This is a genomic window from Streptomyces sp. enrichment culture, assembly GCF_964272895.1.
In the GTDB taxonomy this organism is placed as follows: Bacteria; Actinomycetota; Actinomycetes; order Streptomycetales; family Streptomycetaceae; genus Streptomyces.
The window spans coordinates 5,113,076-5,169,682 of record NZ_OZ186832.1; the positions used below are offsets into that span (position 1 = coordinate 5,113,076).

Below are 56,607 nucleotides of genomic sequence, written 5' to 3' on the forward strand. Positions count from 1 at the left end.
GTGCCGGCTCCCGGCGGCGCCGCGGTACCGGCCTTGAGGGCATGGTGCTGGCCGAGCTGCAGCAGGTCGCCTCCGGCCTCGGTATCAGGGGCACCGCGCGGATGCGCAAGAGCCAGCTGATCGAGGTCATCAAGGAGGCGCAGGCCGCCGCCGGAGGCTCCGCCCCGGCCGCGAAGGCCGACGCCGCCGAGACCAAGCCCAAGCGCCGCGCCACCTCCAAGGCCCGCACGGGCGAGGACACCGCCGGGAAGAAGACCGACGCCAAGGCCGAGGCTCCCGCCGAGAAGGCCGTGGCCCAGCAGCAGATCGAGATCCCCGGTCAGCCGGTCGCCGGCGACGAGGCCCCGGCCGAGCGCCGCCGCCGCCGGGTGACCGCCGAGGCCGGCAGCCCGGAGACGGTCACCGCCGAGGCCAAGAGCGAGCCCAAGGCCGAGACCCCGGTCCAGGCCCAGCAGGGCGGCGAGGCCAAGGGCGAGGCCGGCGAGGGCGGCGAGGGCCGCCGCCGCGACCGCCGTGAGCGCGGCCGTGACCGCGACCGCGACCGTGACCGCGGTGACCGCCGCAAGGGCGACGACCAGCAGGGCCAGCGCGGTCAGCAGCAGGGCCAGCAGCAGGGCGGCCGTCAGGACCGCCAGCAGGACGACGACGACTTCGAGGGCGGCCGCCGTGGCCGTCGCGGCCGCTACCGCGACCGCCGTGGCCGTCGTGGCCGCGACGACATCGCCACCGAGCCGCAGATCGCCGAGGACGACGTCCTGATCCCCGTCGCGGGCATCCTGGACATCCTCGACAACTACGCCTTCATCCGTACCTCGGGCTACCTTCCGGGCCCGAACGACGTGTACGTCTCCCTCGCCCAGGTCCGCAAGAACGGCCTGCGCAAGGGCGACCACATCACCGGTGCGGTCCGGCAGCCCAAGGAGGGCGAGCGCCGCGAAAAGTTCAACGCGCTGGTCCGCCTCGACTCCGTCAACGGCATGGCGCCCGAACACGGCCGCGGCCGCCCGGAGTTCAACAAGCTGACGCCGCTGTACCCGCAGGACCGCCTCCGCCTGGAGACGGACCCGGGCGTGCTGACCACCCGGATCATCGACCTCGTGTCGCCGATCGGTAAGGGCCAGCGCGGTCTGATCGTGGCCCCGCCGAAGACCGGCAAGACCATGATCATGCAGGCGATCGCCAACGCGATCACGCACAACAACCCCGAGTGCCACCTGATGGTCGTCCTCGTCGACGAGCGTCCGGAAGAGGTCACCGACATGCAGCGGTCGGTGAAGGGCGAGGTCATCTCCTCGACCTTCGACCGCCCGGCCGAGGACCACACCACGGTCGCCGAGCTGGCCATCGAGCGCGCCAAGCGTCTCGTCGAGCTGGGTCACGACGTGGTCGTGCTGCTGGACTCGATCACCCGTCTGGGCCGTGCCTACAACCTGGCCGCCCCGGCCTCGGGCCGCATCCTGTCCGGTGGTGTCGACTCGACCGCCCTGTACCCGCCGAAGCGCTTCTTCGGTGCGGCCCGCAACATCGAGGACGGCGGCTCGCTGACCATCCTCGCCACCGCCCTGGTGGACACCGGGTCCCGCATGGACGAGGTGATCTTCGAGGAGTTCAAGGGCACCGGCAACATGGAGCTCAAGCTCGACCGGAAGCTCGCCGACAAGCGCATCTTCCCGGCGGTGGACGTGGACGCGTCCGGCACCCGCAAGGAGGAGATCCTGCTCGGCAACGAGGAGCTCGCCGTCGTCTGGAAGCTGCGCCGGGTGCTGCACGCGCTCGACCAGCAGCAGGCGATCGAGCTGTTGCTCGACAAGATGAAGCAGACCAAGTCGAACGTCGAGTTCCTGATGCAGATCCAGAAGACCACGCCGACGCCGGGCAACGGCGACTGACGGTTGTTCTTCTGAAAGGGCCGCCCCCTTTCGCCGGGGGCGGCCCTCTTTGTACAGCTTTCACCCCTAAGGGGACCTGAGTGGAGACGTCCACACCCGAGGGATCCCGGCGTACGCGCCGGATGCGGATCGCCCTGTCCGTGGCCGCGGCCGGTGTCGCCACCGCCGTGGTCGCCGTGGTGCTGCCCCAGGTGGCGGGCGCCGCGCCGGCCGTGCCCGAGCCGGCGCTGACGCCTCCGGGCTACACCACTCTGGCGGCGGGCGAGCTGGAGCGACGCGTGGCGGGCGCGCTCGCCGGGGACGACACCCCCGGCGAACCGGTCACCACCGGCCGCGACGAGGGCACCGCCGCCCCCGGTGAACCGGCCACCACCGGCCGCGACGAGGGCTCCACCGCCCCCTCGGACGCCCCGGCATCCGGCGGCACCGCCCCCTCCTCGGGCGGTCCCGCCCCCCGCACCACCGCCCCCGCCGCCTCGGTGCCCTGGATGGCCCAGCTCTGGTACCACGACGACCGGGGCACCCCCACCAAGGCCGACGACCTGGGCTTCTTCTGCGCCGGCGCCCTGGTCTCCCCGACGAAGGTCCTCACCGCCGCGCACTGCGTGAAGGGCTACAACTGGTACGCCTTCGGCAGCGTCGTCACCGGCGCCACCGAGCGCGCGACCACCACCGCCGCCGGCCGCGCCGACCTGCACGGCGGTGCCGCCTCGCTGCCGCTGCGCCAGTACTACGACCCGGCGTACAACGCGGACACCTCCGAGAACGACCTCGCGGTGCTCACCCTGGACCGGCCGTCGAAGGCCGAGCCGATCCGGCTGATGCCGTCCACCGACACCGCCACCCCCGGCACCGAGGCCCAGGTCTACGGCTGGGGCCGCACCGCCGGGGAGCCCGCGCCCGGCCTGCGCGCGACCACCCTGACCATCGGGCCGGACGCCGACTGCGGCGCCGCTCTGGTGCCCGGCCGCATGCTGTGCACCGACGCCGCCGGCCGCAGCACCGCCGCCGACTCCGGCTCCCCGCTCGTCGTCGACGGACGCGTCGCGGGCGTCGTCTCGCAGGGCGGCCTGATCACCCGGCTGCGGCCCCACCTCGGCACCGTCTCCGCGCGGGTCGACGACGCCAACTTCACGCGGGACCACCGCGCCGACGTCTTCTCGCGTCGCGCCGATGACCGGATGGGCTTCTTCAAGGCGGCCCAGGGCAGCGACTTCGACCCCCGCGAGGAGGCGGGCAACTGGGGAGCGGTGAACCTCGTCGTGCAGTCGGACCTGAACCGGGACGGCTTCCAGGACCTGGTCTGGCGCCGGGACAGCGACGGCGACGTCTACTGGACGCACTACCTGCCGGACCGCCGGGCCTGGGAGGCCACGAAGATCGCCGACGACTGGGCGGACCGCACTGCCGTCGTCACCCCCGGCGACGTCACCGACGACGACCTGCCCGACCTGCTCTCCGTCGACGCCTCGGGCGTGCTGTGGATCTACCCCGGCAAGGGCGACGGCACCTTCGCCCCCCGTGTGCGGGTCGGCCCCGGCTGGGACCGCTACACGGACGTCCTGGGCCACGGCGACTTCACCGACGACGGCAAGGCCGACCTGATCACCCGCGACGAGGACGACCACCTCTACCTCCACCAGGGCACCGGCCGGGCGGGCCCGGAGGCGTTCGCCGCCCGCGTCAAGGTGCGCACCTGGGGGGACTACGACCTCCTCGACGCCATCGGCGACGTCAACGGGGACAGCAGGGCCGACCTCCTCGCCCGCGGCTCCGACGGGATGCTCTACCTCTACAAGGGCACCGGCAAGGCGTCGCCGGAGATCTTCGCCACACGCGTCCCCTCCGCCCCGGATTTCGACGAGTACGACCTCATCGGCTGAAGCCGCTGGTCACAGCCGACTCCACGGCGCGGGCGACGACGCTCCGTGTCCGTCCGGTCGCCAGGGTGGGCACAGAACGCCGTGCAACCCTGTCCCGGGTTCACCCGTCTGACCAGATGGCGTGACGATGGTGCATACAGGTCCTTTCGACCAGGCCTGTCCGCCGACCCAGGGGGTAACCGACCGGACGAGAGCCGAGGAGCACATGTCTGCCGACAGCACGCCGGGACCCGGCATACCGGGCACACCCGCCTCCAGCGGTCCGCGCCGCCGGGCCAGGGGCCGCCGCCGCAAGCCCCGCGCCACGCACCGCAAGGCCCTGACGGTCGCCGTGTGGACGGCCGCGGGCATCGTCGCCGTGGGCGGAACCGGACTCGGCTACGTGTACTTCAAGCTCAACGGCAACCTCAGCACCGTCGACATCAACCAGGCGCTGGGCACCGACCGCCCCGCCAAGGCCGACAACGGCTCCCAGAACATCCTGGTCCTCGGCTCCGACACCCGCGCCGGCGGCAACCGCAAGCTCGGCGGCGGCGAGGACGACGGCAGCGCCCGCTCGGACACGGCGATGATCGTCCACATCTACGAGGGCCACAAGAAGGCCAGCGTCGTCTCCATCCCGCGCGACACCCTCGTCGACCGCCCCGAGTGCACCGACACCGACGGCGACACCCATGACGCCGCCGACGGCGTGATGTTCAACTCGGCGTACTCCACCGGCGGCGCCGCGTGCGCGGTCAAGACCGTCGAGTCGATCACCGACCTGCGCATGGACCACTACCTGGAGGTCGACTTCCGCGGCTTCCAGAAGCTCATCGACGAACTCGGCGGCGTCGAGGTCACCACCCGCCAGGACATCAAGGACCCCGACAGCCACCTCGACCTCAAGGCCGGCACCCACCAGCTCACCGGCGAACAGGCCCTCGGTCTCGTCCGCACCCGCCACGGCGTCGGAGACGGCTCCGACCTCGGCCGCATCCAGCTCCAGCAGGCATTCGTCAAGGCCCTCGTCGCCCAGGTCAGGGACGTAGGCGTCTTCACCAATCCCAAGAAGCTCTACGACCTCGCCGACACCGCGACCAAGACGGTCACCACCGACTCCGACCTCGGCTCGGTCAACGCCCTGCTGTCCTGGGCCAACGGCCTCAAGGGCATCAGCCCCGCCGACATGACCATGATCACCATGCCGGTCCAGTACGACCCGGCGGACCTGAACCGGGTCCTGCTGGACGAGAACAAGGCCCAGCTGGTGTGGACGGCCCTGAAGAACGACCGGCCGATCCCCAGGGCGGCGACGACGGGAACGGCCACGGGCCAGGCCAAGGGCGTGGTGAACGCCGCCTAGGGGCACCCGCCCCCGGCCCGAGGGGAATACCACACGCCAACCCCCGGTTTGGGGAGATGGCCCCAGTCCTGGCAGACTGGTACGTCGGCTCCGGTTCACGCCCCCGCACCCCGCGGCAGGCGACCCGGCGCCCTCCCGAAACCTAGGAGACACCTTGAAGCGCGACATCCACCCCGAGTACGTCGAGACGCAGGTCAGCTGCACCTGCGGCGCGTCGTTCACCACGCGTAGCACCATCGCGTCCGGCACCATCCGGGCCGAGGTCTGCTCCGAGTGCCACCCGTTCTACACGGGCAAGCAGAAGATCCTCGACACCGGTGGCCGTGTGGCCCGCTTCGAGGCCCGCTTCGGCAAGGCTGCCGCCGGCTCCAAGAAGTAGCGAGCCCCAGATCGCCGGTCCACGGCCACGCCCTCACGGGTGTGCCCGGGACCGGCGTTTTTGGTCGCCCGCCCTTCACCCCCGTACACCCACAGGAGCCCAAGATGTTCGAGGCCGTCGAGGAACTGGTCACCGAGCACGCCGACCTGGAGAAGAAGCTCGCGGACCCCTCGGTCCACGCCGACCAGGCCAACGCGCGCAAGCTGAACAAGCGCTACGCCGAGCTCACCCCGATCGTCTCGACGTACCGCTCCTGGAAGCAGCTCGGTGACGACATCGACACCGCGCGCGAGCTGGCCGCCGACGACCCCGACTTCGCCGCCGAGGTCAAGGACCTCACCGAGCAGCGCGAAGAGGTCACCGAGAAACTGCGCCTCCTGCTGGTCCCGCGCGACCCCAGCGACGACAAGGACGTCATCCTCGAGATCAAGGCGGGCGCCGGCGGCGACGAGTCCGCGCTGTTCGCGGGCGACCTGCTGCGCATGTACCTGCGCTACGCCGAGCGCGTCGGCTGGAAGACCGAGATCATCGACGCCACCGAGTCCGAGCTGGGCGGCTACAAGGACGTCCAGGTCGCGGTGAAGACCAAGGGCCAGACCGAGCCCGGTCAGGGCGTGTGGGCGCGGCTGAAGTACGAGGGCGGTGTGCACCGCGTGCAGCGCGTGCCGGCCACCGAGTCGCAGGGCCGTATCCACACCTCCGCGGCCGGTGTGCTCGTCACGCCCGAGGCCGAGGAGGTCGACGTCGAGATCAACCCGAACGACCTGCGCATCGACGTCTACCGCTCCTCCGGTCCCGGCGGGCAGTCCGTCAACACCACCGACTCCGCCGTGCGCATCACGCACATCCCGACCGGAGTCGTCGCCTCCTGCCAGAACGAGAAGAGCCAGCTGCAGAACAAGGAGCAGGCCCTGCGTATCCTGCGCTCCAGGCTGCTCGCCGCGGCGCAGGAGGAGGCGGAGCGCAACGCCGCCGACGCCCGCCGCAGCCAGGTCCGTACCGTCGACCGCTCCGAGAAGATCCGTACGTACAACTTCCCGGAGAACCGCATCTCGGACCACCGCGTCGGCTTCAAGGCGTACAACCTCGACCAGGTCCTGGACGGCGACCTCGACGCGGTGATCCAGGCATGCGTCGACGCGGACTCGGCCGCCAAGCTCGCAGCCGCGTAAAGCGCGGGACGTACGAGTACCACTGACGGAGGACGAGCGTGAACCTGCTGCTCGCGGAGGTGGCCCAGGCCACCCAGCGGCTGGCCGACGCCGGCGTGCCCTCGCCGCGCACCGACGCGGAGGAGCTGGCCGCGTTCGTGCACGGCGTGAAGCGCAGCCAGCTCCACTCCGTGAAGGACTCCGACTTCGACGCACGCTACTGGGAGGTCGTCGCCCGCCGTGAGGCGCGCGAGCCGCTCCAGCACATCACCGGGCGCGCCTTCTTCCGCTACCTGGAGCTCCAGGTCGGACCGGGCGTGTTCGTGCCGCGGCCGGAGACGGAGTCCGTGGTCGGCTGGGCCATAGACGCCGTGCGCGCCATGGACGTCGTCGAGCCGTGCATCGTCGACCTGTGCACCGGCTCCGGCGCCATCGCGCTCGCGCTCGCCCAGGAGGTGCCCCGCTCGCGCGTGCACGCCGTGGAGCTGTCGGAGGACGCCCTGGTGTGGACCCGCAAGAACATGGAGGGCTCCCGCGTCGACCTGCGCCAGGGCAACGCCCTCGACGCCTTCCCCGACCTCGACGGCCAGGTCGACCTGGTCATCTCCAACCCGCCGTACATCCCGCTCACCGAGTGGGAGTACGTCGCCCCCGAGGCCCGCGACTACGACCCGCAGATGGCGCTGTTCTCCGGCGAGGACGGACTGGACCTGATCCGCGGCATCGAGCGCACCGCGCACCGGCTGCTGCGCCCGGGCGGCGTCGTCGTGGTCGAGCACGCCGACACCCAGGGCGGGCAGGTGCCCTGGATCTTCGCCGAGGAGCTGGGCTGGGCGGACGCCGCCGACCACCCGGACCTCAACAACCGCCCGCGGTTCGCCACGGCCCGCAAGGCGATGCCGTGAGCACCCGTCCCCGAGGCGCTGCCGTGAGCACCCGTCCCCGAGGCGATGCCATGAGCACCCGTGCGCCGCGCGACGCCGTGCGCACCCGTCCGCCGGGCGGCGCCGTGCGCACCCACCAGACTTCCGCCCAGAGTTACGTGCCCGAGGAGGACCGCTAGACATGGCCCGGCGATACGACACCAACGACGCGACCGACCGCGTGACCGGTCTGCGTGAGGCCGCGTCCGCCGTCCGCCGGGGCGAGCTGGTGGTCCTGCCCACGGACACCGTCTACGGCATCGGCGCCGACGCCTTCTCCTCGGAGGCCGTCGCCGACCTGCTCGCCGCCAAGGGCCGGGGCCGCACCATGCCCACGCCCGTCCTCATCGGCTCCCCGAACACCCTGCACGGCCTGGTCACCGACTTCTCCGAGCTGGCCTGGGAACTGGTCGACGCGTTCTGGCCGGGCGCCCTGACGCTGGTCGCCAAGCACCAGCCGTCCCTGCAGTGGGACCTCGGTGACACCCGCGGCACGGTCGCGGTGCGCATGCCGCTGCACCCGGTCGCCATCGAACTGCTCACCGAGTTCGGCCCCATGGCCGTCTCCTCCGCCAACCTCACCGGCCACCCTGCGCCGGAGAACTGCGACGCCGCCCAGGAGATGCTCGGCGACTCCGTCTCCGTCTACCTCGACGGCGGCCCCACCCCCGGCATCGTGCCGTCCTCCATCGTCGACGTCACCGGCCGCGTGCCGGTCCTGCTGCGCGAGGGGGCCATCTCCCCGGACGAACTGCGCAAGGTGGTACCCGACCTCGAGGTGGCCAATTGACACCCCCAGACGCGGGGCGTGGCATAGGCGGCATCGGGGAGGAGACGACCACCTTCGGCTTCCCCCGGGACACGTTCCGCATCCTCCACGTCAGCACCGGGAACGTCTGCCGCTCGCCCATCACCGAGCGGCTGACCCGGCATTTCGTCAGCCAGCGGCTCGGCGTCCTCGGCGGCCCCCTGATAGTCGAGAGCGCGGGCACCTGGGGCCACGAGGGCGCGCCCATGGAGGCCAACGCCGAGACCGTGCTGGCCGAGTTCGGCGCCGACACCTCCGGCTTCACCGGCCGTGAACTGCTCGACGAGCACGTCATCATGGCCGACCTCGTCCTCACGGCCACCCGCGACCACCGCGCCCAGGTCATCTCCATGGGCCACTCGGCGGGCCTGCGCACCTTCACCCTCAAGGAGTTCACCCGCCTGGTGAACGCCATAGACCCGGCCACCCTCCCCCCGCTGGAGGACGGCCTGGTCAACCGCGCCCGCGCCCTGGTCCGCGCCGCCGCCGCGCTCCGCGGGTGGCTGCTCGCCCCCACGGCCGAGGCGGACGAGGTCCACGACCCCTACGGCGCCCCCCTGACGTTCTTCCGCTCGGTGGGCGACGAGATACACGAGGCGCTGGACCCGGTGGTCACAGCTCTGACCGGGGTCCCCGCGAGAACGTAGGTGCGGGCACGCCGGTGGCGGGGGCGCGGGGCCGTACCGATGTGCGGCTGCCGCCGCGGGGGCGCGACCACCCCCGCCCGGCCCGCACCCGCGCACTCGGAGCACACCCCGAGCTCTCAGGCGAGCGCACCGCACCCCCCGGTCCTACATTGGACGCATGACGGTCACGCCCGCCCAAGAGACCGACGCCCTGCGCCACCAGGACCCCGAGCTCGCCGACGTCCTGCACGGCGAGCTGGAACGGCAGTCGACCACCCTCCAGCTGATCGCCGCCGAGAACTTCACGTCCCCCGCGGTCCTGGCAGCCCTGGGCTCCCCCCTCGCCAACAAGTACGCGGAGGGCTATCCGGGCAACCGCTACCACGGCGGCTGCGAGCTCGTGGACGTGGCCGAACGCCTCGCGATGGACCGCGCCAAGGACCTCTTCGGCGCCGGCCACGCCAACGTCCAGTCCCACTCCGGTTCCTCCGCGGTCCTCGCCGCCTACGCGGCCCTGCTGCGCCCCGGCGACACCGTCCTCGCCCTCGGCCTCCCGCACGGCGGCCACCTCACCCACGGCTCGCCCGCCAACTTCTCCGGCCGCTGGTTCGACTTCGTCGGCTACGGCGTCGACGCGGAGACCGGTCTGATCGACTACGAGCAGGTCCGCACCCTGGCCCGCACCCACCGCCCGAAGGCGATCGTGTGCGGCTCGATCGCCTACCCCCGCCACCCCGACTACGCCCTGTTCCGCGCGATCGCCGACGAGGCCGGCGCCTACCTCATCGCCGACGCCGCCCACCCCATCGGCCTGGTGGCCGGCGGCGCCGCGCCGAGCCCCGTGCCGTACGCCGACATCGTGTGCGCGACCACGCACAAGGTGCTGCGCGGACCGCGCGGCGGCATGCTGCTGTGCGGCGAGGAGCTGGCCGAGCGGGTGGACCGGGCGGTGTTCCCGTTCACCCAGGGCGGTGCCCAGATGCACACCATCGCCGCGAAGGCGGTCGCGTTCGGCGAGGCGGCGACCCCGGCGTTCGCCGCGTACGCCCATCAGGTGGTCGCCAACGCCAAGGCGCTGGCCGCCGCGCTGGCCGCGGAGGGGATGGTCGTCACCACCGGCGGCACCGACACCCACCTGATCACCGCCGATCCGGCGCCGCTGGGCGTGGACGGCCGCACCGCGCGCGGCCGGCTCGCCGCGGCCGGGGTGGTCCTGGACTGCTGCGCCCTCCCGCACGGCGACGCCCGCGGGCTGCGGCTGGGCACGGCCGCGGTGACCACCCAGGGCATGGGGGAGGGGGAGATGGCCCGTATCGCCGCGCTGCTGGCGGGTGTCGTACGGGAGGACCGCGACAGCCGGACCGCGCGCGAGGAGGTGCGGGAGCTGACGGCCGGATTCCCGCCCTATCCGCGCTGAAGGCGGGTAGGCGCTCCAGCGTGCCGACGGGGTGTGACGAAACGGGACACAGCCACACGTGCAACCATCGTCGCTACCCGGAAGTCCCCACACATATGCGTCGCGTAGGCGAGCGTCGCTAGGGTGTGGGGCTGTGATGGCCAGCGAGACCTGTGGGGAAGCCCGTGCGTGAATACCTGCTGACGCTCTGCATCACGGCCGCGGTGACGTATCTGCTGACAGGGCCGGTACGGAAGTTCGCGATCGTGGCCGGGGCGATGCCGGAGATCCGGGCCCGGGACGTGCACCGGGAACCGACTCCGCGGCTCGGCGGTATCGCCATGTTCTTCGGCCTGTGCGCGGGCCTGCTGGTCGCGGGCCATCTGGCGAACCTCAGCGAGGTCTTCGAGCGCTCCAACGAGCCCCGGGCGCTGCTGTCGGGCGCGGCGCTGATCTGGCTGATCGGTGTGCTGGACGACAAGTTCGAGATCGACGCGCTGATCAAGCTGGGCGGCCAGATGATCGCCGCGGGCGTGATGGTCATGCAGGGTCTGACGATCCTGTGGCTGCCGATCCCGGGTGTGGGCAATGTCGCGCTGACCCAGTGGCAGGGCACCCTGCTGACGGTCGCCCTGGTGGTCATCACCATCAACGCGGTGAACTTCGTCGACGGCCTGGACGGCCTGGCGGCGGGCATGGTGTGCATCGCGTCGGCGGCGTTCTTCCTCTACGCCTACCGCGTCTGGGTGTCGTACGGCATCGAGGCGGCCGCTCCGGCCACGCTGTTCGCGGCGATCCTGATGGGCATGTGCCTGGGCTTCCTGCCGCACAACATGCACCCTGCGCGGATCTTCATGGGCGACTCGGGCTCGATGCTGATCGGCCTGGTGCTGGCGGCGGGCGCGATCTCCATCACGGGGCAGGTCGACCCGGACGCGCTGAAGCTGTTCGCGGGCTCGGAGAAGGCGGCGGTGCACCAGACGGTGCCGGTGTACATCCCGCTGCTGCTGCCGCTGACGATCATCGCGATCCCGGCGGCGGACCTGATCCTGGCGATCGTCCGCCGGACCTGGCGCGGCCAGTCGCCGTTCGCCGCGGACCGCGGCCACCTGCACCACCGGCTGCTGGAGATCGGGCACTCGCACAGCCGGGCGGTGCTGATCATGTACTTCTGGTCCGCGCTGATCGCCTTCGGCGCGCTGGCCTACTCGGTCAACTCGGCGTCGATGTGGATCGTCCTGGGCGTGGTGGTGCTCAGCGCCATCGGCCTGGTGCTGCTTCTGCTGCCGCGCTTCAGGCCGCGGGTGCCGCTGTGGGCCCAGCACTTCGTGCCGCCCCGCTACCGCCGCCGTCGCCAGGAACCGGAATCCCTGACGGCCACCGTGCGGGCCGAGCCGGGGCCGGTCCCGGCCGAGCCGCGCACGCCCGTCGCCGCCGGTATGCACTCGGTCAACGGAGCGACCGCGCTGAGCGCCCGTCCGCACCTCCCGGAACGGGGCAAAGCGGAGACCTCGCGCTGACGCGAAGGTAAGAATCTGACTAGAGCATTGCCAAGTCATGGGGGAGCGAACCGGGCCAATACCAGACAAGTCGGCCCGGTTTCTGCACAGACGCGCACGATCACTCTCATGTGTGACAGCCAGCACACCCGCCAGGTAAAGACCTCATCAAATAGTTTGTGATACGGTTCACGAGAACCCGGGATAGAGCCGAAGGACCTCACTGCGAGGGTCCGGTCGGACGTGAGGTTCCCTCTCGCCCCGGGACTACGCTCGTCCATGACGACACCCTGCCCCCTTTGAAAGCGGAGTTGCCGCCATGCCGTCCAATGACGTCCGGAACCTTCTGCAGTGCGCTGTGCCCACAGCCGCTGCCGGTGTGGTCGCCGTGGGCGTCAGTGGCATCGTCGCGGGTGGTCAGGGTGCTCTCGGCGCCGGCATCGGTACGGTGCTGGCCATCGCGTTCATGGGGATCGGCCTCTACGTTCTCCAGTGGACGGCAAAAACGCTCCCGCAGTTGTTCCAGGCCATGGGGCTGATGCTCTATGTGGCCCAGCTCCTGCTCCTGATGATCTTCGTCGCCGTCTTCAAGGACACCTCGCTCTTCAACCCGAAGGCGTTCGCGGTCTCGCTCGTCGTCTCGACCGTCGTGTGGATGGCCGCCCAGGCCCGTGCGCACATGAAGGCCAAGATCTTCTACGTCGACCCGGACTCCTCGAAGAGCGACAGGCCCGAGAAGACGGGGCCGTCGTCGTGAGGGGTAGGGGCGGGATAAAGAGCCAGGAGAACTCCTGCTATCGTCCGGTGCCAACTGCGGCATCGTGGGCGCGGGCATCCGAGCTGACGCCTGCTGTATCGCGAGGCTCGAAGCCCCCCAGCCGCCCTCACATCCGTAACACCAGTCCGGTGCCGACTCGCGGCTGCGCGCCGCGCCGACACAACGAGGTTGCCGAACCCATGCGTCACGCCGAAGGAGCCAGCGGTGAGTGCTGACATGACCCAGCTCGCCTTTGAGTGGGATTGCCGCATCCTGTCCGACAACGGCTGTGGCTTCCCGGCTCCGGGCCTGCACTCGTTCCTCTTCAAGCCGATCTTCGAGGTCGGCGGGTTCGAGTTCAACAAGGTGATGCTGCTCTCGCTCATCACCACGGTGCTCGTCGTCGGCTTCTTCTGGGTCGCCTTCGGCAAGGCCAAGGTCGTCCCCGGCAAGCTGCAGATGATCGGCGAGGCCGGCTACGACTTCGTCCGCCGCGGCATCGTCTACGAGACCCTCGGCAAGCGCGAGGGCGACAAGTACGTCCCGCTCATGGTCTCGCTGTTCTTCTTCGTGTGGATCATGAACGTCTGGTCCGTGATCCCGCTGGCCCAGTTCCCGGTGTCGTCGATCATCGCCTACCCGATCGTGCTGGCGGCCATCGTCTACATCACGTGGGTCAGCCTGACGTTCAAGCGCCACGGCTTCGTCGGCTTCTTCAAGAACGTCACCGGCTACGACAAGTCGCTCGGCGCCGTGCTGCCGCTCGTCATGGTCATCGAGTTCTTCTCGAACCTGCTGGTGCGCCCGTTCACGCACGCGGTCCGGCTCTTCGCCAACATGTTCGCCGGTCACCTGATGCTGGTGATGTTCACCGTCGCCTCCTGGTACCTGCTGAACGGCGCGATGATCCCGGCGGCCGGCGTCTCCTTCGTCATGACCATCGTCATGATCCTCTTCGAGCTCTTCGTGCAGGCCGTCCAGGCGTACGTGTTCGTGCTCCTCGCCTGCTCCTACATTCAGGGCGCTCTCGCCGAGCACCACTGAGTCCCGCCCCACCCACCCCCTGGTCGTCCGGTGGCCAACCCCACCGGTCCGTAAAGAGAAGGAAGAATCAGCATGGCTGCCACTGAGACCCTCGCCGCCGTCTCCGGTTCGCTCGGCTCCATCGGCTACGGTCTGGCCGCGATCGGCCCCGGCGTCGGCGTCGGCATCATCTTCGGTAACGGCACCCAGGCCCTGGCCCGTCAGCCCGAGGCTGCCGGTCTGATCCGCGCCAACCAGATCCTGGGCTTCGCCTTCTGTGAGGCGCTCGCCCTCATCGGCATCGTTATGCCGTTCGTGTTCGGTAAGTAAGACCCCTTACCCGACACGTTTCGACGAAAGGCACTGATGTGATCGCCAACCTGGTTCAGCTGGCGGCCGAGGAGGAGCAGAACCCGCTCGTTCCTCCGGGCCCCGAGCTGCTCGTCGGCACCATCGCCTTCGCCATCGTGTTCTTCTTCTTCTGGAAGAAGCTGCTTCCGAACATCAACAAGGTTCTGGAAGAGCGCCGCGAGGCGATCGAAGGCGGTATCGAGAAGGCCGAGGCCGCGCAGACCGAGGCCGCGAGCGTCCTCGAGCAGTACAAGGCCCAGCTCGCCGAGGCCCGGCACGAGGCCGCGCGTCTGCGCCAGGAGGCGCAGGAGCAGGGTGCCGCGCTCATCGCCGAGATGCGCGCCGAGGGCCAGCGGCAGCGTGAGGAAATCATCGCCGCCGGCCACGCGCAGATCGAGGCCGACCGCAAGGCCGCCGCGTCCGCGCTGCGTCAGGACGTGGGCAAGCTCGCCACCGACCTGGCCGGCAAGCTCGTCGGCGAGTCCCTCGAGGACCACGCCCGCCAGAGCCGTGTCATCGACCGGTTCCTGGACGAGCTCGACGCGAAGGCCGAGGCCGCGCGATGAACGGAGCGAGCCGCGAGGCCCTGGCAGCCGCCCGTGAGCGTCTCGACGCGCTGACGGACAACACGGCCGTCGACGCTGCGAAGCTCGCTGACGAGCTGGCCGCCGTCACCGCGCTGCTCGACCGCGAGGTGTCGCTGCGTCGGGTCCTGACCGACCCGGCGCAGGCCGGAGAGGCCAAGGCCGAGCTGGCCCAGCGCCTGCTCGGCACCCAGGTCGGCGGCGAGACCGCGGACCTGGTGGCCGGCATGGTGCGCTCCCGCTGGTCGCGCTCCCGCGACCTGGTGGACGCGCTGGAGGAGCTGGCCAACACCGCCGACCTCACCGCCGCGCAGAAGGCGGGCACGCTCGACGACGTCGAGGACGAGCTGTTCCGGTTCGGCCGGATCGTCTCCGGCTCCACCGAGCTGCGCGCCGCGCTGACCGACCGGGCGGCCACGACCGCGGCCAAGGGCGAGCTGCTGCGCAGCCTGCTCGGCGGCCGTGCCAAGGCCACCACCGAGCGTCTGGTGACGCGCCTTGTGACCGCGCCGCGGGGACGTAGCCTGGAAGCGGGACTGGAGTCCCTGTCCAAGCTCGCCGCCGACCGCCGGGAACGCATGGTCGCCGTCGTCACCTCGGCGGTACCGCTGAGCGACGGCCAGAAGCAGCGCCTGGGCGCCGCCCTGGCGAAGCTCTACGGGCGTCAGATGCACCTCAACCTCGACGTGGACCCCGCGGTCCTCGGCGGGATCCGGGTGCAGGTCGGTGACGAGGTCATCAACGGCTCCCTCGCGGACCGCATCGACGAGGCCGGCCGCCGCCTGGCGAGCTGACCCGCGACGCGAGCGACGCGGCAACTGAAAACGCAGTACGTACTTACGGCCCTGGTTGGGCCGTGCAGAGGATTCCTGGGGGTCGCCCCCAGACCCCCAAAGTGAAACTTCGGGCCCAACAAGGAGAGCAGGGAACCCAGATGGCGGAGCTCACGATCCGGCCGGAGGAGATCCGGGACGCGCTGGAGACGTTCGTCCAGTCGTACAAGCCGGACGCGGCCTCGCGCGAGGAGGTCGGTACGGTCACCCTTGCCGGCGACGGCATCGCGAAGGTCGAGGGTCTTCCCTCGGCCATGGCCAACGAACTGCTGAAGTTCGAGGACGGCACCCTCGGCCTCGCGCTCAACCTGGAAGAGCGCGAGATCGGCGCCATCGTCCTCGGTGAGTTCAGCGGCATCGAGGAGGGTCAGCCGGTCACCCGTACCGGTGAGGTCCTCTCCGTCGCGGTCGGCGAGGGCTACCTCGGCCGCGTCGTCGACCCGCTCGGCAACCCGATCGACGGCCTCGGCGAGATCGAGACCAGCGGTCGCCGCGCCCTCGAGCTGCAGGCCCCCACGGTCATGCAGCGCAAGTCGGTGCACGAGCCGATGGAGACCGGCTACAAGGCCGTCGACGCGATGACCCCGATCGGCCGTGGTCAGCGTCAGCTGATCATCGGTGACCGCCAGACCGGCAAGACCGCCCTGGCCGTCGACACGATCATCAACCAGCGCGACAACTGGCGCACCGGCGACCCGAACAAGCAGGTCCGCTGCATCTACGTCGCCATCGGCCAGAAGGGCTCCACCATCGCCGGCGTGCGCCGCGCGCTGGAGGAGAACGGCGCCCTGGAGTACACGACCATCGTCGCCGCCCCGGCGTCCGACCCGGCCGGCTTCAAGTACCTGGCGCCCTACACCGGCTCCGCCATCGGTCAGCAGTGGATGTACGAGGGCAAGCACGTCCTCATCATCTTCGACGACCTGTCGAAGCAGGCCGACGCCTACCGTGCCGTGTCGCTGCTGCTGCGCCGTCCGCCGGGCCGTGAGGCCTACCCGGGCGACGTCTTCTACCTGCACTCCCGCCTGCTGGAGCGCTGCGCCAAGCTCTCCGACGACATGGGTGCCGGCTCGATGACCGGTCTGCCGATCGTCGAGACCAAGGCCAACGACGTCTCGGCGTTCATCCCGACCAACGTCATCTCCATCACCGACGGCCAGTGCTTCCTGGAGTCCGACCTGTTCAACGCCGGTCAGCGCCCGGCCCTGAACGTCGGTATCTCGGTCTCCCGCGTCGGTGGTTCGGCCCAGCACAAGGCGATGCGCCAGGTGTCCGGCCGTCTGCGCGTGGACCTCGCCCAGTTCCGTGAGCTGGAGGCGTTCGCCGCCTTCGGTTCCGACCTGGACGCCGCGTCCAAGGCCCAGCTGGAGCGCGGTCAGCGCATGGTCGAGCTGCTGAAGCAGGACCAGTACCAGCCGATGGCCACCGAGTACCAGGTCGTCTCCGTCTGGGCCGGCACCAACGGCCGTATGGACGACGTCCCGGTCGCGGACATCCGCCGCTTCGAGAAGGAGCTGCTCCAGTACCTGCGCGACCAGCACAAGGGTCTGATGACCTCCATCAAGGAGGGCGCGAAGATGTCGGACGACACCATCGCCGCCATCGACTCGGCCGTCGCGGAGTTCAAGAAGCAGTTCGAGACCTCCGACGGCAAGCTGCTCGGCGAGGACGCTCCGGCCGCTCCGAAGGCGACCAGCGCCTCCAAGTGACGTAAGGAAGGGACCTGACTCATGGGAGCCCAGCTCCGGGTCTACAAGCGTCGCATCCGATCCGTCACCGCGACCAAGAAGATCACCAAGGCGATGGAGATGATCGCCGCCTCGCGCGTCGTCAAGGCGCAGCGCAAGGTGGCGGCCTCCACGCCGTACGCGCAGGAACTGACCCGCGCGGTCACGGCGGTCGGCACCGGGTCGAACACCAAGCACCCGCTGACCACCCAGGCCGAGACGGTCACCCGGTCCGCAGTCCTGCTGCTGACCAGCGACCGCGGTCTGGCCGGTGCCTTCAACTCCAACGCCATCAAGGCCGCGGAGCAGCTGACCGAGCGCCTTGAGCGCGAGGGCAAGCAGGTCGTCACGTACATCGTCGGCCGGCGCGGTGTGGCCCACTACAACTTCCGTGAGCGCAAGATCGCGGAGTCGTGGACCGGCTTCACCGACGAGCCGTCGTACGCGGACGCCAAGAAGGTCGCCGCGCCTCTGATCGAGGTCATCGGCAAGGACGCGGCGGACGGCGGCGTGGACGAGCTCCACATCGTCTACACCGAGTTCGTGTCGATGATGACGCAGACGGCGATCGACAGCCGCATGCTGCCGCTCAGCCTCGACGAGGTCGCGAAGGAGGCCGCCCCCAAGGGCGAGATCCTTCCGCTGTACGACTTCGAGCCGTCGGCGGAGGACGTCCTCGACGCCCTGCTGCCGCGGTACGTCGAGAGTCGGATCTACAACGCGCTGCTGCAGTCGGCCGCTTCCAAGCACGCCGCCACCCGGCGTGCGATGAAGTCGGCCACCGACAACGCGGGCGAGCTGATCAACACGCTCTCCCGTCTTGCCAACGCGGCCCGCCAGGCCGAAATCACCCAGGAAATCAGCGAGATCGTCGGTGGCGCGAGCGCCCTGGCCGACGCGACCGCGGGGAGTGACAACTAATGACCACCACTGCTCAGACGGCCACGGCGACGGGCCGCGTCGCGCGGGTCATCGGCCCGGTCGTCGACGTGGAGTTCCCCGTCGACGCGATGCCCGAGATCTACAACGCCCTTCACGTCGAGGTGGCCGACCCGGCCAACGCCGGCGAGAAGAAGACGCTGACCCTGGAGGTCGCCCAGCACCTGGGTGACGGCCTGGTCCGCACCATCTCCATGCAGCCGACCGACGGTCTGGTCCGCCAGGCCCCGGTCGTCGACACCGGCGACGGCATCACCGTCCCGGTCGGCGACTTCACCAAGGGCAAGGTGTTCAACACCCTCGGTGAGGTGCTGAACGTCGACGAGACCTACGAGGGCGAGCGCTGGTCCATCCACCGCAAGGCCCCGAACTTCGACGAGCTCGAGTCGAAGACCGAGATGTTCGAGACCGGCGTCAAGGTCATCGACCTTCTCACCCCGTACGTCAAGGGTGGAAAGATCGGTCTGTTCGGCGGCGCCGGCGTCGGCAAGACGGTGCTCATCCAGGAGATGATCTACCGCGTCGCCAACAACCACGACGGTGTGTCGGTGTTCGCCGGTGTCGGTGAGCGCACCCGTGAGGGCAACGACCTCATCGAGGAGATGTCGGACTCCGGCGTCATCGACAAGACCGCGCTGGTCTTCGGCCAGATGGACGAGCCCCCGGGCACCCGTCTGCGCGTGGCCCTGGCCGGTCTGACCATGGCGGAGTACTTCCGCGATGTGCAGAAGCAGGACGTGCTGTTCTTCATCGACAACATCTTCCGCTTCACCCAGGCCGGTTCCGAGGTGTCGACCCTGCTCGGCCGTATGCCCTCCGCGGTGGGCTACCAGCCGAACCTGGCCGACGAGATGGGTCTCCTCCAGGAGCGCATCACCTCGACCCGTGGTCACTCGATCACCTCGATGCAGGCGATCTACGTCCCCGCGGACGACCTGACCGACCCGGCCCCGGCCACCACCTTCGCCCACCTCGACGCGACGACGGTTCTGTCCCGTCCGATCTCCGAGAAGGGCATCTACCCGGCCGTGGACCCGCTGGACTCCACGTCCCGGATCCTGGACCCGCGCTACATCTCGCAGGACCACTACAACGCGGCCATGCGCGTGAAGAACATCCTGCAGAAGTACAAGGACCTCCAGGACATCATCGCGATCCTCGGTATCGACGAGCTCGGCGAGGAGGACAAGCTCGTCGTCCACCGTGCCCGTCGCGTGGAGCGCTTCCTGTCCCAGAACACCCACGTCGCCAAGCAGTTCACCGGCGTGGACGGTTCGGACGTTCCGCTGGACGAGTCGATCGCCGCGTTCAACGCGATCTGCGACGGCGAGTACGACCACTTCCCGGAGCAGGCGTTCTTCATGTGCGGTGGTCTTGAGGACCTCAAGAAGAACGCGAAGGAGCTGGGCGTCTCCTGACCCGGGCGGCCGCCTGAGTCGTGAGGGGGCGGGCACGTCCCGCCCCCTCATTCACGCCTACTAGACTTGTAACCAACACCCGGCAGAACCGCCGGGTGGTGACCCGAGGAGCCACCTTGGCTGCTGAGCTGCACGTCGCGCTGGTCGCGGCCGACCGAGAGGTCTGGTCCGGCGAGGCCACCCTGGTCGTCGCGCGCACCACGTCCGGCGACATCGGCGTCATGCCCGGTCACCAGCCGCTGCTCGGTGTGCTGGAGTCGGGCCCGGTGACCATCCGTACGAGTGACGGTGGAACGGTCGTCGCCGCGGTGCACGGCGGTTTCATCTCGTTCGCCGACAACAAGCTGTCGCTGCTGGCCGAGATCGCCGAGCTCGCCGACGAGATCGACGTCCAGCGTGCGGAGCAGGCGCTGGAGCGCGCGAAGTCGGCGGAGGACACCTCCGCCGAGCGGCGCGCCGCGGTCCGCCTGCAGACGGCGGGGCGCTGAGCCCGGGGGCACTTCCCAGGGCCCGGGGCTCTGGAGGAGCGCCGTAAGCGATGATGTGACTCAGCCGCGGCTGGGCCCGGAGCCTTCCGGTCCCCGCCGCGGCTGAGGTGAATCCGGGTGTTTTTTACGTTCCGTTACCTAGGAGACGAGGAGGTCGGTGTCGATGGTCCTCGCTCTGACTGTGTGCGGAATCGTCGTCGCTCTGCTGGTCCTGGGGCTGTTCGTGTTCGGCCTGCGGCGCAGACTGATCCAGCGCTCCGGCGGCACCTTCGACTGCAGCCTGCGCTGGGACGTCCCCGAGGGCGGCGACACCAGCGGCAAGGGCTGGGCCTACGGCATCGCCCGCTACAACGGTGACCGCATCGAGTGGTTCCGGGTCTTCTCCTACGCCCCGCGCCCCCGCCGCGTCCTGGAGCGTGACGCGATCGAGGTGGCCGGCCGCCGGCTGCCCGAGGGCGAGGAGGAGCTGGCTCTGCTGTCCGACGCGGTGATCCTGGTCTGTCTGCACCGGGGCACCCGCCTTGAGCTCGCCATGAGCGAAGACGCGCTGACCGGATTTCTCGCGTGGCTGGAAGCAGCCCCGCCCGGTCAGCGCGTCAATGTCGCTTAGCTGATGTCGCTTACTTCAGCCCGTTGCTGATGGCGCTCACCAGCTCACCATTGCTGGTGTCGCCGGAGAACTCCCAGAAGAAGGCGCCGCCCAGGCCCTGGTTCTTGGCCCAGGTCATCTTGCCGGCGATGGTGGCCGGGGTGTCGTAGGACCACCAGTTGCTGCCGCAGTGGGCGTACGCGGTGCCGCCGACGGTGCCGGTGGCGGGGCAGGAGCTCTTGAGGACCTTGTAGTCCTCGATGCCGGCCTCGTAGGTGCCGGGGGCCGCGCCGGTGGCCGTGCCGCCGGGGGCGGACTGGGTCACGCCGGTCCAGCCGCGGCCGTAGAAGCCGATGCCGAGCAGCAGCTTGGACGCGGGGACACCCTTGGCCTTGAGCTTGGCGATGGCGTCGGCGGAGTTGAAGCCGGCCTTCGGGATGCCGGAGTACGAGGTCAGCGGGGAGTGCGGGGCGGTGGGGCCGGTCTTGTCCCAGGCGCCGAAGTAGTCGTACGTCATCACGTTGTACCAGTCGAGGTACTGCGCGGCGCCGCCGTAGTCGGCCGCGTCGATCTTGCCGCCGGAGCTGGCGTCGGCGGTGATGGCCGCGGTGATCAGGTAGTTCGGGCCGAACTCGGCGCGCAGGGCCTGGGAGAGGTTCTTGAAGGCCGCCGGGCCGGAGGTGTCACAGGTCAGACCGCAGGCGTTCGGGTACTCCCAGTCGATGTCGATGCCGTCGAAGACATCGGCCCAGCGGGGGTCCTCCACGACGGCCTTGCAGGACTTGGCGAACGCGGCCGCGTTCTGCGCGGCCTGGCCGAAGCCGCCGGAGTAGGTCCAGCCGCCGAAGGAGTACAGCACCTTGATGTGCGGGTACTTCGCCTTCAGCTGGCGCAGCTGGTTGAAGTTGCCGCGCAGCGGCTGGTCCCAGGTGTCGGCGACGCCGGAGACGGACTGGTCGGCGGTGTACGCCTTGTCGTAGGCGGCGTAGGTGTCGTCGACGGTGCACTGGCCGTTCTTGACGTTGCCGAACGCGTAGTTGATGTGGGTGATCTTGGACGCGGAGCCCGAGGTCACCAGGTTCTTGACGTGGTAGTTGCGGCCGTAGACGCCCCACTCGGTGAAGTAGCCGAGGTTGACCTTGGCGCCGGGCTGCGGGCCGGGGCCGGTGCCGCCGCCGGTGGTGCGCACGGCGACCGAGCCGCTGGCGGGGCCGGTCTGGTCGGCGGTGTCGCGGGCCTGCACGGAGTAGGAGTAGTCGGTGCCGGCGGTGAGGCCGGTGTCCGTGTAGGTGGTGCCGGTGACGGTGGCGACCTTGGTGCCGCCGCGCAGGACGTCGTAGTTCTTGATGCCCTTGTCGTCGGTGGCCGCGCTCCAGGTGAGCTTCACCGAGGTGTCGGTGATGTCGGAGGCGGTGGGGGTGCCGGGCGCGGAGGGGGCCGCGTCGCCGGGGACGGAGGTGCCGTCGCAGCTGCCGCCGTTGAGCTTGCAGCCCGTGGGGGAGCCGGAGCCTGTGCCGTTGAAGCCGAAGGTCACCGAGGCGCCGGGGGCCAGGGTGCCGTTCCAGGACTTGTTCTTGGCGGTCCAGTGGGTGCCGGCGGAACTGAAGTCGGCGTCCCAGCCGGAGGTGACGGAGGTACCGGAGGGGAAGTCCCACTCGACGGTCCAGGAGCTGATGGTGGTGGTGCCGGTGTTCTTCACCGTCCACCGGCCCTCGAAGCCGCTGCCCCAGTCGGACGCCTTGGTGTAGGTGGCCGTCGCGCTGGTCGCCGCCTGGGCCGGGCTCGCGAGTCCGACCATGCCGGCCAGGGGGAGGGCCAGGCCGGCGAGGGCCGCCGCCGCTTTATGTCTGAAGCGCATGCAGCGCCTCCTTTTGTGGAAAAGGGGAGTGGGGCACGACTGAGCCTTCATGCCCACGGTGCGGCGAGGATAGGAAAGGTCTGGACCAGAGGTCAATAGGTCTGGACCACTCTGGAACGGAGTGCCGCCGCAGCCCCGACGCCGGCACAGCGCCTTGCCGCTAGAGCCCCAACTCCTGCGCGAGAACCGCCGCTTGCACCCGGCTGCGCAGCTCCAGCTTCCCCAGCAACCGGCTGACGTGCGTCTTCACCGTGGCCTCGGCCATGTCGAGGCGGGCGGCGATGTCCGCGTTGGACAGCCCCTGCCCGAGGCAGGACAGCACCTCGCGCTCCCGTGGCGTGAGTCCGTCCAGGACCGCCGGATCCGTCGCCGGCCGCCGTACGGGCTTCGCGGCGAACTCGGCGATCAGCCGCCGGGTGACGGCCGGCGCCACGATCCCCTCGCCGCGCGCCACCGTCCGTACCGCCTCGATCAGATCCCTGGCCTCGGTGTTCTTCAGCAGGAACCCCGCGGCACCGGCCCGCAGCGCCCCGAACACGTACTCGTCCAGGTCGAAGGTGGTCAGCACGAGCACATCGGCGAGCCGCTCCGCGACGACCTTCCGGGTCGCCGACACCCCGTCCAGACGCGGCATCTGCACGTCCATCAGCACCACGTCCGGCCGCAGTTCGCGGGCCAGCGCCACCGCCTCCTCGCCGTCGGCCGCCTCGCCGGCCACCTCGATGTCGGGCGCGCTGCGCAGGATCAGGACCAGCCCGGCGCGGACGGCGGACTGGTCCTCGGCGACGAGGACACGGATCATGCGGAATCTCCTTGGGTGAGGGGCAGTTCGACGCGTACGGTCCACACGTCGCCGTCGGCTCCCGCGGCGAACGTGCCGCCCAGCAGCTCCGTCCGCTCCCGCATGCCGACGAGCCCGGCGCCGGAGCCGGGCGCGCGCGGGGCGTCCCGGTGGTCGTAGGCACTGGTGACCACCACCCGCAGGGCGCCGTCGTGCTCGCCGAGGGTGATGCGGACCGGACCGGGCGCGGCGTGCTTGAGGGCGTTGGTCAGCGACTCCTGCACCACCCGGTAGGCGGCCAGTTCGACCGGTGCCGGCACCTGCCCGTGCGCCGCGTCGAGCGTGACGTCCAGGCCGTTGGCGCGGGCCGTCTCCACCAGCGCGCCGAGGCCGTCGAGGGTGGGTGCGGCGGCCGGCTCGTGCTCCCCGCTGCCGTTGCGCAGGATGCCGATGAGCCGCCGCATCTCGGCCAGCCCCGCGACACTGTTCTCGCGGATCACCTTCAGCGCGTCCCGGCTGGTGCCGGCGTCGTCCAGCGACAGAGCGGCCGTGGAGTGGATGGCGATCGCGGAGAGGTGGTTGGCGACCATGTCGTGCAGCTCGCGGGCCATCCGGGCGCGCTCGGCGGTGACCGCCTGGACGCGGTCCATCTCGGCCAGCAGGGCGGTCTGCTCGGCGCGCAGCCGGGCGGCCTCGGCGGCCTCGCGGTGGTTGCGGACCAGGGCGCCGGTGGTGGCCGGCCCGAGCGCGATCGCCCCGATGCCGACGCCGATCAGCATCGAGTCCGGGACCTGCCAGACGGCCACCGGCACCACCAGGCCGGCGACCGTGAGCAGCCCGGTGATCCAGGGGATGCGCCGGGCGGAGGCAGGAGTGCCGTACAGGACCGCCGCGTAGACCAGGTCCGTGAACATCACGATGGTCAGGACGCTGCCCCGCGTGACGGTGTCGACGGTCAGCGCGAGGACGCCGGTCAGCAGCGCGGTGCGCGGCATCGTCCGGCGCAGCAGCTCGCAGCCGGCCGTCACCCCGAGCGGGACCAGTGCCGCCCAGTCGGGGGACCACAGCACGAGCGCGTCATCGGTGCGCCGGGGGAACACCTGCGCGCCCCACAGCAGGAGTCCGCCGAGCAGCCCGCCCAGCGCGACGTACACGTCGAAACGGTGCGGGCGGAGGACTCGTGCGGCCATGCCCCCCATCCAACACGGCCCGGACCGCACCCGCGTGCATCCCGGGAACGGTCCCCGCCTGCATCTTTCGATGTACCCGCAGTTCGTCACCGCCGACGACGACAGCGCCGCGCGGCCACGGGAGCCTGGGAGGGTGATCGAGGGGAGCATGCCGTGATCGTCGCGTTGATCATCGCCTGTGAGGTCGGCTTCTGGGTGCTGCTGGCGCTGGGCCTCGCCGTCCGCTACCTGCTGAACCGGCGCCGCGCCAGCGTGGCGCTGCTGCTGTGCGAGCCGGTCCTGGAGCTGGTGCTGTTCGTGGCGACCGCGATCGACCTGAAGAACGGCGCCGAACCGAGCTGGGAGCACGGCCTGGCGGCGCTGTACATCGGCTACACCGTGGCCTACGGCCACTACACGATCCGCTGGCTGGACGGCCACGCCGCGCACCGCCTCGCCGGGGCGCCGAAGCCGGTGGGCGCCCCCCGCCACGGCATGCCCCGCGCCTGGCACGAGGCCCGCCTGTGGCTGCGTACGCTGCTCGCCGCCGCCGTGGCCTGCGGGCTGCTCCAGGGCGCGGTCTGGTACGTCGGTGACGACGGCGACATCTCGTCGCTGCGCGCCTTCCAGTGGGCGGCGCTGCGGGCCGCCGGCATCCACGGCCTGGTCGCGCTGGCCTACTTCATCTGGCCGAAGAAGGCGCCCGAGGGCTCAGCGCTCCCCGCCCGGGACCCAGAGCACGTCCCCGACAGCCTGGTTGGCCGTACGGGCAAGGATGAACAGTAGGTCCGACAGCCGGTTGAGGTAGGTCGCCGTGAGCGGGTTCATGATGTCGCCGTGGACCTCCAGCGCCGCCCAGGTGGAGCGCTCCGCCCGCCGGACGACCGTGCATGCCTGGTGCAGCAGCGCCGCGCCCGGTGTGCCGCCCGGCAGGATGAAGGAGCGCAGCTTCTCCAGCCGCTCGTTGAAGCGGTCGCAGTCCGCCTCCAGCTTGTCGATGTAGAACTGCTCGACCCGCAGCGGCGGGAACTCGGGGTTCTCCACCACCGGCGTCGACAGGTCCGCGCCCACGTCGAACAGGTCGTTCTGCACGCGGGTGAGGACCTTGACGACCTCCTCGTCCAGCCCGCCCAGCGCGATCGCCGTGCCGATCACGGCGTTCGCCTCGTTGGCGTCGGCATAGGCGGCGATCCGCAGATCGGTCTTGGGCACCCGGCTCATGTCGCCGAGAGCGGTGGTGCCCTTGTCGCCGGTCCGCGTGTAGATGCGCGTCAGATTGACCATGAGCTCAGGGTAGTTACGCGCCCTCACCCCCGCCGGTGTGATGTCCGTCATGTGAGACGTGACGCGCATTACTAACCGGTCACACAGGGGCTCACGCCCGCTAGTGTCCGCCGTGAGCCAACGTAAACAGCGTGTATGCAGACAAGGGGAGTCGGAGTGGCACGGAAGCTTGCCGTCATCGGGGCCGGTCTCATGGGTTCCGGCATCGCCCAGGTCAGCGCGCAGGCGGGCTGGGACGTCGTCCTGCGGGACGTCACGGACGAGGCCCTCAAGCGCGGCACCGACGGCATCAGGGCCTCGTACGACAAGTTCGTGAGCAAGGGCAAGCTGGAGGCCGCCGACGCCGAGGCCGCGCTCGGCCGCATCACCGCCACCACCGACCTGGACGCGGCCGCCGACGCCGACATCGTCGTCGAGGCCGTCTTCGAGAAGCTGGAGGTCAAGCACGAGATCTTCCGCACGCTCGACAAGATCGTGCGCCCGGAGACCGTACTCGCCTCCAACACCTCCGCCATCCCGATCACCAAGATCGCGGCCGTCACCGAGCGCCCCGAGCGGGTCGTCGGCGTCCACTTCTTCTCGCCGGTGCCGATGATGCAGCTCGTCGAGCTGGTCCGCGGCTACAAGACCAGCGACGAAGCCCTCGCCACCGCCCGCGAGTTCGCCGAGTCCGTCGGCAAGACCTGCATCGTCGTCAACCGCGACGTCGCCGGGTTCGTGACCACCCGTCTGATCTCCGCCCTCGTGGTGGAGGCCACCAAGCTCTACGAGTCCGGCGTGGCCACCGCCGAGGACATCGACCTCGCCTGCAAGCTGGGCTTCGGCCACGCCATGGGCCCGCTGGCCACCGCGGACCTCACCGGCGTCGACATCCTGCTGCACGCCACCAGCAACATCTACACCGAGACACAGGACGAGAAGTTCGCCCCGCCGGAGCTGATGCGCCGGATGGTGGACGCCGGTGACATCGGCCGCAAGAGCGGGCAGGGCTTCTACAAGCACTGAAACCGCACATGCCCGGGGAGGTGTCACGCCTCGGGGTGAATTCGGTATCGGTTCGCTTACGGACGGCAACCTCTGACACCCCAACACCGTCAGAGGTTGCAACCGTAGCTCGTACAACGCAGCACCACCCTCATCGCACGCGGAGCACACAACGCACGCACGGGAGCACTTATGCACATCAGGGGCGACCACGCCGAGGTGGTCGTCGGGGGCCGCCTCGACGTCCGCACCGCGGCGGACGCCCGTACGGTCCTGCACTCGGCCGTCGACGACGGGGCCGGCGATCTGATCCTCGATCTGTCCGAACTGGACTCGTGGGACGCCACCGGACTCGGCGTGATCATGGGCGCCCACCGGCGCGCCGGCCGCTGCGGCCGCCGCCTGGTGCTGCGCGGTGTACCGCCGCAGATGCAGCGCCTGCTGGTGGCCACCCGGCTGCACCGGATCCTCGCCATCGAGGGCGGCCTCGGCGTCGAGTCCATGCCCCGGGTGTGACCCCCGGCGCGTGACCCGGCACGGACCGTCGCGACGACCCGGACGCCGGGCGGCGAAACGCCCGACGCGGCCAATTCTCATGAGACCGTGACGTCTCGGACCAGGCGGCCCCCCGGGCTGTCGCAGACCCCGAGCGACGGTTTACGGTTCGACTGCCCGCCGTCAGAAACCCGCCAGCGGGTACCGGACCAGAAGCGACAGCGCAGTGTGCAGCAAGGCCGGGAGGGGCTACCGCCACACAACGCTCTTGGGGGCTTGCAACCTATGGACCCGAACTCCCGGGGCCCCGAGGACCACGGCCAGGAAGGCGCCGGCCACCCGCCGCGCCAGCGCCCGCCCAGGGACCCCCTGACGCCCGACCTCGGCCAGCACGCGCCCGCCCAGGCCCGCACGGTCCAGGTCGTCTCCGGCGACTACCTCCTCACCGTCAACCCCGTCGACGGCAGCGAGATCGAGCTGTGCCCGCCCACCGAGCGGCCCGCCCCGCCCCAGAAGCTGGACGCCGACGCCCGCGCCGAGGCCGCCCGCGCCGCCGCCCCACCGGTCCCGCCCGGCCCCACCCCCCGCGAACTGCCGCTCCTCGGCCGCCAGGACGAACACGAACGGCTCGTCCGGCTGCTCGCCCGCGGCCGCTCCGTCCGCCTCACCGGCCCCGGCGGATCCGGCCGCAGCCGCCTCCTCGACGTCGTCGCCGCCGACTGCGCCGACCTCGCCCCCGACGGCGTCATCCGCCTCAGCGGCTACCGACGCACCGTCGACGACCTCCTCGGCGACCTCTTCCACGCCGTCCACCGCGCCCCGCACCACCGCCCGGAACGGGACGAACTGCTCGACCGGGTCGCCGAGATCGGCGCCGTCGTCGTCCTCGACGACATCGAGTTCGGCGGCGCCGGCCTCGACCTGCTCCTGGACGCCACCCCCGAGTGCGCCTTCCTCGTCTCCGCGACCCCCGACGTGCCCGCCCCGTCCGCCGACTCCGCGATCGAGGAGGTCTTCCTCGGCGGTCTCGACCGGGCCGGCGGCCTGGAACTGCTGGAGCGGGCGGTCGGCCGCACCCTCACCGAGGACGAGGCCAACTGGGCCGGAGACCTGTGGTTCGAGTCCGAGGGCCTGCCGCTGCGCTTCGTCCAGGCCGGCGCCCTGCTGCGGCAGCGCGACCGGCTGCGCGCGGGCGCCGACGCCCTCGACGAGTTCGGCGTCTTCGAACCCGAGATCCCGCTGGAGGACGCCTTCCCCGGCGACGCCCCGCCCGGCGAGGACATACCGCTGCCCTCCCTCGCCGAGGGCGCCGCGCCCGCCGCGCTGCTCGCCTCCCGGCTCAGCGCCTCCGCCCGCGCCACGCTCCGCTTCGCCGTCGCCCTCGGCGGCGAGGTACCGCACCAGGCCCATCTGCCCGCCCTCGTCGGCGACACCCACGCCGACGCCGCCCTCGGCGAACTCCTGGGCTGCGCCCTGGTCTCCCCGGCCGGCCCCCGCTACCGGCTCGCCGCCGGGGTGCTGACCCAGCTGGAGGCCGCCGGATACGCCGACGAGGCCGACACCCACGTCCTGACCGCCGCCCAGCACTACGCCTGGTGGGCCGGACACCCCTCGGTCACTCCCGAACGGGTCTGCGCCGAGGCCGACGCCGTGCTCGCCGTGCTCGCCGCCCTCGCGCCGGTCACCACCGTGCCCGCCGACGGCGAGGAGAGCCCGGCCGTGCAGCTGGCCCGCACGGCCGCGCCCGCGTTCGCCGCGGGCCTGCACTGGAGCGCCTGGGAACGGGCGCTGCGCTCCGGCGCCGAGGCCGCGCGCCTCGCCGGTGCCGTCGCCGACCAGGCGTACTTCCACCACGAGCTGGGCGTCCTCGCGCTCTGCCACGGACAGCTCGACCGCGCCCGCGCCGAGCTGGAGGCGTCCATCGGGCTGCGCGGCGCCCTCGCCGACAAGCGCGGCACCGTCGCGGGCCGCCGCGCACTCGCCCTGGTCGCCGACCGCTCCGGCACCACGCCGGGCGTGGGGCTGCCGCCGGGCGGGGGAGCGGCGTCGGGCGGGGCGCCCGGTGGAGGGCTGCCCGCGCTCGGGGCGGGCGCGGCCGACGCGCTCCTCGCCGAGCCCGCCCCGCCGTCCCGCGGTGTCCCGTCGGCGTACGCGCCCTTCCCGCCGCTGCGGCGGCCCGACGAGGCGCTGGTGACGGACGTGCCCGAGCGGGCCGGCTCCCACCCCGAGCCGCGGCGCGGCGCACGGGTCGGATTGCGCGGCATGGCCCGGCGCAACCTCGCCGCGACCGGCGCCGGCGCGCTGCTCGTCGCGGTGCTGGGCACGGTGGTGACCCTGGGCGTCACCTCCGACAACGCGCCCGAGGACCCCTCGCACCGGGTGGGCGTCAACCCCTCCGCCAGTCATGACGAGGGCGAGGACGACCTGGGCGCGGACGAGGCGGCGGACTCCGACGACACGCCCGGCCGCGGCGACACCGGCACCGCCACCCGCCGGCCCACCGACCCCGGCCCCGACGGCACGCACGGCACCTCCGACGACCCCGCCCCGCCGGCCACCTCCGACACCACCGAGCCCTCGGACGCCCCGAGCGGCTCCCACCCCCCGGCCACCGAGCCGTCCAGGTCCACGACGAAGCCGCCGACCCCGACGCCGTCCCGGCCGCGACCGACGGTCGAACCGACGACCAGCCCGCCCCCGACCACGAAGCCGCCCACGTCGACCCCGCCGCCGACCACGACCCCGCCGCCGACCACCACGCCACCGCCCACCACCACGGCGCCCTCCACCACGGACACCGCCGCCAGTCCCACGACCGGCACCACGGCGGCGGAGACGGGCGCGGAGGGCTCCCCGAGCGGCTCGCCCGACGTCATCTGACCCACGGCGGCACGCAACAGGGCCGGGTCCCCCGCGGGAGATCCGGCCCTGACCGCCGTAGCGAAGCCCGGCTCAGAACAGCCGCAGCTTGTCGTCCTCGATGCCGCGCAGCGCGTCGTAGTCCAGAACCTGGCAGCCGATGCCCCGGTCCGTGGCGAGGACCCTCGCCTGCGGCTTGATCTCCTGCGCGGCGAAGATGCCGCGCACCGGCGCGAGATGCGGGTCGCGGTTCAACAGCTCCAGATAGCGCGTGAGTTGCTCGACGCCGTCGATCTCGCCGCGCCGCTTGATCTCCACCGCCACGGTCTGCCCCTCGGCGTCGCGGCACAGGATGTCGACGGGGCCGATGGCGGTCATGTACTCGCGCCGGATCAGCGTGTAGCCCTCGCCCAGCGTCTCGATGCGGTCGGCGAGCAGCTCCTGCAGATGCGCTTCCACGCCGTCCTTGATCAGACCGGGGTCGACGCCCAGTTCGTGCGAGGAGTCGTGGAGGACCTCCTCCATCGTGATGATCAGTTTCTCGCCCGCTTTGTTGACGACGGTCCACACACCCTCGTCGTCACCCGTGCCCTCCTTCAGGGTGCACGGCGGCGACATCCAGTTGAGGGGCTTGTAGGCCCGGTCGTCGGCGTGGATCGAGACGCTGCCGTCCGCCTTGACCAGGATCAGACGGGGCGCCGAGGGCAGGTGGGCGGTGAGCCGGCCGGCGTAGTCGACGGAACAGCGGGCAATGACGAGACGCATGGTCCGCAACGCTACTCGACGGGCGGGGGTGCACGCGATTCGCCCGCCCCTCTCCCGCCGCCCCCCGGATCGAGGCCCCAGCGGCCACCCCTTTTGCTCCAGAACACTCCTGTTCATTCATGGCCGATTGTGCGCACACTCGCCGCTCCCTATGTGCGCATTCTCCTGGTGCCGTCACCGTCGGTTGCCTACCGTATTAAACGGGAGGTTGCGATGTGTGTACGCAGCGTATCTGGCATCGCGAACTCCCTTACCTGTCCGGCAACCCCTGCGCGTTCGGGGGTGCGAGAGGAGAACCCATGTCGCTCGACGTCTCACCGGCCCTACTTCGACAGGCCGAGCGAGGCGAGGTCGACGAAGCAGAATTCGTCGACTGCGTCCGGACCTCCCTGCCCTACGCATGGGAGATGATCAGCTCCCTGGTGGCCCAGCTGAAGGTGGACGGCGGACAGTTCGCCGACAACCAGACGCCTCCGCCGGACGAGCAGGCACGGGGTCAGCTGCTGCGTGCGCTCGCGAGTGACGCCATACGCGGTGCGCTGCAGCGGCACTTCGGGGTACGGCTGGCCTTCCAGAACTGCCACCGGGTGGCGGTGTTCCCGCTGGATGCGTCGGCCGACGACAGGCTCGCCCGATTCACGTCGGTCCGCGCCCAGTTGCTCAACCAGTCCCCGGAGCTGCGGGACTGCTGAGGCAGTTGAACGGCATGTTTGCCGCTCCCTGGGCCCCGCGCCGGTGGAGCGGCAAGCAGTCGAGGAGAGTTCAGCGCAGCTGGGGCAGTACCTCCGTGCCCAGCCGCCGTACGTTCTCCTCGGTCGCCGCGAGGTCGCCCGAGCCCTCCACCAGCAGGGCGAAGCGGGAGACACCCGTGCGCTCCGCGGTCGCGGCGAGCCGGTCGGCGCACAGCCGGGGCGTGCCCACCGGGTGCAGCCCGCAGAGCAGTTCGGTGTACGCCAGCGGATCGCGCATCCGGCGCTCCCGGCCGTCCACCGTCACATGCGCGTCCAGCCCCTGCTTCAGCCAGCCCGGCATCGCCTTCAGCAGCGTCTCCGCCGCGTCCGTGCGCCGGTCCGCGATCTGGCAGACCCCGGCCGACACATGCGGCGCGTCCCGGATCTCGTCCGGGGTCCGGCCGGCCGCCCGCGCGAACTGCCGCCACAGGGAGACCATCTCGGCCTTTTCCTCGTCCCCGACATGCATGCCCAGCAGCATCGGCAGCCCGCGCTCGGCGGCCAGCCGCACACTGCCCGGCGAGGTGCAGGCGACGAGCACCTCCGGCCCCGCGGTGTCCGTCAGTGACTCCGACGGCCTGGGCACGACGGGGACTTCGCGGAAGGCATAGCGCTCGCCGCTCGCCGACACGGCCGGTTCGCGCAGCCAGCGCACCAGCAGATCGAGTGATTCCGGGAACCCCTCCTCGTACGCCCGCAGCCCCGCCCCGAACACCTCCAGGTCCACCCAGGGTCCGCCGCGCCCCACGCCGAGCGAGAAGCGTCCGCCGCTCGTCAGATGCAGCAGCGCGGCCTGCTCGCCGAGCGTCACGGGGTGGGTGGTGGGCAGCACGCTGACCGCGGTGCCCACCCGGATCCGGCGGGTGCGCCCGAGCAGTAACGCGGCCAGGGTCACCGCGGACGGGCAGGTGCCGTACGGCACGAAGTGGTGCTCGGCCAGCCAGACCGCGTCGAGTCCGGCCTCCTCCGCCACCTCGGCCGAGCGGACCGCCCGGTGCAGCGCCTCCCCCTGGCCCTGCCCCGGGAACTGGGCCGCCAGCACGAAACTTCCTACGCGCATCGCAATTTCCTGCTTCCTCGGCTCCGACACGGAGCTCCCCCACCCGGCATAACCGTCTGACACGTGCCGAGGACACGGCCTGACGGAGTAATTTGCGGATTGTCTGCGGAATGGGCGTCCCGGCGGGGGACTTGCGGGCGCCCCGACCCGCCTCGACCCTCCGAGTGCCCGGGTACCCGCCGCGTACGCTGGACGCGGACCGTGCTTCCTGTATAGCTCCGTGAGGTGTTCTGTGTCCCCGCGTCGCAACCGACCCAAGGGTGGCGAATCCGCGTCCGGCCGGGGTGCCGGCGACGACCGGCCCGGTCGCTACGGCGGCTGGGAGTCCTCGGTGGACTGGCAGGGCGAGGACTGGACCGTACGCCATGTGGCGGGCGCCAGCGCGCAGGGCAAGACCTACCGCTGCCCCGGCTGCGACCAGATGATCCCCTCCGGCGTCCCGCACGTGGTGGCGTGGCCCGCCTACGCCGGTGTCGACGACCGCAGACACTGGCACAAGGCGTGCTGGAACGCACGGGACCGCCGCACCTCGCGGGTGCAGCGGTCCCGTAACGCGCCGAGGTTCTGAGGCGGTCAGACGTCCCGGCGCTGGAGCAGGGCCCAGGCGCCGGCGAACACCGCGCCGGTCACCACCAGCATGATCCACAGCGGGTCCCAGCCCGAGGGGCCGGACTCGCTGAGGGAGTTGGAGTAGAAGACGCTCAGCTGGTTCGGGATCGAGTACTCGAACAGCGCCTGGCGGACGTCCTCCAGCGACGACGAGAACATGAACAGCGCGATCACCAGCGGGGCGAGCACGGTCGCGATCATGATGGTGATGGCGCCCGCCGAGTGCCGGATGACCGAGCCGACCAGCAGCGAGAGCAGACCGAGCAGGGCGATGTAGAGCGAGATGCCGACGGTGCCCTTCAGCCACTCGGCGCCGGTGGGCTCACGGGCCTCGCCGACCATCCCGACCTGGGCGAGGGCGACGAGGCCGGAGCAGACCAGGGTCACCACGAACGCCAGCGTGAAGAACACGATCGACTTCGCGGCCAGGACCCGGCCCCGGGTGGGGCAGGCGGTCATCGTGGTGCGGATCATCCCGGTGCCGTACTCGGAGGCCGTGGTCAGCACGCCGAGGGTGATGATGCACATGCTGCCGAGCAGCAGCCCGAAGAAGCCGAGCCCGAGCGGGTTCTCGTCGCCGAGGTCGGCGTCGGAGGAGTTGGCCGACACCAGGCCGCCGGTCAGCAGGCCGATGCCGACGACCAGCAGGACGAACACGCCCATCGTCCACATCGTGGAGCGGACCGACTTGATCTTCGTCCACTCGGAGGCGAGGGCGTGCCCGAGGTGCGTGCGCACCACGGGGATGGGCGAGGTGTAGGCGGTCTGCGGCCAACCGGCCGCCGCCTGCCAGTCGGGCGCGGCCTGCGGCATCGGGGGCTGGGGCGTGCTCATCGGACGTCCTCGGACTTGTTCGGGGCAGCGGGGTGGGGGGCGGACACGGGCGGCTGGGGCGGCTGGGCGGGGGCCTGCGGGGCGGCGGGGGCCGGGGCGGCCTGCGGGGCCGGCGCGGGCGCGCTCTGCGGGGCGGCCGGGGCCGCCTGGGCGTCGTACGGGCCGCTCTGGGCGGGCTGGGCGCCCGGGGCCGGCTGGAGGTACGGGTTCTCGCCCTGCGGCGCCCCCTGCGGAGCTCCCTGCGGCATCGCGAAGGGCTGCCCGCCCTGCTGGGGCGGCGGCGGGGCGTACCAGCCGGGCTGGCCCTGGCCGGGCACCGGCATCGGCGGCTGCGCGCCCGGCGGCAGCGGCTGCTGCAGGCCCGCCTTCTGGTCGACCGTCGAGCGGTAGTCGACGGCCCCCTGGGTCATCCGCATGTACGCCTCCTCCAGCGACGCCTGGTGCGGCGACAGCTCCCACAGGCGTACGTCGGTGTCGTGCGCGATGTCGCTGATGCGGGGGAGCGGCAGCCCCGTGACCCTGAGGGCGCCGTCCTGCTCGGGCAGCACGTGCGCGCCCGCCTCGGTCAGCGCGGCGCTCAGCTTCTCGCGCAGCTGCGGCTCGGTGTCGGGGGTGCGCACCCGGGCGAAGCCCGCGGAGTTCGCGGCGATGAAGTCCCGCACGCTCATGTCGGCGAGCAGCTGGCCGCGGCCGATCACGATGAGGTGGTCGGCGGTCAGCGCCATCTCGCTCATCAGGTGTGAGGAGACGAAGACGGTGCGGCCCTCCGCCGCGAGCGCCTTCATCAGGTTGCGCACCCACAGGATGCCCTCGGGGTCGAGGCCGTTGACCGGCTCGTCGAAGAGCAGCACCTGGGGGTCGCCGAGCAGGGCGGCGGCGATGCCCAGGCGCTGGCCCATGCCGAGGGAGAAGCCCTTGGAGCGCTTCTTCGCCACGTCCTGCAGACCCACCACACCGAGCACCTCGTCGACCCGGCGGGCCGGGATGCCGGACAGCTGGGCGAGGCTCAGCAGATGGTTGCGGGCCGAGCGGCCGCCGTGCACGGCCTTGGCGTCGAGCAGGGCACCGACCTGGCGGGGGGCGTTGGGCAGCTTGCGGTAGGGGTAGCCGCCGATCGTCACCTGCCCGGACGTGGGGTTGTCCAGGCCGAGGATCATCCTCATCGTGGTCGACTTGCCCGAGCCGTTGGGTCCGAGAAAGCCGGTGACGGCCCCCGGCCGCACCTGGAAGGAAAGGTTGTATACAGCGGTCTTGTCGCCGTAGCGCTTCGTCAGGCCGACTGCCTCGATCATGCTCCGCACCCATCGAAAGGTTCAGGACAGCGGGGCACACGCCCCCGTAAGGGTTAGGAGGATATCGAGGCGCTGACGGTTCCCTCCAAGAGCGAGTAAAAACCGAGCGTTCCTTGAGGTGACTAGGCGTCCCGGCGCTTGAGCACCAGGTAACCGCCGAGGAGGGCGGCGGCGACCCACAGGGCCATGATGGCGAGGCCGCCCCAGGGGCCGTAGGGGGTGTCGTCGTCGAGCGGGCGGACGACCTGCATGATCCTGCTGCCGGCCTGGTCGGGCAGGTAGCGGCCGACCTTCTTGGTCGCGTCCACGTTGCCGAGGATGTTGGAGATCAGGAAGAAGAACGGCATCAGGATGCCCAGCGAGAGCATGGGGGAGCGCAGCATCGCGGCGACGCCCATGGAGAACATCGCGATCAACGTCATGTACAGTCCGCCGCCGAGCACCGCCCGCAGCACCCCCTCGTCGCCGATCGAGGCCCGCAGCGAACCCAGCATCGACTGGCCGAGGAAGAACGCGGCGAAACTGGTCGCCAGGCCCACCACCAGCGCCAGCAGCGCGGCCACGGCCACCTTGCTGAACAGGAAGGTCGCCCGCTGCGGTACGGCGGACAGGGAGACGCGGATCATCCCCGTGCTGTACTCGTTGGACACCACCAGCACCCCGAACACGATCATCGCGAGCTGGCCGAGACTCATCCCCGCGAAGCTGATGAAGGTCGGGTCGAAGGAGAGCTGCCGGCGGGCGTCCATGGTCGGGAACTCGTTCTTCGACAGCGCCGAGATGAGCATGCCGAGCGCGATGGTGACCACCACCGCGAGCGAGAGCGTCCACACCGTGGACGCCACCGAGCGGATCTTGGTCCACTCGGACCGGATGACCTGGGTGGCCGCCATGTCAGTCCTTCCGCCAGGTGTCGCCCCACCGCGCCCGGGCCGCCGGCACCCCGGCGTGCGCGTGATACTCGACGGACTCCGCCGTCAGCTGCATGAACGCCTCCTCCAGTGACGCCTGCTGCGGACTGAGCTCGTGCAGCACGACCTGGTGGCGCGCGGCCAGCTCACCGATCCGCTCGGGCTTGCCGCCGTCCACCTCCAGCACCCCGCTGCCCGTCTCCACCACCGTGATCCCGGCCCGGTGCAGCACATCCAGCAGCCGCTCCCGCTGCGGGGTGCGGATCCGGACGTACGTCCGCGAATGGCGCGCGATGAAGTCGGCCATGGGCATGTCCGCGAGCAGCCGCCCCTGGCCGATGACCACCAGATGGTCCGCGGTCAGCGCCATCTCGCTCATCAGGTGCGAGGAGACGAACACCGTCCGCCCCTGGGCCGCCAGGGACTTCATCAGGGTGCGGATCCAGTGGATGCCCTCGGGGTCCAGCCCGTTGACCGGCTCGTCGAACATCAGGATCCGCGGGTCGCCGAGCAGCGCGGCCGCGATGCCGAGCCGCTGCCCCATGCCCATCGAGAAGCCCTTGGTCTTCTTGCGGGCGACCGCCGTGAGCCCGACCGTCTCCAGCACCTCGTGCACCCGGCTCTTCGGGATGCCGTTGCTCTGCGCGAGGCACAGCAGATGGTTGAAGGCGCTGCGCCCGCCGTGCCACGCCTTGGCCTCCAGCAGCGCCCCGATGTACGTCAGCGGGTCCTTCAGCTGGTCGTAGTGCTTGCCGTCGATCGTCACGTCCCCGGCCGTCGGCCGGTCGAGCCCGAGCATCATCCGCATGGTGGTGGACTTGCCGGCGCCGTTGGGGCCGAGGAACCCGGTCACGACGCCCGGCCGCACGGTGAAGGTGAGGTTGTTGACGGCCACCTTCTCGCCGTACCGCTTGGTCAGCCCTTCGAGCTCGATCATGCGGCCACGCTAAAACGGGACAAAGCCCTCTGCCACCTCAGTGGCAGAGGGCTCGTCAGGTGTTCAGCGAACGGTCGCCGGACGGTTACCGGGACTGCTGCGCCGGGACCCCGCGGGAGATCGGCTCGTCCTCCGCCGGGGTGCCGGCCGCGGCCACCGCGGCGCCGGTGAGCGTCGCGAGCATCTCGCGGACGTTCGTCAGCTGCGCGTTGATGGAGTCGCGGCGGTTGGTGAGGGCGGCCAGCTCGCGCTCGGATTCCGAACGGATGCGGTCGGCCTTGGCGTTGGCGTCGGCCACGATGTCCTCGGCCTGGCGCTGGGCGGTCTCCACCGTCTGGCGGGCGCGGCGCTCGGCGTCCGTGCGCAGCTTCTCCGCCTCCAGGCGCAGCTGCTCCGCGCGGTGCTCGATCTCCGCCAGGCGCTTCTCCGCCTTCGCCTGACGCGAGGCCAGGTCGCGCTCGGACTGCTCGCGGCGCTTGGCCAGGTTGGTCTCGAAGTCCGCGGCGGCCTGCGCGGCCTTGGCGCGGGTCTCCTCGAAGAGCGCGTCGGCCTCCTCGCGCTTGGACTGCGCGTCCTTCTGTGCCTCGGCCCGCAGCTGTGCCGCGTCGCTCTTGGCCTTCTCGACGATCCGGACGCCCTCGTCCTCGGCCTTGGCCTTGCGCTCGGCCGCGAACGACTCGGCGTCGTTGCGCACCTGCTGGGCCGCCGACTCGGCGAGCTCACGGTGCTGCTCGGCCGCGCGGCGGGCCTCCTCGCGCAGGTCCTTGGCCTCTTCCTCGGCGAGGCGCAGGATCTTCTCGACGCGCGCACCGAGACCGGCGTACGACGGCTCGGCGTCGCTCACCTGGGCCTGGGCGTTCTGCGTCTCGAGGTGGAGTTCCTCGATGCGCTTCTCCAGAGCGGTGATGCGGGCGAGAGCGCTGTCACGGTCGGAGACGAGCTTGGAGATACGTTCGTCCACCTGAGCGCGGTCGTATCCACGCCGCACAAGCTCGAAGCCGTAGGGGGAAGTGTCGCTCATGGGGTTCCTGTCGAATGAGACCGGTGAGGTGATAGGTGGAATCCTAGGGGTCGGAACGGTGTGTCATCGAGCGGATGCGTGTTTGATCTGGAGAATGACACCTCTTTTGAGTGGCTGACCGCCGGATCGCTTGCCAAGTCCTGGGCAAAGCTCCTGGAACGTTGTGGGCAAAGGACCCAGAACACACCGGAACACCCGCTCCTGACTAGCCGTCCGACGACTTGCCACCCGATCGAGGGGCACCGACCGTGGCGCCCGCCTTGACGCCACCGTCCTTGGCGGAGGACGGGGCCTCGAAGGACTCCAACGCCTCCAGCACGTCCTGGACACGGGAGATCTCGGCGTTGATGTCCTCGCGCCGGCGCACCAGGACCTCCAGCTCCCGCTTGCCCTCCTCGACCGTGCGCCGGGCCTCGCGGACCGCCTCGGCCTTGAGCTCCTCGGCCTCCTTGATCAGCTTGGCCTTCTTCTGCTCGGCCTCCTTCAGCAGGCCCTCGGCCTTCTTCACCGCGGCGATGCGCACCTTGCCGGCCTCGGAGTTCGCCTCCGACACCAGCTCCTTGGCCTTCGCCTCGGCCTTGGCCAGCTGCTCCTCGGCGGCCTTGATCAGCGCGTCGCAGCGGTCGCCGGTCGACTTCATCGTCTCGGCGGCCTCGCGGCGGGCCCGCTCGTGCAGCTCCTCGATCTCGGTGGTGATGCGGTCGCGCAGCTCCTCCGCGCGCTCCCTTATCGCGGTGGCGTCCCGGCGCGCGCCGACCAGCAGCTCGTCGGCGTCCGTACGGGCCTTCTCCACGCGGGAGTTGCCCTCGATGGTCGCCTCGGTGACGATCCGCTCGGCCTCCTGGCGGGCCGCGCCCACCATGGTGTCGGCCTGCGCCTCGGCGTCCGCGGTGGTCTTCAGCGCCTGCGCCTGTGCCTCGGTGAGCAGCTTGTCGGCCTCGGCCGTGGTCTCCGTGATGAGGGTGTCGACCTGCTCGGCCGCCTCCGAACGCCGCTTGTTGGCGTCCTTGCGGGCCTCGTCCAGGGTGCGCTCGGCCTCCTCGCGGGCGGCCGAGGTGACCCGCTCGGCCTCCGCGGCGGCCTTCTCGCGCAGCCGCTCGGCCTCCGCGCGGATCCGCTCGGCGTGCGCCTGTGCCGAGCCGACCGTCTCGGCGGCCTCGGCGCGCAGCCGCTCCGCCTCGCCGGTCGCGTCCGCCAGCATCTGCTCGGCGGCGGTCTTCGCCTCGGTGCGCACCCGCTCGGACTCGGCAGCGGCCTCGGTGGTGAGCCGCTCGGACTCGGCAGCGGCCTCGGTGGTGAGCCGCTCGGCCTCGGCCAGCGCCTCGGTGCGCACCCGGTCGGCCTCGGCGACGGTCTCGGTGGTGAGCCGCTCGGCCTCCTCGCGGGCGGTCGCGGTGACCCGCTCGGCCTCCTCGCGGGCGGCGGTGCGCACCCGCTCCGCCTCCGCGGCCGTCTCGGTGGTCAGCTGCTCGGCGGCGGCCAGCGCCTCCGTGCGCACCCGCTCCGCCTCGGCGTTGGTCTCGTTCGTCAGCCGCTCGGCCTCGTTGCGGGCCTCGGTGATGAGGGTGTCCGCCTGCGTCGCCGCGTCCGAGCGGATGCGGTTGGCGTCCTCGCGGGCGTCCGCCCGGGTGCGCGCCGCGTCCTGGTCGGCCTGCGCGATGGTGTCGGATGCCTCGGTGCGCACCCGCTGGGCGTGCTCGGAGGCGTCCGCACGCACCCGCTCGGCCTCGGCGAGGGCCTCCGCCATCGTGCGCTCGGCGAGCGCCTTGGCGGCCTCCGCCTCCTCGGTGGCCTCGCGGCGCAGCCGGGTGGCGTCCTCGCTCGCCCGCTCCCGCTCGGCGTAGGCGTCGGCGCGGACCCGGTCCGCCTCCTCCTCGGCCTCCCGGCGGGTACGGTCCGCCGCGTGCTCGGCGGCCGAGCGCAGCCCGGCGATCTCCTCCTGCGCCTGCTCGTGCAGACCTGCCACCGACTCGCGCACCTGCGCGGCGTGCTGCTCGGCGGCCGACACCATCTCGCCGGCGCGCCGGTCGGCCTCCTCGACCAGCCGGACCGCCTCGGCCTGCGCCTCCTCCACGCGCTTGCGCGCGCTCGCCAGCAGCTCCTCGCTCTGCTCGCGGGCCCGCTCCCGCTCCTGGTCGGCCTCCTGCCGGGCCGAACCCAGCAGCTCCTCCGCCTCGCGGCGGCGCCGGGCGGCCTCCTCCTGCGCGGCGGCCAGCGTCTCGGACGCCTCGGTGCCCAGCCGCTCCGCGGCGGCCTGCGCCTCCGCGCGCACCCGGTCGGCGCTCTCCTGCGCCTCGGTCTTCAGCCGCTCCGCCTCGCTCGCGGCCTCCGTGCGCAGCCGTACGGCGACGGCCTCGCCCTCGGCGCGGGACGCCGACGCGTCGGCGGCGGCCTCGGTGCGCAGCCGCTCCGCCTCGGCCTCCGCCTGCTGCTGGAGCGTACGGATGCGCTCGGCGGCCTCGGTGCGCAGCCGGTCGGTCTCCTCGGCGGCCTCGCGGCGGATCCGCTCGGCCTCCTCACGGGCCTCGGTCAACGCCTGTTCGGCCGCGGCGAGGCGCTGTTCGGCCTCGGTGTGCAGCCGGGTCAGTTCCTCGGCGGCCTCCGCCTGCCGGGCCGCGACCGCGCGCTCGGTCTCCTCGCGCAGCTCCTCGGCGGCCCGCTCGGCGTCCGCCCGGATGCCCTCGGCCTGCTCGACGACCTCCTCGCGGTGGCGCTCGGCCTCCGCGCGGGTGCGCTCCAGGGTCTCCTCGGCCTGACGGCGCAGGGCGGTGGCCCGCTCGATGGCCTCGGTGCGGACCTTCTCGCTGTCCGCGGTGGCGCTGCGGCGCAGCTCGTCGGCGTCGGCCTTGGCCTTGGCCAGCAGTTCCTCGGCCGACTTGGCGGCCTCCTCGATCTGCTGGACCGCCTCGCGCCGGGCCTCGGCACGGATCTTCTCGCCCTCGTCGACGGCGTCCGCGCGCAGCTGCTCGGCCTCGCCGCGCAGCCGCCGCGCCTCCTCCTGGAGCTCGACGGTCTTGGCGCGGTACTCCTCGGTGTCGTCCTTCGCCGCGCCCTTGAGCTGCTCGGCGATGTCGTGCGCCTCGGCGCGCAGCCGGTCCGCCTCGGCCTCGGCCTCGCGGCGGATGCGCTCGGCCTCCTCGGCGGCGGCCCGAGTGGTCTCCTTGGCCTGCTCCGCCGCCTTGTTGAGGACGTCCTCGGCGGTCTTGGCGGCCTTCGACAGCTGGGTCGCGGACTCCTCGGCGGTGATCGTCCGGGCCTTCTCGACGGCCTCGGCGACCAGCTTCTCGGCCTCCGCGCGGGCGTCGGCGAGCTGCTGCTCGGCCTCCGCCTTGGTGGCCTCGGCCTCCTTGGTGGCCTCGCTGACCAGGCGGGCGACCTGCTCCTTCGCCGTGCGCGTACGGGTCTCGTTGGCGGCCTCGGCGCTGGAGAGGGCCTTGGCGGCGGCCTCCTTGGCCTCCGCGACCAGCTTCTCGGCCTCGCTCTGGGCCTTGCGCAGCGCCTCCTCGGCCTCGGCCATGCGCTGCTCGGCGGCCCGGCTCAGCTCGGTGGCCTGGCGGCGGGCCGCGTCGGACTCGCCGGCCGCGGTGGAGCGCAGCTGCTCGGCGTGGTCGGTGGCCTCCTGGGCCTGGGTGGAGGCGGCGTTCAGCAGCCGCTCGGCGTCCGCGCGGGCCCGGCGCAGCAGCTGCTCGGCCTCGGCGCGGGCCGTCTCGGCCTCGGACTGCAGGCGCTGGCGGGCCTCGGCGGTCAGCCGCTCGGCCTCCGCGCGGGCGGCCGCCATCGCCTGCTCGGCCTCGGCGCGGGACTCCTCCAGCAGACGGCGGGCCTGCGCCTCGGTGCGGGCGCGCAGCTGTTCCGCCCACGCCACGTTCTCGTTGACGTGCGACTCGACGGTCTGCCGGCGCTCGGCCAGCTCCTGGTCGAGCTGCTGGCGCCGGGTCACCGCCTCCTGGTGCAGCTCGGCCTGGAGCCGGGCGGCCTGCTCGGCGTGCTCCTGGAGGATCCGCTGGGTCTGCGCCCGGGCCTGGCTCAGCTCGCGCTCGGCGTCGGCGCGGATCTGGTCGGCCTGCATCTGCGCGTTGCGCAGCAGCTGTTCGGCCTGGTAGCCGATGTCGGCGCTGTCGTAGGCGGGCCGGGTCATGAGGGTGCGCCGCGCCTCGTGCAGCTTGGCGCGCAGCACCTCCACCTGGTAGCCGAGGTCCTCGGCGTGCTGGATCGCCTTTTCCCGCTCGGTCCTCAGCCGCTTCATCTCGGCCTCGAACCGAGAGAGGTGGTCGACGTCAGCCGCCGGCTCTCGCTCCTGGCTCTCGTAGCCCCGCACTGCGCGGTCCCATCCGTCCCCTGGTCGCAAGTCTCTCCAAACGAGCTCCGTCCATCCGCCGAACGGGGCCCCCGGGGAATGGTGTCAGATCAACGGCGGAGCATGGGCTGCTGCCCGGTTGCTCGTCCCCCGAAACCCGGACCCCGGCGTGCGGCCGCCGCGACCCAGCCGGGCGACCGCACCCAACCCTACCGGCCCCTATGTACGAGGGTCAGTGCTCAGGTGACTCAACGGCCGCCGAAGTGACGAGTTCTGTGAGGACGCCGTGGCAGTCCTTGGGGTGCAGGAAGGTGATCCGTGACCCCATGGAGCCGATCCGCGGCTCTTCGTAGAGCACCCGGATGCCCTTGCTCCTGATGTCCTCGGCGTCGCCGTCCACGTCCGCGGTGCCGAAGGCGATGTGGTGGACGCCCTCGCCGTTCTTGGCGAGCCACTTGCCGACCGCGGAGTCCTCGCGGGTCGGTTCCAGCAGCTGGAGGTAGGAGGCGCCGCCGTCGGAGGTCTCGTTGATCTTGAGCATGGCCTCCCGCACGCCCTGCTCCTCGTTGACCTCGGTGTGGAACACCTCGAAGCCGTAGGTGGCACGGTAGAACTCGACAGTCTTGTCGAGGTCGAAACAGGCGATCCCGATGTGGTCGATTCGCGTCAGCATGCTGTTCAGTGCAGCGCTCCCGCCGTGGTTACGCAACGTGCGCGCGATCACACCGACGGGCCGGTGACGGCACCGAGTGCCATCAGTACATTCGAAGTAAACCCTCGTTCACTCCTCGGCTGTGCAGGCCGGTAAGGGGATCGCAGCTCATGGCATCTGCAACGAACAGTTCGGTGATCGTCGCCGGGGCGCGTACGCCCATGGGACGACTGCTGGGCTCCCTCAAGTCCTTCTCCGGAGCCGACCTCGGCGGCTTCGCGATCAAGGCCGCCCTCGACCGTGCGGGGATCGGCGGCGACCAGGTGCAGTACGTGATCATGGGCCAGGTGCTCCAGGCCGGGGCGGGGCAGATCCCGGCACGTCAGGCCGCGGTCAAGGCCGGCATCCCCATGAACGTGCCGGCGCTCACCATCAACAAGGTGTGCCTGTCCGGCCTCGACGCCATCGCGCTGGCCGACCAGCTCATCCGCGCGGGCGAGTTCGACATCGTGGTCGCCGGCGGCCAGGAGTCCATGACCAACGCCCCCCACCTGCTGCCCAAGTCCCGCGAGGGCTACAAGTACGGGGCGATCGAGATGCTCGACGCCATGGCGTACGACGGTCTGACCGACCCCTGGGAGAACATCCCCATGGGCCAGTCCACCGAGAAGCACAACACCCGCCTCGGCATCGGCCGCGAGGTCCAGGACGAGATCGCCGCCCTGTCCCACCAGCGGGCCGCCGCCGCGCAGAAGAACGGCCTGTTCGAGGCCGAGATCACCCCCATCGAGATCCCGCAGCGCAAGGGCGAGCCGGTCGTCTTCAGCAAGGACGAGGGCATCCGCGCCGAGACCACCGTCGAGTCGCTGGCCAAGCTGCGCCCCGCCTTCGCCAAGGACGGCACCATCACCGCCGGCACCTCCTCGCAGATCTCCGACGGCGCCGCCGCGGTGGTCGTGATGAGCAAGGCCAAGGCGCTGGAGCTGGGCCTGGACTGGATCGCCGAGATCGGCGCCCACGGCAACGTGGCGGGGCCGGACAACTCTTTGCAGTCGCAGCCGTCCAACGCGATCCTGCACGCCCTGAAGAAGGAGGGCCTGGAGGTCGCCGACCTCGACCTGATCGAGATCAACGAGGCGTTCGCGGCCGTCGCCCACCAGTCAATGAAGGACCTGGGCGTGTCCACGGAAAGGGTGAACGTCAACGGTGGCGCGATCGCGCTGGGCCACCCGATCGGCATGTCCGGCGCCCGCCTGGTGCTGCACCTGGCCCTGGAGCTGAAGCGGCGCGGCGGCGGCGTCGGCGCGGCCGCGCTGTGCGGCGGCGGCGGTCAGGGAGACGCCCTGATCGTGCGGGTCCCCAGGGCCTGACCGCTTTCTGACGGAACCTGATCGGGACGCGGCCTCACGAGGGACGCGGCCCCAACTGGAGAACGGGAGCTGAGATGCAGGACGTCCCCACGCTGGTGGCCCAGGCCCGGGAAGGCCGGCCGCGGGCCGTGGCCCGGCTGATCTCCCTGGTGGAGGGGGCGTCCCCGCAGCTCAGGGAGGTCATGGCGGCACTCGCGCCGCTCACCGGCAACGCCTACGTGGTGGGGCTCACGGGCTCGCCGGGCGTCGGCAAGTCGACCTCCACCTCCGCTCTCGTCACCGCCTACCGCAAGCAGGGCAAACGGGTCGGCGTCCTGGCCGTCGACCCGTCCTCCCCCTTCTCCGGCGGCGCCCTGCTCGGTGACCGCGTCCGGATGTCGGACCACGCCTCCGACCCCGGCGTCTACATCCGCTCCATGGCCACGCGAGGCCACCTCGGCGGCCTCGCGTGGGCCGCGCCCCAGGCCATCCGCGTCCTGGACGCGGCCGGCTGCGACGTGATCCTCGTCGAGACGGTCGGCGTCGGCCAGTCGGAGGTCGAGATCGCCTCCCAGGCCGACACCTCCGTCGTCCTCCTCGCCCCCGGCATGGGCGACGGCATCCAGGCCGCCAAGGCGGGCATCCTGGAGATCGGCGACGTCTACGTCGTCAACAAGGCCGACCGGGACGGCGCGGACGCGACCGCGCGCGAGCTCAACCACATGCTCGGGCTCGGCGAGTCCCGCGCGCCCGGCGACTGGCGCCCGCCGATCGTCAAGACCGTCGCCGCGCGCGGCGAGGGGGTCGACGAGGTCGTCGAGGCGCTGGAGAAACACCGGGCGTGGATGGAGGAGCGCGGGGTGCTCACCGAGCGCCGTCTCGCCCGTGCCGCGCACGAGGTGGAGACCATCGCCGTCACGGCGCTCCGGGAGCGGATCGGTGACCTGAGGGGGGACCGCCGGTTGTCCGCGCTGGCGGAGAGGATCGTGGCGGGGGAGCTGGATCCCTACCGGGCGTCGGACGAGTTGGTCGCGGGGCTGACCCAGGGCTGAGAGCGGCTTTCGAGCAGCCGGGCACTTGCGCATCGCCGGGTGCGGGTCGTTCGTGGCCGGTCGCGCAGTGCCCCGCGCCCCTGGGGACGTCGCCCTGCCGTGGGCTTCTCAGTCCTCGGAGTCGTCATCGCCGCGGTCCGCCGCGACCTTGCCCGTCCTCGGGTCCACCGTCCAGTGGCTCTCCTTGCCCTGGGAGTCGACCGTCTCGACGTCCCAGCCGGCCGTGCGGTCGTCGTCGTCCAGGTCGACGGACGTGACGAAGCCCTTGGCGGCCGCCGCCCCGGCGGCCTCGCGGGCGTCGACCGTGGCGCCCTTCGGCAGGCCGCGGTCGTTGCCGTCCTCGTCGTCGCGGTCGGTGTCGGTGCCGAGTATGCGGCCGTTGTCCGGGTTGACGTGGACGGTGTACGACGTGCTGCCCTTGCCGAGGACCTCCACCTCCCAGCCGCGGGCGTCGTCACCGTCGCGGTCGTCGAGGTCGACCGAGACGACCGTGCCCGGCCGCTCCTTCAGGGCGGCGCCGGCGGCGTCCGCGGCGGTGATCTGCGTACGGCGCACCTCGTCCCTGCTGTCGTCGTCGTTCCCGGCGAAGGCGACCGCGGCACCCCCGCCGAGCAGGGCGGTGGCGGTGACGGCGGCGATGACGATGTGGCGCTTCATGAGCATCCTCCCGTGGGACTGGAGTTCCGACGCCTCCCACGCTGCCTGCCGGAAGCTGAAGGCACGCTGAAGCCACCTGAAGATCGCTTCAGCTTCGCTCTGCCACCCTGAGACGCATGCGCCTGCTCATCGTCGAGGACGAGAAACGCCTGGCCCTCTCCCTCGCCAAGGGCCTGACCGCCGAGGGATACGCCGTCGACGTCGTCCACGACGGACTGGAGGGGCTGCACCGGGCGAGCGAGTCGCCGTACGACCTGATCGTGCTCGACATCATGCTGCCCGGCATGAACGGCTACCGCGTCTGCGCCGCCCTGCGGGCCGCGGGCAACGACGTGCCGATCCTGATGCTCACCGCCAAGGACGGCGAGTACGACGAGGCCGAGGGCCTGGACACCGGCGCCGACGACTACCTCACCAAGCCGTTCTCCTACGTCGTCCTGGTGGCCCGGATCAGGGCGCTGCTGCGCCGCCGCCACAGCGCCGGGGCCTCCCCGGTGCTGGAGGCCGGCGGACTGCGGGTGGACACCGCCGCGCGCCGGGTGCACCGCGGCGAGGACGAGATCCCGCTCACCGCCAAGGAATTCGCGGTGCTCGAACAACTGGCGCTGCGCGCGGGCGAGGTGGTCTCCAAGGGCGACATCCTGGAGCACGTCTGGGACTTCGCCTACGAGGGCGACCCGAACATCGTCGAGGTGTACGTCAGCGCCCTGCGCCGCAAGCTAGGCGCCGGGCTGATCCGCACCGTGCGCGGCGCGGGCTACCGGCTGGAGGAGCCCCGATGAGACGCCCCTTCGGCTCGGTACGCGCCCGCGCCTCCCTCGCCGCCACCCTCGTCGTCGCCGTCGCCCTGGTCGCCGCGGGCGTCGCCGTGCTGCTGTCGCTGCGCGGCAACCTCACCGGACAGGCCGACCGGGACGCGGAGGCGGCGGCCCGCGAGGTGGCCGCGCAGATCGCCGCCGGCACCCCGTACGACCGGCTCGACCTGCCGGACGCCGAGGACCACCCGGTCCAGGTCGTCGACGGCGAGGGCCGGCTGCTCGCGGTGAGCGAGGACCTCCAGGCGATCACCGGCACCGCGACGTCCGCCGTGCGCGCGAACCCCGCCCCGGACGCGGGGCGCGGCGACGGGGGCGACGACGATGACGCCGACGACGAGGGCGGCACCGAGCCGGGAGAGGTCGGGTCCGTCACCTGGCGCGGGCAGGGCACCGCCACCGCCGACGGCGCGCGCGCCACGTACCGGTTCACCGCGGTGGAGGTCACCGACCCCCGCGACGAGCAGGTCCTGGTCTACGCGGGGACCTCGCTGGACGCCCAGGGCGGCGCGGTGCGCACCGCGTCCACGGTGATGCTCGTCGGCCTGCCCGCCCTGCTCGCGATCGTCGGCTGGACGACCTGGCTGGTGACCCGCCGTGCGCTGCGCCCGGTGGAGGACATCCGGCGCGAGATGGCGGAGATCACCGCCTCCACGGACCTCACCCGCCGGGTCCCCGAGCCGGACACCCACGACGAGATCGCCCGCCTCGCCCGCACCACCAACGAGACGCTGGCCGCGCTGGAGGCGTCCGTGGAGCGGCAGCGGCGCTTCGTCGCCGACGCCTCGCACGAGCTGCGCAGTCCGATCGCCTCCCTGCGCACCCAGCTCGAAGTGGGCGCCGCCCACCCGGAGTTGCTGGACGTCGAGGGCGCGGTCGAGGACACCGTACGACTCCAGCGCCTGGCCGCCGACCTGCTGCTGCTCGCCCGGCTGGACGCGGGGGAGCGCCCGGCCCCCGACGCCCGGGTCGACCTCGGGGAACTGGCGCGGGAGGAGGCGGCCGGCCGGCCGGGGGTGACGGTGACCGGCGAGGACCCGGTGGAAGTCGTGGGCTCCCGCGGCCAGTTGGCCAGGGTCCTGGCGAACCTGCTGGACAACGCCCAGCGGCACGCCCGCACGTCGGTGACCGTCGCCGTCCGCAGGGAGGGCCGGCGGTCGGCGGTCGTCCAGGTGGCCGACGACGGCGACGGGGTGCCCGAGGCCGAACGCGAGCGGATCTTCCAGCGGTTCGTACGGCTGGACGCCGCCCGCAGCCGGGACGAGGGCGGCGCCGGGCTGGGCCTGGCGATCGCCCGCGATGTCGCCGTGCGCCACGGCGGCACCCTCACGGTCCACGACGCCCCGGCGGGCGGAGCCCTCTTCGAACTCCGCCTGCCGCTGGGGCCCTAGGGCCGGCCGCGCTGGCCGCGCAGGTGCTCCGCGATGGGCTTGAGGGCCTTGTCGAGCTCGGTGAGGGCCTCGGGCGAGAGCAGGTCGATGAAGTGCCGGCGTACGGAGGCGACATGGTGCGGCGCGACGCGCTGCATGGTCTCCATGCCGTGGTCGGTGAGGACGGCGTACAGCCCGCGACGGTCGGACTCGCAATTCTCCCGCCGCACCAGATCGGCGTTCTCCATGCGCGTGATCTGGTGCGAGAGGCGGCTCTTGGACTGGAGGGTGGCGGAGGCGAGGTCGCTCATCCGCATCCGCCGGTCCTCCGACTCGGAGAGGTTCACCAGGATTTCGTAGTCGTTCATCGTCAGGCCGAACGGCTGCAGATCCTTTTCGAGCTGGTACGTCAACAGCCTGTTGACCTCCAGGTGGGTGCGCCAGGCGCACTGCTCCGCATCGGTCAGCCAGCGGGTGGCCGTTTCGGTCTCCATGAATGAAGTCTACCTAAGAAGTTGAAAGGCGTACTAACGGGGGGTGGTGTGACACTGCGTGCACGCGTTCGATGTCACACTCCGCAGACTACCGCTCACAGTCCGAAGCGACGCTGGAGGTCCCCCAACTGTCCGGGAAGACGCGGTCCACCCTGGACACCGGGCGCGCCGCCGCCGGGCACGCCCGACTGCTGCGGAATCGTCCCCGCCGCTTGCTCGGGCAGCAGCGTCTCGCTCGACTGCAGCAGGACCGTCCCGGCGCCGACGAACTCGAACTGATGCTCCTCGCCGGAGGCCCCGCCGAGGCCCGTCAGTGCACGTAGACCGCCCATCACCCCGGTCATGTAGCCATGGTCGTAGTGATGGCACGGGGACGGGCAGTCGGCCCAGCCGACGAGCGCCTGCGGATCCACCCGGATCGGGGGCTCCATGAACACCACCGGACCGTTAGATGCGGCCACGAACTTCCCGGTTCCGATCAGCGTCAGAAAACCGGGGACGATCGACTGCTTCAGCGAAAGACTTGGCTGAAAAGCGAGCAAGTTGCCGGAGCGAATGGTCAGATTGCCGTCGTCCAAGTCATAGGAATTGACATCGAAGGCCCGGTCGGCGAGCAGCATCTTCCCCGAGCCCTCGGCCACGACCCAGTCCGAGGCGTGCAGTGGCGAATGGAACGACGTACGGACAAGCCGGTCCAATCGCCCGTGCCCGATGCCGTTGAACTCGATCGAGCCGTAGTAGGCGATCATCTTCCCCTTCTGCAGGAACCACTGGCTCCCCTTGAGTTCCACACAGAAGGTGTACGGGTTGACGTTGTCGTCGACGGGCAGGGTCACCGGGTCGTAGGCGGTCACAGCTTCTCCTCCGATGCCTGCACGTACACCGTGCCGCTCCCGCTGAGCTCCAGCTGGAACGCCTCACCCGACCCGCGCCCCACCATGTCCCGCCACCCGAGCGCGGTCGACAGCTTGTTGCGCACGTCCCCGCGATGGGCGACGTACGCCTGCGGATCCACATGCACAGGCCGCCCCGGCGTGATCGGCACCTCGAACACCCCGCCGTGCGCCATGACGGCGACAGCCCCGTGCCCCGTCAGCGAGGTGGTGAACAGCCCCTGCCCGCTGACCTGCCCCCGCACCATCCCCATGACCCCGCCCTGGGAGCCGAGGAAGACGGTCCGCTGCTCCAGCGCCCCCTCGAAGGCGAGCAGCCGGTCCGCCTCCACGAACAGCGTGTCCCCGCTCAGCCGGACGACGTGCACATGGTGCCCCCCGTGCCCGAACAGCACCGTCCCGCTGCCCTCCACGGTCATCAGCGGAGTGTCCTCGTCGGCGACCCGCCGCCCGATCATCGACATGACCCCGCCCCGCCCGCCGGCCGTGTTCGGCGTGAAGGTGACATCACCCCGGTACGCCAGCATCGCCCCGCGCTGACTGAACAGCCGCTGCCCCGGCACGACGGTGGCCTCCACCACCTTGGCGTTGATCTCCCGGAACCCCACGGTCACACCTCCCCCGCGATCGTGTTCCGCTCGCTCGGCTGCACGTACACCAGCCCGTCCCCCTCGAAGCGCATCTGGAATGCCTCGCCCCCGCCCTCCCCGATCAGCGTGCGGAACGTCACACCCGACTGGAAGGACTGCCGAAGCTCCCCTTGATGCGCGACATACGCCCCCGGATCCACGGTCAACGGATACTGCGCACTCACCCGGAGCACCACCGCGGGCCCATCGGACGTGATGGCCACCTGCCCGTGCCCCTCCACGGTCGTGGTGAACAGCCCGTTGCCCTGCGAGGCCCCCCGCAGCCCGGTGAACGTGGTCCCCGTCCGCAACCCCGCGTCGGCGGCCAGTAGATTGCTGCTCTCCACGTACAGCTTCTCGCCCCGCAGCTCGACGAGGCTGATCTCGGACGCCCGGTCCGCGAACCAGCAGGTCCCCTGCCCCCGCACCTCCATCACGGTCATCTGCTCGCCGGTGAGCCGCCGGGTCACCATGCCCCGCAGCCCTTCCCCACCGCCGCTCAGCTTCTTGAAGGCCATCTGTCCGTCGTACGCGACCATCGAACCGTTCTTCGCCTTCACGGCGTCTCCGGTCATGTCGACGGCGAGCACCTTATTTCCCTGAAGTCGGAACATCGCCACGCTGCGACGGTAACCCCGGGGGCCCGGTCACCGGCACCCCCCGCCCGTTTGTCACAATGGCGAGGACGTTTGTGCACCCGTTCACAAACTGCCGACGACTCCTCCACCGAAGGTGACCCGTGGACATCAAGACCGCCACCGCCCTGCGCCGCCTGCGCCTCGTCTCCACCCCCGAGGCCGTGTCCTTCCTCCTGCTCCTGGTCTGCTCGGTGCTCAAGCGCACCACGGACTTCAACGCGGTCCCGGTCATGGGTGCGATCCACGGCGTTCTGTTCATCCTCTACGTGCTCTTCTGGGCCGACGCCTGGAACCGCACCAAGTGGTCCTTCAAGACGGCCGCCCTCTACTTCGTCCTCTCCGTCCTGCCCGCCGGCGGCTTCTTCGCCGACCGCAAGCTGCGCCGTGAGTCCGAGGACGCGCTGATCGCCTCCCGCGCCCGCGAGGAAAAGGTCGCCAGCGCATGATCGTCGCCTTCTCGGTGACCCCGCTGGGCGTCGGTGAGGACGTGGGGGAGTACGTCGCCGACGCCGTCCGCGTGGTCCGCGAGTCGGGCCTGCCCAGCCGCACGGACGCCATGTTCACCTCGATCGAGGGCGACTGGGACGAGGTCATGGACGTCGTCAAGCGAGCGGTCGCCGCCGTCGAGGCGCGGGCGCCGCGGGTCTCCCTGGTCCTGAAGGCCGACATCCGTCCCGGTGTGACGGACGGTCTGACGTCCAAGGTGGAGACGGTGGAGCGGTACCTAGCGGAATAGGCCGCGCGCCATCCCAACGGGGCCGTTCTCGCCGTACGCGGCTGCGGGTGGTACGTGGCTGGTCGCGCAGTTCCCCGCGCCCCTCAGGGACGTACACCCGCCCGGCGCCAGAAAGGACCGCCCGCACCCGCCCACGACGACGAGCCCTCACCTACCGTGGGCCCGATCAGCCGCCGACGGCGACAGGCTGCCACGCCCGTGGCCATGTCAGCCGCCGACGTCGATGAGGCACCACGCACCACGGGCCGGAAGCCGCCCACGGCGACGAGCCCCTACGCACGGTGGGCGTCGGTCAGCCGCCCACGGGGAGAAGCCACCCAGCACGGTGGGCGTCGGTCGGTCGCCGACGGCGGGAAGGCACCACGCACCGTGGGCGTCGGTCAGCCGCCCACGGGGAGAAGCCACCCAGCACGGTGGGCGTCGGTCGGCCGCCGACGGCGGGAAGGGGACGTGCCGGGGGGTGTCCGCCCGCAGCGGCCGGCGTCCGTCGGGCAGTCACCCTAGGTCCCGACAGAACCGCCGGACCGAGGACGGACACCCCCCGGCGCGGCCCCGACCCACAACCCACCGGCATGCGCTACGCACGCCCCCACCGGACGCGAGCAGGCCGCCGCAGGCGTCCACCCGCCCACCCGCGGGCGGACGACCGGTTGTCGCCCCACCCGCCTGGACGCCCCCAGTTCGACACGCCCCGAATTGTCCAGTTACGTGTGGAGAGAAATCCCCGACGACTGGAGGGCGTTGTGCGGCCGGAGGGATACGACTACGACACCCACAGCACTCTTGCCGGACCGCTCACGGAGCCGTCCGGCACGTCCTACCGGGTGCAGTACACCTCGCTCCTGTCCCGCGAGCCCCACCGAATACGAGCCGTCGCCCTGATGACCCTCGCGCCGGTGCTCACCGGCGTCCTGCTCGTGTACCTCGTCTGGCCCACCCACTGGGTGGAACGCGAGGGCGGCGACCGATGGCTCGCCTGGCTCGACGTCACCATGCTCATAGCCATCGGCCTCATCGAACTGTTCATGGTCGTCAACGTGGCCTCCGTGGCCCACGCGACCCTCGTGGCCCGCGACCCCGTCCCGGTCGTCCCCGAGACCGGTACCCGCGTCGCCTTCCTCACCACCTACGTCCCCGGCAAAGAACCCCTCTCCATGGTCCGCGCCACCCTCGAGGGCGCGACCCGCGTCACCCACACCGGCCCCGTCGACGTCTGGCTCCTCGACGAGGGCGACGACGACCAGGCCAAGGCCCTCTGCGCGGAACTCGGCGTACGCCACTTCACCCGCCACGGCGTCCCGGAGTGGAACAGGAAGACCGGCGTCCACAAGGCCCGCACCAAGCACGGCAACTACAACGCCTGGCTCGCGATGCACGGCGACGACTACGACTTCTTCGCCTCCGTCGACACCGACCACGTCCCGCTCCCGAACTTCCTGGAGCGGATGATGGGCTACTTCCGCGACCCGGACGTCGCCTTCGTCGTCGGCCCCCAGGTGTACGGCAACTACCACAACCCCGTCACCAAGGCCGCCGAATCCCAGCAGTTCCTCTTCCACGCGCTCATCCAGCGCGCCGGCAACCGCTACCGCTCCCCGATGTTCGTCGGCACGAACAACGTCGTCCGCATCGCCGCCCTGAAACAGATCCGCGGCCTGCAGGACAGCGTCACCGAGGACATGGCCACCGGCTTCGAGCTGCACCGCCGGCGCAACCCCCGCACCGGCAACCACTGGCGCTCGGTGTACACCCCGGACGTCCTCGCCGTGGGGGAGGGCCCGGCCTCCTGGACGGACTTCTTCACCCAGCAGACGCGCTGGTCGAGGGGCACGTACGACACACTGCTCAAGCAGTACGGCAAGGCGCTGTTCACGATGCCGCCCGGCCGCCTGTTCTCGTACACGCTGATGCTCGTGTACTACCCGATGACCGCGGTGAACTGGTTCCTCGGCATCCTCAGCTGCGTGCTGTTCCTCTGGTTCGGCGCCTCCGGCACCCAGGTCGCCGCCTCCGTCTGGCTGATGCTCTACAGCGACGCGGCCGCCCTCCAGATCGGCCTGTACCTGTGGAACCGCCGGCACAACGTCTCCCCGCACGAGCCGCAGGGCTCCGGCGGCCTGGCCGGCATGGCGATGTCCGCCCTGTCCGCGCCGATCTACCTCAAGTCCCTGGGCGAGGCGATCGTCCGCCGCCCGAGCCGGTTCGTCGTCACGCCCAAGGGCGGCACCGCCAGCGCCGACCGGCTGCTGACCTTCCGGATCCATCTGATGTGGGCGGCCGTCCTGGTCACCTCCCTCGCCGCCTCCGTCGCCCTCGGCCACACCCACGCGGCGATGCGCACCTGGGCGGTCCTGGCGACGGTGATCGCCCTGGCCCCGGTGACGGTGTGGGCGTGGACGGAGCTGAGGGAGCGCAGGGGGCGCCGGACGCACACCCGCACCGCCCCGGCACTCCTCGCGGAGGAACCGGCGCTCGCCGCCGCCCCCCAGGTGTCCGGTACGACGACAGGAGGCAACTAGGCCATGGCCTACCAGCCCTCGCAGAAGACCAAGAGAACCGTCCTGGGCATCGGCGGCATCGCGATCCTCGCGGGCCTGAACGCCCCGGCCGCGCTGGACTTCGCGGGCGAGAAGTACCACGCGTACAAGATCGCCCAGCCCGCGTACAAGGCCCGCTACGGCTCCTGGAGCCAGGTCGACATCCCGGAGGAGTACCGCACCAACGCCATCCACGCCGCCCTGCTGCACACCGGCAAGGTGCTGATCGTCGCGGGCTCCGGCAACGAGCAACGCAAGTTCGACAAGGGCGAGTTCGACACCGTCCTGTGGGACCCGAAGGCCAACACCTTCAAGAAGATCCCCACCCCCGAGGACTTCTTCTGCGCCGGACACGCCCAGCTCCCCGACGGCCGCCTCCTCGTGGCCGGCGGCACCGCCCGCTACGAACTGCTCGACGGCGAGGTGGAACGGGCCGGCGGCGGCATGCGGGTGAAGAACGAGAACCCGGACAAGGCCGTCTTCCTGAAGAAGGGCACCCGCTTCCGCTCACCCGCCGGCGTCGAGTACGTCACCCGGTTCGACGTCACGGTTCCCCGGGCCAAGCGCACCTTCAAGATCACGTACAACAGCCGGGGCGTCATGCAGCCCTGGCAGACCAAGGTCACCGCGAGCGAGGCCCGCGTCTTCGTCGAGGCGGTCGAGAAGGGCCCGCTCGCGATCACCGAGAAGCAGGCGCAGTACGAGATCGTCGGCCTGACCGGCAAGGACGCCGACAACACCTACGGCCTGTCCGAGAAGATCACCCTGGACAAGCAGGACTTCCAGGGCATCCGCGCGGCCTACGAGTTCGACCCGGTCGCCGAGAAGTACGTGCCCGTGGACCCCATGGCCAAGGCCCGCTGGTACCCGACCCTGGTCGGCCTGGCCGACGGCCGGGTGCTCGCCGTCTCCGGCCTGGACGACGTAGGCGTCGTGGACCCGGGCGACAACGAGATCTACGACCCCAGGACCAAGAAGTGGACGCCGGGCCCCAAGCGGTACTTCCCCACCTACCCGGCGCTCTTCCTCACCAAGGGCGGCAAGCTCTTCTACTCGGGCTCCAACGCCGGTTACGGTCCCGCCGACAAGGGGCGCGACCCCGGCATCTGGGACCCGCGGACCAACACCTTCACCAAGGTCCCCGGACTGCGCGACGCCGACCAGACCGAGACGTCCGCCTCGCTGCTGCTGCCCCCGGCGCAGGACCAGAAGGTGATGATCCTCGGCGGCGGAGGCGTCGGCGAGTCCAGGAAGTCCACCCCGCGCACCGCCGTCGTGGACCTGAAGAAGGACGCCCCGGTCTTCGAGGACGGTCCCGACCTCCCGCAGGGCACGCGCTATCTGAACAGCGTGATCATGCCGGACGACACGGTGTTCACCTCCAACGGCTCCAGGGACTACCGCGGCCGCAGCGCCAGCAACATCCTCAAGGCGCAGTTCTACGACCCGAAGACCAACGCCTTCCGGGAGGCGGCGGCCCCCGAGGTCGGCCGCAACTACCACTCCGAGGCGCTGCTGCTGCCCGACGGCCGGGTCGCCACCTTCGGTTCGGACCCGCTCTTCGACGACCAGCAGAACACCAAGCTCGGCCACTTCGAGCAGCGGATGGAGATCTTCACCCCGCCCGCCCTGCACCGGGCCGGCGCCGAGCGTCCGGTCCTCGGGGACGGACCGAAGGAACTGGACTCCGGTCACCGGGTCACCTTCCGCACCGACCACCCCGAACGCATCGCCAAGGCCCGCCTGATGCGCCCGAGCGCGGTCACCCACACCACGGACGTCGAGCAGCGCTCGATCGAACTGGGCATCACCAAGGCCGGTGAGAGGGTGACCTTCCAGGTCCCGGACGACCCGGCCCTGGTCCCGCCCGGCTGGTACATGCTGTTCGTGACCGACGCCGAGGGCACCCCGTCCGAGGCGAAGTGGATCCAGGTGAAGTAGCCGGCGCCGGGCGGCAGATGCAGGAGTTCCCTCCAGAACGCCCCGTCACGCCCTGGAGTTGCGCGCCAGCTCCAGGGCGTACTGCGGCCACCACTGCCCGGCGTCCGGGCCGCCCTCGCAGGTGCCGTCGGACTCGCCGGGCCGTTTGATCCACAGATAGGCGTCCAGGGAGGGTTCACCGGTGTCGGTGGTGGGCGGGGTGCCCAGGGCGCGGCCGGGCGGGTTGCACCAGACGCCGGCCAGCGGGCCGTTGCCGTTGCGGCTGGTGTCGACGACGAAGTGCTTGCCGCCGAGCTGCCGGGAGAGCCGCAGGCCGTACTCCTTGGTCACCTCGTTCGTCTGGAAGTTG

At 71.2% G+C, this 56,607-nt stretch carries 53 protein-coding genes (2 of these 53 only partly in view); 34 read left to right on the forward strand and 19 right to left on the reverse strand.

Annotated elements, in window-relative coordinates; genetic code table 11:
• The 20 genes from rho to ACSU6M_RS23365 all read left to right on the forward strand — a co-directional run.
• Window positions 1-1,889, forward strand: partial view of a transcription termination factor Rho gene (gene rho, locus ACSU6M_RS23270; protein WP_437072012.1) — the 3' portion only. The gene continues 85 nt to the left of window position 1, outside the view; the window shows 1,889 of its 1,974 coding nt (coding positions 86-1,974); its start codon lies beyond the left edge, outside the window; its stop codon occupies window positions 1,887-1,889.
• An 80-nt stretch (window positions 1,890-1,969) separates the two neighbouring features.
• Window positions 1,970-3,772: a trypsin-like serine protease gene (locus ACSU6M_RS23275; protein WP_437072014.1), complete on the forward strand. Its 1,803-nt coding sequence runs from the start codon at window positions 1,970-1,972 to the stop codon at window positions 3,770-3,772.
• Between the two features lie 205 nt (window positions 3,773-3,977).
• On the forward strand, window positions 3,978-5,117 hold the full coding sequence (locus ACSU6M_RS23280) for an LCP family protein (protein ID WP_437072015.1): 1,140 nt from the start codon (window positions 3,978-3,980) through the stop codon (window positions 5,115-5,117).
• A gap of 154 nt (window positions 5,118-5,271) precedes the next feature.
• The gene (gene rpmE / locus ACSU6M_RS23285) at window positions 5,272-5,496 is read left to right on the forward strand and encodes a 50S ribosomal protein L31 (protein ID WP_030944953.1); all 225 of its coding nucleotides are present in this window, start codon (window positions 5,272-5,274) and stop codon (window positions 5,494-5,496) included.
• 104 nt (window positions 5,497-5,600) lie between these two features.
• Complete coding sequence (gene prfA, locus ACSU6M_RS23290; RefSeq protein ID WP_437072016.1) at window positions 5,601-6,668, forward strand: peptide chain release factor 1; 1,068 nt, start codon at window positions 5,601-5,603, stop codon at window positions 6,666-6,668.
• A gap of 38 nt (window positions 6,669-6,706) precedes the next feature.
• Window positions 6,707-7,552, forward strand: coding sequence for a peptide chain release factor N(5)-glutamine methyltransferase (gene prmC / locus ACSU6M_RS23295; protein ID WP_437072018.1), 846 nt, complete (start codon window positions 6,707-6,709; stop codon window positions 7,550-7,552).
• 160 nt (window positions 7,553-7,712) lie between these two features.
• A complete protein-coding gene (locus tag ACSU6M_RS23300; protein WP_437072020.1) occupies window positions 7,713-8,360 on the forward strand; it encodes an L-threonylcarbamoyladenylate synthase in 648 nt (215 codons plus the stop codon).
• Entirely contained in the window at window positions 8,357-9,025 is a 669-nt protein-coding gene (locus ACSU6M_RS23305) for a protein-tyrosine-phosphatase (RefSeq protein ID WP_437072022.1), read from the forward strand. Before ACSU6M_RS23300 ends, ACSU6M_RS23305 begins: the two co-directional genes overlap by 4 nt.
• 157 nt (window positions 9,026-9,182) lie before the next feature.
• Complete coding sequence (glyA, locus tag ACSU6M_RS23310) at window positions 9,183-10,421, forward strand: serine hydroxymethyltransferase (RefSeq protein WP_437072023.1); 1,239 nt, start codon at window positions 9,183-9,185, stop codon at window positions 10,419-10,421.
• Window positions 10,422-10,585: 164 nt separating this feature from the next.
• A complete protein-coding gene (locus ACSU6M_RS23315) occupies window positions 10,586-11,920 on the forward strand; it encodes an MraY family glycosyltransferase (RefSeq protein WP_437072025.1) in 1,335 nt (444 codons plus the stop codon).
• A 298-nt stretch (window positions 11,921-12,218) separates the two neighbouring features.
• On the forward strand, window positions 12,219-12,656 hold the full coding sequence (locus ACSU6M_RS23320; protein WP_437072026.1) for a hypothetical protein: 438 nt from the start codon (window positions 12,219-12,221) through the stop codon (window positions 12,654-12,656).
• Between the two features lie 273 nt (window positions 12,657-12,929).
• Entirely contained in the window at window positions 12,930-13,700 is a 771-nt protein-coding gene (gene atpB / locus ACSU6M_RS23325; RefSeq protein WP_437075317.1) for a F0F1 ATP synthase subunit A, read from the forward strand.
• Between the two features lie 72 nt (window positions 13,701-13,772).
• Window positions 13,773-14,009, forward strand: coding sequence for a hypothetical protein (locus ACSU6M_RS23330; protein WP_015657805.1), 237 nt, complete (start codon window positions 13,773-13,775; stop codon window positions 14,007-14,009).
• Window positions 14,010-14,047: 38 nt separating this feature from the next.
• On the forward strand, window positions 14,048-14,596 hold the full coding sequence (locus tag ACSU6M_RS23335; RefSeq protein ID WP_437072027.1) for a F0F1 ATP synthase subunit B: 549 nt from the start codon (window positions 14,048-14,050) through the stop codon (window positions 14,594-14,596).
• Window positions 14,593-15,408 carry a F0F1 ATP synthase subunit delta gene (locus ACSU6M_RS23340; RefSeq protein ID WP_437072028.1) on the forward strand — a complete coding sequence of 272 codons (816 nt, stop codon included), beginning with the start codon at window positions 14,593-14,595 and terminating at the stop codon, window positions 15,406-15,408. Before ACSU6M_RS23335 ends, ACSU6M_RS23340 begins: the two co-directional genes overlap by 4 nt.
• A gap of 140 nt (window positions 15,409-15,548) precedes the next feature.
• On the forward strand, window positions 15,549-17,156 hold the full coding sequence (atpA, locus tag ACSU6M_RS23345; protein WP_437072029.1) for a F0F1 ATP synthase subunit alpha: 1,608 nt from the start codon (window positions 15,549-15,551) through the stop codon (window positions 17,154-17,156).
• Between the two features lie 21 nt (window positions 17,157-17,177).
• Window positions 17,178-18,095 carry a F0F1 ATP synthase subunit gamma gene (locus tag ACSU6M_RS23350; protein ID WP_437072031.1) on the forward strand — a complete coding sequence of 306 codons (918 nt, stop codon included), beginning with the start codon at window positions 17,178-17,180 and terminating at the stop codon, window positions 18,093-18,095.
• Window positions 18,095-19,531, forward strand: coding sequence for a F0F1 ATP synthase subunit beta (gene atpD, locus ACSU6M_RS23355; protein WP_437072032.1), 1,437 nt, complete (start codon window positions 18,095-18,097; stop codon window positions 19,529-19,531). The genes ACSU6M_RS23350 and atpD overlap by 1 nt, the downstream gene beginning before the upstream one ends.
• 116 nt (window positions 19,532-19,647) lie before the next feature.
• Window positions 19,648-20,019 carry a F0F1 ATP synthase subunit epsilon gene (locus ACSU6M_RS23360; RefSeq protein ID WP_437072034.1) on the forward strand — a complete coding sequence of 124 codons (372 nt, stop codon included), beginning with the start codon at window positions 19,648-19,650 and terminating at the stop codon, window positions 20,017-20,019.
• Between the two features lie 163 nt (window positions 20,020-20,182).
• The gene (locus tag ACSU6M_RS23365) at window positions 20,183-20,629 is read left to right on the forward strand and encodes a DUF2550 domain-containing protein (RefSeq protein ID WP_437072035.1); all 447 of its coding nucleotides are present in this window, start codon (window positions 20,183-20,185) and stop codon (window positions 20,627-20,629) included.
• Between the two features lie 10 nt (window positions 20,630-20,639).
• Here the strand turns inward: ACSU6M_RS23365 and ACSU6M_RS23370 are convergent, their stop codons facing one another.
• The 3 genes from ACSU6M_RS23370 to ACSU6M_RS23380 form a co-directional block, all read right to left on the reverse strand.
• A complete protein-coding gene (locus ACSU6M_RS23370) occupies window positions 20,640-22,466 on the reverse strand; it encodes a glycosyl hydrolase family 18 protein (RefSeq protein ID WP_437072036.1) in 1,827 nt (608 codons plus the stop codon).
• A 160-nt stretch (window positions 22,467-22,626) separates the two neighbouring features.
• The gene (locus tag ACSU6M_RS23375; RefSeq protein WP_437072037.1) at window positions 22,627-23,268 is read right to left on the reverse strand and encodes a response regulator; all 642 of its coding nucleotides are present in this window, start codon (window positions 23,266-23,268) and stop codon (window positions 22,627-22,629) included.
• Window positions 23,265-24,437 (reverse strand): sensor histidine kinase, encoded by a 1,173-nt coding sequence (locus ACSU6M_RS23380; protein WP_437072038.1) that lies wholly within the window; start codon window positions 24,435-24,437, stop codon window positions 23,265-23,267. The genes ACSU6M_RS23375 and ACSU6M_RS23380 overlap by 4 nt, the downstream gene beginning before the upstream one ends.
• Before the next feature lie 153 nt (window positions 24,438-24,590).
• Here ACSU6M_RS23380 and ACSU6M_RS23385 point away from each other — a divergent pair, with 153 nt between their 5' ends.
• A complete protein-coding gene (locus ACSU6M_RS23385; RefSeq protein WP_437072040.1) occupies window positions 24,591-25,202 on the forward strand; it encodes a hypothetical protein in 612 nt (203 codons plus the stop codon).
• Here ACSU6M_RS23385 and ACSU6M_RS23390 read toward each other — a convergent pair.
• Complete coding sequence (locus tag ACSU6M_RS23390; protein ID WP_437072041.1) at window positions 25,128-25,700, reverse strand: cob(I)yrinic acid a,c-diamide adenosyltransferase; 573 nt, start codon at window positions 25,698-25,700, stop codon at window positions 25,128-25,130. The two genes, ACSU6M_RS23385 and ACSU6M_RS23390, sit on opposite strands and share 75 nt — an antisense overlap.
• A gap of 156 nt (window positions 25,701-25,856) precedes the next feature.
• Between ACSU6M_RS23390 and ACSU6M_RS23395 the strand changes: the two genes are divergently transcribed.
• From ACSU6M_RS23395 to ACSU6M_RS23405, 3 genes are all read left to right on the forward strand, one after another.
• On the forward strand, window positions 25,857-26,705 hold the full coding sequence (locus tag ACSU6M_RS23395; RefSeq protein WP_437072043.1) for a 3-hydroxyacyl-CoA dehydrogenase family protein: 849 nt from the start codon (window positions 25,857-25,859) through the stop codon (window positions 26,703-26,705).
• A gap of 171 nt (window positions 26,706-26,876) precedes the next feature.
• Window positions 26,877-27,200 (forward strand): STAS domain-containing protein, encoded by a 324-nt coding sequence (locus ACSU6M_RS23400; protein ID WP_437072045.1) that lies wholly within the window; start codon window positions 26,877-26,879, stop codon window positions 27,198-27,200.
• Window positions 27,201-27,464: 264 nt separating this feature from the next.
• Window positions 27,465-30,059 carry an ATP-binding protein gene (locus ACSU6M_RS23405; protein WP_437072047.1) on the forward strand — a complete coding sequence of 865 codons (2,595 nt, stop codon included), beginning with the start codon at window positions 27,465-27,467 and terminating at the stop codon, window positions 30,057-30,059.
• Window positions 30,060-30,131: 72 nt separating this feature from the next.
• On the opposite strand, the gene nucS is transcribed toward ACSU6M_RS23405, so the two are convergent.
• Window positions 30,132-30,803, reverse strand: coding sequence for an endonuclease NucS (gene nucS, locus ACSU6M_RS23410; RefSeq protein ID WP_437072049.1), 672 nt, complete (start codon window positions 30,801-30,803; stop codon window positions 30,132-30,134).
• 299 nt (window positions 30,804-31,102) lie between these two features.
• Here nucS and ACSU6M_RS23415 point away from each other — a divergent pair, with 299 nt between their 5' ends.
• On the forward strand, window positions 31,103-31,495 hold the full coding sequence (locus ACSU6M_RS23415) for an SCO5389 family protein (RefSeq protein ID WP_437072050.1): 393 nt from the start codon (window positions 31,103-31,105) through the stop codon (window positions 31,493-31,495).
• Between the two features lie 70 nt (window positions 31,496-31,565).
• Here the strand turns inward: ACSU6M_RS23415 and ACSU6M_RS23420 are convergent, their stop codons facing one another.
• Window positions 31,566-32,594: an LLM class flavin-dependent oxidoreductase gene (locus tag ACSU6M_RS23420; RefSeq protein ID WP_437072051.1), complete on the reverse strand. Its 1,029-nt coding sequence runs from the start codon at window positions 32,592-32,594 to the stop codon at window positions 31,566-31,568.
• Between the two features lie 232 nt (window positions 32,595-32,826).
• Between ACSU6M_RS23420 and ACSU6M_RS23425 the strand changes: the two genes are divergently transcribed.
• The gene (locus ACSU6M_RS23425) at window positions 32,827-33,162 is read left to right on the forward strand and encodes an ATP/GTP-binding protein (RefSeq protein ID WP_437072052.1); all 336 of its coding nucleotides are present in this window, start codon (window positions 32,827-32,829) and stop codon (window positions 33,160-33,162) included.
• A 5-nt stretch (window positions 33,163-33,167) separates the two neighbouring features.
• On the opposite strand, the gene ACSU6M_RS23430 is transcribed toward ACSU6M_RS23425, so the two are convergent.
• The 7 genes from ACSU6M_RS23430 to mce all read right to left on the reverse strand — a co-directional run bounded on the left by ACSU6M_RS23430 (window position 33,168) and on the right by mce (window position 43,168).
• Entirely contained in the window at window positions 33,168-34,037 is an 870-nt protein-coding gene (locus ACSU6M_RS23430) for an ABC transporter permease (protein WP_437072053.1), read from the reverse strand.
• A complete protein-coding gene (locus ACSU6M_RS23435; protein WP_437072054.1) occupies window positions 34,034-35,329 on the reverse strand; it encodes an ABC transporter ATP-binding protein in 1,296 nt (431 codons plus the stop codon). The genes ACSU6M_RS23430 and ACSU6M_RS23435 overlap by 4 nt, the downstream gene beginning before the upstream one ends.
• 122 nt (window positions 35,330-35,451) lie before the next feature.
• Window positions 35,452-36,222, reverse strand: coding sequence for an ABC transporter permease (locus ACSU6M_RS23440; RefSeq protein ID WP_437072055.1), 771 nt, complete (start codon window positions 36,220-36,222; stop codon window positions 35,452-35,454).
• Window position 36,223: 1 nt separating this feature from the next.
• Window positions 36,224-37,177, reverse strand: coding sequence for an ABC transporter ATP-binding protein (locus ACSU6M_RS23445; protein ID WP_437072056.1), 954 nt, complete (start codon window positions 37,175-37,177; stop codon window positions 36,224-36,226).
• Window positions 37,178-37,262: 85 nt separating this feature from the next.
• The gene (locus tag ACSU6M_RS23450) at window positions 37,263-38,198 is read right to left on the reverse strand and encodes a cellulose-binding protein (protein WP_086172206.1); all 936 of its coding nucleotides are present in this window, start codon (window positions 38,196-38,198) and stop codon (window positions 37,263-37,265) included.
• Between the two features lie 205 nt (window positions 38,199-38,403).
• Window positions 38,404-42,516 (reverse strand): polarized growth protein Scy, encoded by a 4,113-nt coding sequence (scy, locus tag ACSU6M_RS23455; protein WP_437072059.1) that lies wholly within the window; start codon window positions 42,514-42,516, stop codon window positions 38,404-38,406.
• A 211-nt stretch (window positions 42,517-42,727) separates the two neighbouring features.
• Window positions 42,728-43,168, reverse strand: coding sequence for a methylmalonyl-CoA epimerase (mce, locus tag ACSU6M_RS23460; RefSeq protein ID WP_437072061.1), 441 nt, complete (start codon window positions 43,166-43,168; stop codon window positions 42,728-42,730).
• Between the two features lie 149 nt (window positions 43,169-43,317).
• Here mce and ACSU6M_RS23465 point away from each other — a divergent pair, with 149 nt between their 5' ends.
• Window positions 43,318-44,517: an acetyl-CoA C-acetyltransferase gene (locus ACSU6M_RS23465; RefSeq protein WP_437072062.1), complete on the forward strand. Its 1,200-nt coding sequence runs from the start codon at window positions 43,318-43,320 to the stop codon at window positions 44,515-44,517.
• Between the two features lie 74 nt (window positions 44,518-44,591).
• Window positions 44,592-45,548: a methylmalonyl Co-A mutase-associated GTPase MeaB gene (meaB, locus tag ACSU6M_RS23470; RefSeq protein WP_437072064.1), complete on the forward strand. Its 957-nt coding sequence runs from the start codon at window positions 44,592-44,594 to the stop codon at window positions 45,546-45,548.
• Between the two features lie 108 nt (window positions 45,549-45,656).
• On the opposite strand, the gene ACSU6M_RS23475 is transcribed toward meaB, so the two are convergent.
• Window positions 45,657-46,205: a PepSY domain-containing protein gene (locus ACSU6M_RS23475; protein WP_437072065.1), complete on the reverse strand. Its 549-nt coding sequence runs from the start codon at window positions 46,203-46,205 to the stop codon at window positions 45,657-45,659.
• Between the two features lie 116 nt (window positions 46,206-46,321).
• On the opposite strand from ACSU6M_RS23475, the gene ACSU6M_RS23480 reads away from it, so the two are divergent.
• Together ACSU6M_RS23480 and ACSU6M_RS23485 are read left to right on the forward strand one after the other, a co-directional pair.
• The gene (locus ACSU6M_RS23480) at window positions 46,322-46,987 is read left to right on the forward strand and encodes a response regulator transcription factor (RefSeq protein WP_437072066.1); all 666 of its coding nucleotides are present in this window, start codon (window positions 46,322-46,324) and stop codon (window positions 46,985-46,987) included.
• Complete coding sequence (locus ACSU6M_RS23485; RefSeq protein ID WP_437072067.1) at window positions 46,984-48,411, forward strand: sensor histidine kinase; 1,428 nt, start codon at window positions 46,984-46,986, stop codon at window positions 48,409-48,411. Before ACSU6M_RS23480 ends, ACSU6M_RS23485 begins: the two co-directional genes overlap by 4 nt.
• Here ACSU6M_RS23485 and ACSU6M_RS23490 read toward each other — a convergent pair.
• The 4 genes from ACSU6M_RS23490 to ACSU6M_RS23505 all read right to left on the reverse strand — a co-directional run bounded on the left by ACSU6M_RS23490 (window position 48,408) and on the right by ACSU6M_RS23505 (window position 51,020).
• Window positions 48,408-48,884: a MarR family winged helix-turn-helix transcriptional regulator gene (locus ACSU6M_RS23490; RefSeq protein ID WP_437072069.1), complete on the reverse strand. Its 477-nt coding sequence runs from the start codon at window positions 48,882-48,884 to the stop codon at window positions 48,408-48,410. The two genes, ACSU6M_RS23485 and ACSU6M_RS23490, sit on opposite strands and share 4 nt — an antisense overlap.
• A gap of 95 nt (window positions 48,885-48,979) precedes the next feature.
• The gene (locus tag ACSU6M_RS23495; RefSeq protein ID WP_437072071.1) at window positions 48,980-49,738 is read right to left on the reverse strand and encodes an AIM24 family protein; all 759 of its coding nucleotides are present in this window, start codon (window positions 49,736-49,738) and stop codon (window positions 48,980-48,982) included.
• Window positions 49,735-50,385, reverse strand: coding sequence for an AIM24 family protein (locus ACSU6M_RS23500; RefSeq protein ID WP_437075319.1), 651 nt, complete (start codon window positions 50,383-50,385; stop codon window positions 49,735-49,737). Before ACSU6M_RS23500 ends, ACSU6M_RS23495 begins: the two co-directional genes overlap by 4 nt.
• A 2-nt stretch (window positions 50,386-50,387) precedes the next feature.
• On the reverse strand, window positions 50,388-51,020 hold the full coding sequence (locus ACSU6M_RS23505; protein ID WP_437075321.1) for an AIM24 family protein: 633 nt from the start codon (window positions 51,018-51,020) through the stop codon (window positions 50,388-50,390).
• Window positions 51,021-51,145: 125 nt separating this feature from the next.
• Between ACSU6M_RS23505 and ACSU6M_RS23510 the strand changes: the two genes are divergently transcribed.
• The 4 genes from ACSU6M_RS23510 to ACSU6M_RS23525 all read left to right on the forward strand — a co-directional run bounded on the left by ACSU6M_RS23510 (window position 51,146) and on the right by ACSU6M_RS23525 (window position 56,258).
• A complete protein-coding gene (locus ACSU6M_RS23510) occupies window positions 51,146-51,490 on the forward strand; it encodes a DUF3817 domain-containing protein (RefSeq protein ID WP_437072072.1) in 345 nt (114 codons plus the stop codon).
• Complete coding sequence (locus ACSU6M_RS23515; RefSeq protein WP_437072074.1) at window positions 51,487-51,780, forward strand: MTH1187 family thiamine-binding protein; 294 nt, start codon at window positions 51,487-51,489, stop codon at window positions 51,778-51,780. Before ACSU6M_RS23510 ends, ACSU6M_RS23515 begins: the two co-directional genes overlap by 4 nt.
• Window positions 51,781-52,523: 743 nt before the next feature.
• The gene (locus ACSU6M_RS23520) at window positions 52,524-54,299 is read left to right on the forward strand and encodes a glycosyltransferase family 2 protein (protein WP_437072076.1); all 1,776 of its coding nucleotides are present in this window, start codon (window positions 52,524-52,526) and stop codon (window positions 54,297-54,299) included.
• 3 nt (window positions 54,300-54,302) lie between these two features.
• Complete coding sequence (locus ACSU6M_RS23525; protein ID WP_437072077.1) at window positions 54,303-56,258, forward strand: galactose oxidase-like domain-containing protein; 1,956 nt, start codon at window positions 54,303-54,305, stop codon at window positions 56,256-56,258.
• A gap of 45 nt (window positions 56,259-56,303) precedes the next feature.
• Here ACSU6M_RS23525 and ACSU6M_RS23530 read toward each other — a convergent pair whose 3' ends face one another.
• Window positions 56,304-56,607: the final stretch of a glycoside hydrolase family 6 protein gene (locus tag ACSU6M_RS23530; RefSeq protein WP_437072079.1), read on the reverse strand. The gene runs 704 nt beyond the window's last position; only the last 304 of its 1,008 coding nucleotides appear in the window; its start codon lies beyond the right edge, outside the window; it ends in the stop codon at window positions 56,304-56,306.

Bases quoted from the DNA above. Each gene is read 5' to 3' on its own strand.
- ACSU6M_RS23280 (WP_437072015.1), top strand. From the start codon at position 3,978: ATGTCTGCCGACAGCACGCCGGGACCCGGCATACCGGGCACACCCGCC.
- prfA (WP_437072016.1), top strand. From the start codon at position 5,601: ATGTTCGAGGCCGTCGAGGAACTGGTCACCGAGCACGCCGACCTGGAG.
- ACSU6M_RS23300 (WP_437072020.1), top strand. From the start codon at position 7,713: ATGGCCCGGCGATACGACACCAACGACGCGACCGACCGCGTGACCGGT.
- glyA (WP_437072023.1), top strand. From the start codon at position 9,183: ATGACGGTCACGCCCGCCCAAGAGACCGACGCCCTGCGCCACCAGGAC.
- ACSU6M_RS23320 (WP_437072026.1), top strand. From the start codon at position 12,219: ATGCCGTCCAATGACGTCCGGAACCTTCTGCAGTGCGCTGTGCCCACA.
- ACSU6M_RS23330 (WP_015657805.1), top strand. From the start codon at position 13,773: ATGGCTGCCACTGAGACCCTCGCCGCCGTCTCCGGTTCGCTCGGCTCC.
- ACSU6M_RS23340 (WP_437072028.1), top strand. From the start codon at position 14,593: ATGAACGGAGCGAGCCGCGAGGCCCTGGCAGCCGCCCGTGAGCGTCTC.
- atpA (WP_437072029.1), top strand. From the start codon at position 15,549: ATGGCGGAGCTCACGATCCGGCCGGAGGAGATCCGGGACGCGCTGGAG.
- ACSU6M_RS23350 (WP_437072031.1), top strand. From the start codon at position 17,178: ATGGGAGCCCAGCTCCGGGTCTACAAGCGTCGCATCCGATCCGTCACC.
- atpD (WP_437072032.1), top strand. From the start codon at position 18,095: ATGACCACCACTGCTCAGACGGCCACGGCGACGGGCCGCGTCGCGCGG.
- ACSU6M_RS23365 (WP_437072035.1), top strand. From the start codon at position 20,183: ATGGTCCTCGCTCTGACTGTGTGCGGAATCGTCGTCGCTCTGCTGGTC.
- ACSU6M_RS23370 (WP_437072036.1), bottom strand. From the start codon at position 22,466: ATGCGCTTCAGACATAAAGCGGCGGCGGCCCTCGCCGGCCTGGCCCTC.
- ACSU6M_RS23375 (WP_437072037.1), bottom strand. From the start codon at position 23,268: ATGATCCGTGTCCTCGTCGCCGAGGACCAGTCCGCCGTCCGCGCCGGG.
- ACSU6M_RS23380 (WP_437072038.1), bottom strand. From the start codon at position 24,437: ATGGCCGCACGAGTCCTCCGCCCGCACCGTTTCGACGTGTACGTCGCG.
- ACSU6M_RS23390 (WP_437072041.1), bottom strand. From the start codon at position 25,700: ATGGTCAATCTGACGCGCATCTACACGCGGACCGGCGACAAGGGCACC.
- ACSU6M_RS23400 (WP_437072045.1), top strand. From the start codon at position 26,877: ATGCACATCAGGGGCGACCACGCCGAGGTGGTCGTCGGGGGCCGCCTC.
- ACSU6M_RS23405 (WP_437072047.1), top strand. From the start codon at position 27,465: ATGGACCCGAACTCCCGGGGCCCCGAGGACCACGGCCAGGAAGGCGCC.
- nucS (WP_437072049.1), bottom strand. From the start codon at position 30,803: ATGCGTCTCGTCATTGCCCGCTGTTCCGTCGACTACGCCGGCCGGCTC.
- ACSU6M_RS23415 (WP_437072050.1), top strand. From the start codon at position 31,103: ATGTCGCTCGACGTCTCACCGGCCCTACTTCGACAGGCCGAGCGAGGC.
- ACSU6M_RS23420 (WP_437072051.1), bottom strand. From the start codon at position 32,594: ATGCGCGTAGGAAGTTTCGTGCTGGCGGCCCAGTTCCCGGGGCAGGGC.
- ACSU6M_RS23430 (WP_437072053.1), bottom strand. From the start codon at position 34,037: ATGAGCACGCCCCAGCCCCCGATGCCGCAGGCCGCGCCCGACTGGCAG.
- ACSU6M_RS23435 (WP_437072054.1), bottom strand. From the start codon at position 35,329: ATGATCGAGGCAGTCGGCCTGACGAAGCGCTACGGCGACAAGACCGCT.
- ACSU6M_RS23440 (WP_437072055.1), bottom strand. From the start codon at position 36,222: ATGGCGGCCACCCAGGTCATCCGGTCCGAGTGGACCAAGATCCGCTCG.
- ACSU6M_RS23445 (WP_437072056.1), bottom strand. From the start codon at position 37,177: ATGATCGAGCTCGAAGGGCTGACCAAGCGGTACGGCGAGAAGGTGGCC.
- ACSU6M_RS23450 (WP_086172206.1), bottom strand. From the start codon at position 38,198: ATGAGCGACACTTCCCCCTACGGCTTCGAGCTTGTGCGGCGTGGATAC.
- mce (WP_437072061.1), bottom strand. From the start codon at position 43,168: ATGCTGACGCGAATCGACCACATCGGGATCGCCTGTTTCGACCTCGAC.
- ACSU6M_RS23465 (WP_437072062.1), top strand. From the start codon at position 43,318: ATGGCATCTGCAACGAACAGTTCGGTGATCGTCGCCGGGGCGCGTACG.
- meaB (WP_437072064.1), top strand. From the start codon at position 44,592: ATGCAGGACGTCCCCACGCTGGTGGCCCAGGCCCGGGAAGGCCGGCCG.
- ACSU6M_RS23475 (WP_437072065.1), bottom strand. From the start codon at position 46,205: ATGAAGCGCCACATCGTCATCGCCGCCGTCACCGCCACCGCCCTGCTC.
- ACSU6M_RS23480 (WP_437072066.1), top strand. From the start codon at position 46,322: ATGCGCCTGCTCATCGTCGAGGACGAGAAACGCCTGGCCCTCTCCCTC.
- ACSU6M_RS23485 (WP_437072067.1), top strand. From the start codon at position 46,984: ATGAGACGCCCCTTCGGCTCGGTACGCGCCCGCGCCTCCCTCGCCGCC.
- ACSU6M_RS23490 (WP_437072069.1), bottom strand. From the start codon at position 48,884: ATGGAGACCGAAACGGCCACCCGCTGGCTGACCGATGCGGAGCAGTGC.
- ACSU6M_RS23505 (WP_437075321.1), bottom strand. From the start codon at position 51,020: ATGTTCCGACTTCAGGGAAATAAGGTGCTCGCCGTCGACATGACCGGA.
- ACSU6M_RS23515 (WP_437072074.1), top strand. From the start codon at position 51,487: ATGATCGTCGCCTTCTCGGTGACCCCGCTGGGCGTCGGTGAGGACGTG.
- ACSU6M_RS23525 (WP_437072077.1), top strand. From the start codon at position 54,303: ATGGCCTACCAGCCCTCGCAGAAGACCAAGAGAACCGTCCTGGGCATC.